Genomic DNA, 57,671 nt, shown 5'->3' with positions numbered 1-57,671 from the left:
GACCTAAATCGAGGACTAAGCAATCGAACTGCTGGGCGCGAATGGCTGCGAGGGCGGCTGCACCTGTACCTACGGCTACGGTGGCGACATCGCTATTACCGATGAGTTCGACAATGGTTTGGCGTTGTAGGTCGTCATCTTCGACTACTAGTAGATTCTTCACCCGGCGTTCTACGAAACCCCTAATTTTGTCTAGGGCTTCGGATATGGCTTCGCTGGTGACTGGTTTTTGTAAATAGGCGATCGCACCTAATTGTAAACCCCTTTGTCGCCCTTCCTCGACGGTCATAATATGTACGGGGATATGGCGGGTGGTGGGGTCGTGTTTGAGGCGGTCGAGGACTGTCCATCCATCCATTTCCGGGAGGCGGATATCTAGTAATATTGCCATTGGCAGAAATTCTCTAGCTAGTTGCAGACCAGATGTGCCAGTTTGGGCGGAAATTACTTGGAATCCGTGCTGCCTTGCCATATCTACCAATATTCGGGCAAAATTAACGTCATCCTCGATAATCAGCAGGATGTTATTGTCTGCTGATGTATTGATGATATTAGCGCGATCGTCAATGATGAGTGGGGAGGAGGGACTGGGGACTGGGGAGGAGAGGCTGGGAACTGGTGGCGCTACTACATCAGCATTTAGTAGGGGGAGGTAGAAGGTAAATGTGCTACCTTGACCTGGAGTGCTAGTCAGTTTAATTTCCCCACCCAATAAGTGAGCAATTTCTCTACTAATAGATAAGCCTAAGCCTGTACCGCCGTATTTGCGACTGGTAGTACCGTCGGCTTGCTGGAAGGCTTCAAAGATGATTTTTTGTTTGTCGGGGGCGATACCAATACCAGTATCACTGACAGCAAAGGCGATAACAGTTTGGGCGCGGTTTAAGCTTTGTTGGGTGAGACTCCAGCCATGCTTGGCTACTTCAATTCGCAGGCGGACTTCCCCGCTATCTGTAAATTTAAAGGCGTTGGAGAGGAGATTTTTCAGGACTTGTTGTAAGCGTTTGACATCGGTGTTGATGTTTTTGGGCAACTCTGACGCTAATTCAATCGCGAAAGCTAGTCCTTTATTATGAGCGATTTGCCCGAAACTCCGCTCAATCTGTTCAGCTAAATCTGTTAACAGCATCGGGGTTGTATGTATGGACATAGTTCCCGATTCGATTTTGGCTAAATCCAAAATATCATTAATTAATGCCAACAATTCATTCCCAGCCGAGTAAATTGTTTGGCTATATTCGACTTGCTTGGCGGTGAGATTACCATCAACATTATCTGTTAATAATTTCGCCAAAATTAACAAACTATTTAACGGTGTCCGCAGTTCGTGGGACATATTCGCCAGGAACTCGGATTTATATTTAGATGAAAGGGCTAACTGTTCGGCTTTCTCTTCTAAGGAACGTCTAGCTTGTTCGATTTCTCGATTCTTCCGTTCTACTTCTTTTTTCTGTAAAGCTAACAGTTCTGCTTTTTCTTCTAGTTCGGCGTTGGTTTGTTGTAACTCGTCTTGTTGTCCTCGTAATAAATCTTCGGAGGCTTTGAGGGATTGGGCTTGCTGTTCTAGGCGCTTGTTAGTTTCCCGCAGTTCATTTTGTTGAGTTTGCAGTTCTTCAGCTAAAGATTGGGATTGTTTGAGTAATTCTTCGGTACGCATCGAGGCGGCGATGGTGTTGAGAACGATCGCAATACTTTCGGTGAGTTGGTCGAAGAATGTCAGGTGAATTTCGCTAAAGCGGCGGAAGGATGCAAGTTCAATGACGGCTGTTACTTGTCCTTCAAATAGAACTGGTAGGACAACTGCATTCAGGGGACTAGATTCACCTAAACCAGAGCTAATTTTCACATAATCGTTGGGTACTTCTGTTAATAAAATCCGCTCTTTTTCTAAAGCACATTGTCCTACTAAACCTTCACCCAATTGGAAGCGGTTAGCTAGATGTTTGCGTTCGCGGTAAGCGTAGGTGCTGAGGAGTTTCAGGTAATTTTGATGTTCTGCGCCTTCCATTAAGTAGAATACACCATGTTGTGCGCCTACCAATGGTGCAAGTTCGGACAGGATGAGTTTGGAGACGGTTTCCAAGTCGCGCTGACCTTGCAGCATTCGGGTGAACTTGGCGAGGTTGGTCTTCAACCAATCTTGTTCGGTGTTCTTCTGGGTAGTTTCCCGGAGATTAGCAATCATCTGGTTGATGTTGTCTTTGAGGATGGCTACTTCCCCTTCGGCTGCTACAGCGATAGACCGGGTTAAATCGCCCTTGGTTACGGCTGTGGCTACTTCGGCGATCGCACGTAACTGGGTAGTTAATGTTGCTGCTAGTTCGTTTACGTTGTCGGTGAGGTCTTTCCAAGTCCCCGCCGCCCCTGGAACCTTAGCTTGTCCGCCTAATTTCCCTTCGATACCCACTTCCCGCGCCACTGTCGTCACTTGATTAGCAAAGGTAGCTAGGGTATCAATCATTTCATTGATGGTTTCCGCCAAGGTTTCGATTTCCCCCTTAGCATCTAACATCAGTTTGCGCTTCAAGTCGCCATTCGCCACCGCCGTCACAACTCTGGCGATACCCCGTACTTGGGCTGTGAGGTTCCCCGCCATCGAGTTCACATTGTCGGTTAAATCCTTCCACGTCCCCGCCACACCTTGCACCAAGGCTTGACCGCCCAATTTCCCCTCGGTTCCCACCTCCCGCGCTACCCGCGTTACTTCCGAGGCGAAGGAACTGAGTTGATCCACCATTGTATTGATAGTGTTCTTCAAGTCGAGAATTTCACCCTTCACATCCACGGTGATTTTCTTCGACAAGTCCCCATTCGCCACCGCCTTCGTCACTTCCGCAATATTCCGCACCTGGGCTGTGAGGTTCCCCGCCATTGAGTTCACATTATCGGTTAAATCTTTCCACGTACCCGCCACGCCCCGGACGTATGCTTGTACACCCAACTTCCCTTCGGTTCCCACCTCCCGCGCTACCCGCGTCACTTCCGATGCAAAGGAATTAAGTTGATCCACCATTGTATTAATCGTGTTTTTCAACTCCAGAATTTCACCCTTCACATCCACGGTGATTTTCTTCGACAAGTCACCATTCGCTACAGCCGTCGTCACTTCCGCAATATTTCTGACCTGGGCTGTCAAACTCCCCGCCATGAAGTTCACGCTATCGGTTAAGTCCTTCCACGTCCCCGCCACGCCGCGCACTTCTGCTTGTACACCTAACTTCCCTTCGGTTCCCACCTCCCGCGCCACTCTGGTAACTTCCGATGCAAAGGAATTAAGTTGATCCACCATTGTATTCACGGTGTTTTTCAACTCCAGAATTTCCCCCTTCACATCCACAGAAATTTTCTTCGACAAGTCGCCATTCGCCACCGCCGTCGTCACCGCCGCAATATTTCTTACCTGGGCTGTTAAACTCCCCGCCATGAAGTTAACAGAGTCGGTCAAGTCCTTCCAAGTACCCGCCACACCACGCACATCGGCTTGTACGCCTAACTTCCCTTCACTACCTACTTCCCGCGCCACTCTGGTAACTTCCGATGCAAAGGAGTTGAGTTGATCCACCATGATATTGATGGTGTTTTTCAACTCCAATATTTCGCCTTTGACCTGTACTGTAATTTTCTTCGATAAGTCACCATTGGCGATCGCAGTTGCAACTTCCGCAATATTTCTTACCTGGTCGGTGAGGTTCCCCGCCATTGAGTTCACATTATCTGTTAAGTCTTTCCACGTCCCCGCCACGCCGCGCACTTCTGCTTGTACGCCTAACTTCCCTTCAGTTCCCACCTCTCGCGCCACCCGCGTTACCTCAGATGCAAAGGAACTGAGTTGATCCACCATTGTATTGATCGTGTTTTTCAACTCCAGAATTTCACCCTTCACATCCACGGTGATTTTCTTCGACAAGTCGCCATTCGCCACCGCCGTCGTCACTTCTGCGATGTTCCGTACCTGGGCTGTCAAACTCCCCGCCATGAAATTCACGCTGTCCGTCAAGTCCTTCCACGTCCCCGCCACGCCGCGCACTTCTGCTTGTACACCTAACTTCCCTTCACTACCTACCTCCCTGGCTACCCTGGTAACTTCCGATGCAAAGGAGTTGAGTTGATCCACCATTGTATTAATTGTGTTTTTCAACTCCAAAATTTCACCCTTCACATCCACGGTGATTTTCTTCGACAAGTCACCAGTCGCTACCGCCGTCGTCACCTCGGCAATATTTCTTACCTGGGCTGTCAAACTCCCCGCCATGAAGTTCACACTATCGGTCAAGTCCTTCCACGTCCCCGCCACACCACGCACATCGGCTTGGACACCTAACTTCCCTTCACTACCAACTTCCCGCGCCACCCTAGTTACTTCCGATGCAAAGGAACTGAGTTGATCCACCATGATATTTATAGTGTTTTTCAACTCGAAAATTTCACCCTTCACATCCACAGTAATTTTCTTCGATAAATCACCATTGGCGATCGCAGTTGCAACTTCCGCAATATTTCTTACCTGTCCTGTCAGGTTCCCCGCCATCAAGTTGACATTATCCGTCAAGTCTTTCCACGTACCCGCCACGCCTCGGACTTCTGCTTGTACGCCTAACTTCCCTTCCGTTCCCACTTCCCGCGCTACCCTTGTCACCTCAGATGCAAAGGAATTGAGTTGATCCACCATTGTATTAATCGTGTTTTTCAACTCCAGAATTTCACCCTTCACATCCACAGTAATCTTCTTCGACAAGTCCCCATTCGCCACCGCCGTCGTCACTTCCGCAATATTTCTTACCTGGGCTGTCAAACTCCCCGCCATGAAGTTTACAGAGTCGGTCAAATCTTTCCACGTCCCCGCCACGCCTCGCACTTCTGCTTGACCGCCTAATTTTCCTTCTGCGCCTACTTCCCGCGCTACCCTGGTGACTTCTGATGCAAAGGAATTAAGTTGATCCACCATGATATTAACGGTGTTTTTCAACTCCAGAATTTCCCCCTTCACATCCACAGTAATCTTTTTCGACAAATCACCATTCGCTACCGCCGTTGTCACTTCCGCAATATTTCTTACCTGTGCTGTCAGGTTCCCCGCCATCAAGTTAACGTTATCTGTCAAGTCCTTCCAAGTCCCCGCCACACCTCGGACTTCTGCTTGTACGCCTAACTTCCCTTCCGTTCCTACTTCCCGCGCTACCCTGGTGACTTCTGATGCAAAGGAATTCAGTTGATCCACCATTGTATTGACGGTGTTTTTCAACTCCAGAATTTCCCCTTTCACATCCACAGTAATTTTCTTCGATAAGTCACCGTTGGCGATCGCCGTTGCAACTTCGGCAATATTTCTTACCTGTCCTGTCAGGTTCCCCGCCATCAAGTTGACGTTATCTGTCAAATCCTTCCAAGTCCCCGCCACACCTTGAACTTCGGCTTGGACACCTAACTTCCCCTCAGTCCCCACTTCCCTAGCTACCCGCGTCACCTCACCCGCAAAGGAACTCAGCCGCGTCACCATCGTATTCACAATGTTAGCTGTTTGGCGAAACTCACCCTTGAGGGGTCTACCATCAATTTCTGTGGCGATCGTTTGCGATAAATCCCCATTCGCCACCGCCCGAATTACCCGCGTAGTTTCTGCTGTTGGCTGGACTAAATCTGTAATTAGGGTATTGACAGAATTCACACATTCTGTCCATGAGCCGCGGACATTTCCTAAAGAAGCGCGTTCAGTAATTTTCCCTTCCTTACCTACAACATTACTAATGCGTTTAAGCTCTGCCGCCATTCGCTCATTCTGATCTATAATATCGTTAAGCGTATCCGCAATTTTACCCGCTAGACCTGTTTGCTCAAGAGGCATCCGAGCAGAAAAATCACCCTTTTTCACAGCAGTTAATGTTTTTAATAGCTGTTTTAAATCGAGTTCATCGCTTTCTCTAGTTAACTGTTCGGTTGCCATAGTCTAGCCCTTTAATAATTACGCGGTCTTTTACTCTCGTGAATAATTGAGAGTAATTTGAGGTGAGTTTTTGTCTTACTTCACCTCATGATGAGTTAATACCTTGCCTATAGTTGGGGAAGACTTGTGCTTGTGTTTGTGTGGAGTGGGAACTTAAACCACAAAGACACAGAGAAGGCAAAGGTTTATATTCGTTTTGATGTAGGTAGTTGGTGATAGCTACTTAGGAAATCATAACTGTTATTTAGCCTGTAGACAGGATGCTAGTACAGTTTTTTTGATATGTACAAAATATTAGTTTTATTACCTATTCCTTAAGACATACATCTTAAGGAATAGAATAATTAATCAGTTTGTAGTAAGGACTTTAGTCCTGATCCTGATCAATCTTTACTTCATTCATAATACCGCCGCGCCTTGGCTCGATTACCACAGTCTTCCATATCACACCAAGCTCGCGCACTCTCGCACCCGACGGAGATGGAAATCTGTGAGTAGTTCTTCCGCAGAGTGGACTATTTGCCAAAGCAAGTATTCAGGCTGATGAGAGTCTGTCCAACTCCAGACAAAACGGTTGTTTGTAAACACAAGTTGTAAAGTAGGTGTCAGCCAGGAGCGAATTGAACTGTATTAAGTCTTGTGGTTGAGGCGACTGTTGAGCAGAAATTGCCGAGAAAATACGATAGAGCAACAATCAATCCTCTTGTTTGGATATTAGCGATCGCATCAGGTATAGTTCAATATGCTCTGGCATTTTGGCTCTACTTGCAGGACATTAAAACAATTCCGGTGAGCATTGTGTTCAAAAGCCCTCTTTCCTATTCCCTAGCCTCTAGGCGATCGCACTTCTCAATTCCCTCCATCAAATGGGGAAGCGATCGCCATTTCATCATAAAAGTTTACATTCATTATGTAATTTATAAAAAAATTAATGGGAAGTATAAGTTTATCAGGAGGCAGTAACAGATAAATTTTTATGTCTTCTAATCCTCTGCATATAAGTTGATAAAAAAGCTGATTAGAAGACATGACAAAAAAATAACTTTAATTAGGGAAAATACCATGCAACTATTAGAACAAACTACTACAACCAAAACTATTGAGCAAAGTCATGATGTTAATCATTCCCGCAAACCTCATCGAAATCTGACAATGATTTGGACGGAGGAATGCCAAGAAGGACATTGTAGATTGGCTGCTAAATGGGTACTTGAGTAATCAAGAAATGTAACCGCCGAGTAAAACTAATAACTGGAGGTGTTAACCACATACATCGACGGTTCAATTTATGAATAACATTGAGTTCAGCAAATTACTTACGATATGCTTGGTTTATTCGGTAATAGGTAACAGCCAATTACCAATTACCAATTACCAATTACCAATTACCAATTACCAATTACCAGTCCTCAGAGATATTATAAGTGTGCAAACTCACTATCAAGCAATATGTAGCACCTTTCTTAATAGTGCTTGGTCTTCTAACTTCGCTTTCAGCCGACCATTTTCAATATCTCGAATCCAGCTTTGGCTCTTACCTGTCAACTTTGCCAATTCACGTTGAGAAAGATTCAAAGTTTTTCGGGCTTGCAAAATTTGCTCCCCCACCAAATCACCTGCGGTTTTGATTTTTTGTCTAGTCTTAGCAGTGCGCCGTTGTTTCTTCTCTGACTCGGCGATTTGTCTTTCCCATTCTGGCGGTAATTCAAAAGATAAAATCCGCGCATTCATCAAAAGATTCCATTTACCACGGGGGCCGTTATCTGTGAGGCGAGTTTCCCCACCAGCATCATTAATCCAAAACTCTAAAGCTTCATCAGGGTCTTCGGGAATATCTATCAACTTTGCCCACAATGGTTGGATAGCTGGGGGATAGGTAACGGGGTCGAAAATAGGTTTAATTCCTAGATGATTTAACACTTCTAAATCGCTTTCAAATGTTCGTAGTAAACGTTTGCGTTCATCTCTGTGTCTGGAAGCAAGATTGACTTTTTCTTGACCATAAGCAATGCGTAACAAGGTAGGAACAGTAATACGTTGTTCTTTACCCATTTTGGTTTTAAACAGCAACCACAGCATTAATCTTACGGCTCCTTCATGTTGCTGCCAAATACTCATGACTGTAGTTAGCAGAGTTTTGGGTAAGCTACCATATTGATAGAAGGCGGTGCGTTCTTTGCATCCTTGTTTATTGAGAAAATACTGACTCCATATCCCGGCTTTAACTTTAAAAGTTAGCCCAATTAGATATTTACAACCAGAATTATCTTCTTGAAAATGGTGCTGAATACCTATCAAGTGCCACAAGCGGTTATGGGTAACGGAAAAGCCCTTCACTTGTCCTTGCTGGGGCCAGTCCATAGTGATAATAAGTGAGCAAGCTTGCTGCACAAGATTTTTCATTAGAGCTAATTTGGCAGCTTTACTTAAGTCTTTGCGTTTCTCCAACCCTAAGTATTTTTCTAGCTGTCGTTCGTCAATAGTAAACTCCTGCTCCCAAGGCTTATCTAAAGCTGTGGCATGAGCAGCTAGAATTAAATGGATACAAGCGGCTCTAATATCAAACGCCTCGATAACTGCCAAATCTTTGACTTTATCGTTGACTTGGAAGGGGTTTTGGATGTGAAAAGTAATTTTACCTCGTCCTTGGTTCACTACTCGGCTGTAACAGAGATAGCCTGCTTCGTCGATTTCCCAATTCAGGGATGTACGTTGCGCTAGGAGGTTGCAGGCTTCCCAAATTGCGATCGCCGATGCAAATGGATTATTCTTCCCATTAGAAAATAAGTCAGGACTGGTAGCATCTCGCGGTTCAACTTTACATCTCCCCTTTTTTGCCTGCCAAGGTTTAGGGGATTTTGTCGGACAAGCTATTATACACTGTGGTTGAGGATAATAGCCCTCACAATTATTACAGAGAAAAGGATCTATCCAGTATTCATCATTTTCGATGGCGATCGCACCCGTAGGACATTGGGGACGGCAGTTGTCACATCCAACGCAACTGTTGTTAGGAATTGTATAAGGCATATAACTTTCTTCCCACCCTAATCGTTGAGATGTTTGGCTCAAGTTTCCCCCCTGGATGTGTCCTTATAACTAACAAGACTTACGCCACAAAACTAGGGGTGTAAGGGTGTAAGGGTGTAGGGGTTTAATTAACTTATATCTTGCACCATGATCTGATTGCGAAAATCTGAGCTTCAAAACCCTTATGATTTCGTAGGGTGGGCATTGCCCACCATGTGCTTATTGAGAAAGTGTAAGATGTCAGTTAAACTTCTATACCCCTATACCCCTATACCCCCATACCCCTCTCATAAATAATTACTCACATCCATCTTGAGTTTTCGCATCCAATTGGAAGCTATTTCAGACTTTGAACTAGAGCCTAAGATTACTTCTTCATTCAATAAACATTTCATAAATAGTTCCATAAATTTGTTCATAATGAGCTTACAAATTGTTTTTAAGAATTTCAAAAATACTTCGCAAACGAACATTTTTATGTAACCTTAACCTATTAACCAAACTATTTATAGTTAACATTTAACATTTTGATTGTTGCTGTTATTTAGCATTATTAATAAGTTGATTTTTTGAGCTAACCTAATAATTGCCCAGCAAATAACATATTGTATGCTGACGATAAGTCAGAATATCTGACTGTTTAAGTTTGTATATTTAGATACTATTTACATTGCCTATTATTAATTTTTCAAAAAACGCTAATAAATCTCATTACCTTTTTAGTAATTCACTATACTCAGGAAATAAAAATATGTATTATCTGGTATTTGCTAATACTTTTGAGATGCTAGTATCAGCAGATATTTACTATCCAATCAAATTTATTATAGTAAATAACATAACGCCAAAAATCAATAAGTATTTACACATTATGATTAGCTTATAAGATTAATAATAATTTTTCTCATTAATTCATTAATCACAAATAGGACAGATAAATTGTATAAAGTCAGGGAATTTTGATTATGGCAAATTAGTCGATTAATAACCAAATAAGTAGACAATATTAAGTTAAGATAATGATTAAAGTAATAGAGAGTTTATTGGCATAATTGCCGGGAGAACATACATGGCTGTACTCACAGGATTGACCTACGGAGGCAACACTTGGACACCTAAATTTGCCCAAGCAATTGATAAAGATAAATGTATCGGTTGTGGCAGATGTATTAAAGTATGTGGTTATCCTGTGTTGGATTTAAAAGCACTCAACGAAGAAGGCGAATTTGTAGATGATGAGGACGATGATGAAATCGAGCGCAAAGTTATGGTAGTTGCTCATCCTGAGAACTGCATAGGATGTGAAGCTTGTGCGCGGATTTGTCCTAAGAACTGCTACAGCCACGCTGCATTAGAAAATTAAGCTACCAAGCAAAGGACATTGTTAGTAGCAAGGTTATAAGAGGGGATGGGAAATTCAAAATTCAAATTGTGAATTTTGTGATTTGAATGGAGATATTTTGTTATACAGAATACTACCGTGATGTGGTAAAAAGTTCGCGGTAAACAAAGGCGTAAATCACTAATTGTTAACTATTAAACAAATCATACTTGCTGATAAAAATAATGATGTTCTTGAGAAATACAGGCGCGTTTTGACGCGCCTTTACTTTTGCGAAGAATGAAAAATTTATTGTTAAGTTTTTGGGTAAAGATGTAAAGATATCTGGAATAATTTCCCCAATTTTTACAAGTGTAAGTTAGAAAGTTAATAAGTGAAATATCAGGTATTGGGGATTGGCTACTGGAAATTGGGTACTGGTGGTATTTAAGCGATGACCAATTACCCATTACCCATTACCCATTACCATAAATATATGAGTAGGTGGTATGCAACAAATTCCTGTTTCACTGTGGACTCTAATTGCGGGAATAGTAGTTGGAGTCATCAGTCTTTGGCTTGGTCAAAATCACAATTTACTGCCTATTGAAGCATCACAACAAGCGCCTTTGGTGGATGGATTTTTTAATATTATGTTTACCATTGCCGTGGCGCTATTTTTGGTAGTAGAAGGCACAATTTTGATTTTTCTGTTTAAATATCGTCGTCGTCGCGGTGATAATACTGATGGCTTACGAGTGGAAGGTAATGTTCCTCTAGAAATATTTTGGACGGCGATTCCATCGTTAATTGTGATTTGTTTGGGTATCTATAGTGTAGATGTCTACAATCAAATGGGAGGATTAGAACCTGGGAGTCATCCCCATTCCTCGTCTCATGTGGCTCACGCTTCGGGAAGTGCTATAGCTGCTACTCTCAATGATACTGCGGCTACTCCAGGTATCGGCATCGGGGCAAACCCGACAAATCAAGGTCAGAATGCAGACTTAGTTGTTAATGTAACTGGGATGCAGTTTGCTTGGTTATTTGACTATCCGAGTAACGGTGTTTCCGCCGGAGAGTTACACGTTCCCGTCGGTGCTGATGTGCAACTCAACCTCAAAGCAGTGGATGTTATTCACTCATTCTGGGTTCCGCAATTCCGACTGAAGCAAGACGCAATTCCGGGTATTCCTACCCAATTAAGATTCGTCGCTACTAAACCAGGAACATATCCGGTAGTGTGTACTGAATTGTGTGGTGGTTATCATGGTTCGATGCGGACACAGGTTATTGTCCACACACCAGAGGAGTTTGATAGCTGGTTAGCTGAAAATCAGGTGGCTCAACAAAATCTCCATCAAGTTGTAGCAGTCAACCCAGCTAGTTTATCACCATCAGAGTTTCTAGCACCCCACACCCACAATATGGGAATTAGTACAGCGACTTTGGAGTCGTTAGTTAATAGTCAATAGTCAATAGTCAATAGTCAATAGTCAATAGTCAATAGTCAATAGTCATTAGTCATTAGTTAATAAGTTGGTTGGTTTCTGACTTTTCACGTTATGTGGAAAAGCGCTCCGTCAGACCTAACCCCCCAGCCCCCTTCCCTACAAGGGAAGGGGGAGAAATCAAAGCCTCTCTCCTTGTAGGAGAGAGGTTTGGAGAGAGGTCTTCCAGATCCCGTGAAAAGTCAGGGTTGGTTTGGACTATGGACTGTGGACTGTGGACTATGAACTGTGGACTCTGGACTGTTGACTCTGGACTGTTGACTCTGGACTCTTCACAAAAAATTGCAAAAACGCTTATGACACGAGTTGAATTTCCACCACAACTTCCACCGGATGATAATGAAGCGAAGAATTTGGTGGTTGGACATACTTTACATTTTCCGGCTTGGAAGTGGCGAGATTACTTTACTTTTAACATCGACCACAAAGTTATCGGTATCCAATACTTGGTAACAGCGTTTGTGTTCTATCTTATCGGTGGGTTGATGGCGATCGCTATCCGTACCGAGTTAGCAACACCTGATGCAGACTTCATTGACCCGAATCTGTACAACGCTTTCATGACTAATCACGGAACAATCATGATTTTCCTGTGGATTGTTCCGAGTGCGATCGGTGGCTTTGGTAATTATCTCATCCCCCTGATGATTGGGGCAAGAGATATGGCGTTTCCGAAACTGAATGCGATCGCCTTTTGGTTGAACCCACCCGCCGGCTTACTCTTGCTACTCAGCTTCTTGTTTGGTGGTTCTCAATCTGGTTGGACGGCTTACCCACCTTTAAGCCTAGTCACAGCGCCAATTGCTCAAAGTTTGTGGATATTGGCGATCGTCTTGGTAGGTACTTCTTCCATTCTGGGTTCGGTGAACTTCGTCGTTACTATATTGATGATGAAAGTTCCCAGCATGAAATGGGATCAATTACCTTTGTTCTGCTGGGCAATTTTAGCAACCTCCGTCCTCGCACTGCTTTCTACACCAGTCTTAGCGGCGGGTTTGGTGTTGCTACTATTTGACCTCAACTTTGGTACTTCCTTCTTCAAACCAGATGCTGGCGGTAACGTCATCATCTACCAACACCTGTTTTGGTTCTACTCTCACCCGGCAGTATATCTGATGATTCTGCCCATCTTCGGTATTATGTCCGAAGTGATTCCCGTCCATGCGCGTAAACCAATTTTTGGCTATAAAGCGATCGCCTATTCTAGTGTCGCTATCTGCGTCGTCGGTTTATTCGTCTGGGTACACCATATGTTCACCAGTGGTACACCCGGTTGGATGCGGATGTTCTTCACCATCTCTACCCTAATTGTTGCCGTTCCCACTGGTGTGAAAATTTTCGGTTGGGTAGCAACCTTATGGGGTGGAAAAATTCGCTTTACTAGCGCCATGCTATTCGCTGTCGGCTTGCTGTCTATGTTCGTCATGGGTGGCTTAAGCGGCGTAACGATGGGGACAGCACCCTTCGATGTCCATGTCCACGATACCTATTATGTAGTGGCACACTTCCACTATGTTTTGTTTGGTGGTTCAGTGTTTGGGATTTATGCCGGCATTTATCACTGGTTCCCCAAAATGACCGGACGCAAGTTGAACGAAGTATGGGGTCGGATTCACTTTGCTTTGACCTTAGTCGGTACTAACTTGACTTTCTTACCGATGCACAAGTTAGGTTTACAAGGTATGCCTCGACGGGTGGCGATGTATGACCCCCAGTTTGTGGATTTGAATGTGCTTTGTACTATTGGGGCGTTTGTTTTGGGGTTATCGGTGATTCCTTTCGCCATCAATATTATCTGGAGTTGGAGCAAGGGAGAATTAGCTGGTGATAATCCTTGGGAAGCTTTGAGTCTGGAATGGACTACAAGTTCCCCTCCTTTGGTGGAGAATTGGGAAGTTTTGCCTGTGGTGACTCATGGGCCTTATGACTATGGTCATTCTGCGGAAATAACTGCGTTAGAGACCTAACCCCCTAACCCCCTTCCCTACAAGGGAAGGGGGAATAAGAAAAGTAGTGGCGCTGCAAGGCTAAACTTGTGCATTAACGCAAAATCTATATGTCGCTCATCTGCGTACATCTGCGTACATCTGCGTTCAATTTTTTCCAAACCTAATGCCACATTTTAGCCTAGACACACCACTAAATTCCCCTCTCCTACAAGGAGAGGGGTTAGGGGAGAGGTCAGCAAAAACTTGATGGGAGAAGTAAATATGACTGTAGTAACAGCGCATGAGGTTCATGAGGGACATGAGGCGCATCCAGATTTACGGGTTTGGGGGTTGTTAACCTTCCTAATTTCCGAGTCCTTGATGTTTGGCGGCTTTTTTGCCACTTATCTGTTTTTTCGCGGTTCTACGGAGGTATGGCCGCCAGAGGGGACTGAGGTAGAGTTATTTGTCCCCACGATTAACACAATTATTCTATTGTCTAGTAGCTTCGTCATTCACTTCGGTGATGTAGCGATTAAGAAGGGTAATGTGTGGGGAATGCGGATATGGTATATCATCACCGCGATGATGGGGGCGGTATTTTTGGCTGGTCAGGTGTATGAGTACCAGAATTTAGGCTACGGTCTGACTACCAACGTCTTCGCCAACTGCTTCTATATCATGACTGGGTTCCACGGTCTGCACGTATTTATTGGACTGTTATTGATTTTAGGTGTGTTGTGGCGATCGCGCCGTCCCGGTCATTATTCAGCCACCAAACACACCGGCATCGAAATGGCTGAAATTTACTGGCACTTCGTAGACATCATTTGGATTATTCTGTTCACCTTAGTTTACATCCTCAACATTTTGTAAATACAGGTAATAGGTAATGGGTAATGGGTAATGGGTAATAGTTTTTCCAATTACCAATTACCAATTACCAATTACCAATTACCCAGTCCCCAATATGCACAGCAATAAATTTTCCTGGTTCCAAGTTCCAGAAGACATCAAAAAGTTATTAATTTTAGCAGCACAAAATTGGGAAAATACTTCAGAATCAGAGAAATATATTCAAGAAGCTCTGACTAAAACTGGAGGAAATACCGATGTATTAGTAGCTGCCTATAGGTTTTTTTACTATAAAAATAATTATTCTTTAGCATTGCAAACAACTTACGAATTATTAGATAAAATTAAAAAATCAGAGAACTTTCCTGATGAATGGGATCAACTTAAACCCTTATTAATCAATCGCAGGGAAGAATCCCCAATCAGGTTGTATTTGAACGCTTATGCAGCCGCAGGATTAGTATTAGCGAAGTTAGGGGAAATCGAGCGAGCGAAGGAAATCAGCCTGAGAGTCAAAGAAATTGATGACAAGCATGATTTCGGAGCAGGAATCCTTCTGGATGTTTTGACACGTCCAGCAGAAGAAGATGATTGATTCAGTTAACAGTGAACAGTTATCAGTCAACAGTCAACAGTTATCAGTTAACAACCATGAAGATTTTCTCATTTTTCAGCGCATCTTCCCCTAAACCTTTATCTACTAATAGTGATAACGACTTACTGCCCTCTAGAATTGTAATTCCCAGCATTCCGCGTGAGGAACTACCTAATCTTAATTCTCCCGTAATTGTATTGCCTAACAATTCTTAATTGAGAGTTTAAATATCATGCAAGGTAGGGATTGGCTCCTGACTGGAGACGGTCAATATCAAGTGTGCAAATCTACGAGAAATTGGGATTTATTACAAGAGAATTATCGTCTGTATCGGTTCTTAACTGAGATGGAAGATATTCTCAATGGGGTAAGCGATGAATCTAGTCGTTTACCTGAAATCCGAATGCTCGTAAGGCGCTTGATTGTAAATTCGTACTGGGTGCGAAGTCAGTATTTAGAGCCTTCCCCAACAACAGGAACCTCTGTTGTTCTCCTATACGATGAATTAGGTTTTCCGTTGACTGTGCAAACAGTAACTTTTGCACCCGGAACCCATTCTAATATTCATAATCATGGAACCTGGGGAGTTGTGGCTGTCTTAAAAGGACAAGAAAAAAATACTGTTTGGCGACGCACAAAAACCCCAGATTCTCAAGACAAAATCGAACCCACGGGAGAAATTATCTTATCACCAGGGGACATTATTAGTCTCACTCCCGATGCAATTCATAGTGTCCAAGCAATAGGTGATGAACCAACTGTCACCTTTAATATCTATGGTGAAACTGACCCCAAACAAAGATTTGAGTTTGATGCAGTAACTCATAGTGTCAAGAAATTTTAGGGAGGATGAACAGTTATCAGTTATCAGTTATCAGGTGATGTTTACTGTTAACTGATAACTGTTTACTGACACACCCCCACCCCCAATTATTAGGAGATAGAACAAATGGCTAGAGTGATTTTCTATGAAAAACCTGGTTGTAAAGGTGGTACTCGTCAGAAGGTTTTGTTAACTGCGGCGGGACATGAAGTAATTACTTACAACCTACTGACAGAACCTTGGACGGTGGAACGTCTGCGTTCATTTTTTGGCGATCGCCCCGTCGGTGAATGGTTCAATCGTTCCGCCCCACAGATAAAATCAGGTGAGGTAGTCCCCGAACAACTGGACGAACAAACCGCCCTATTTCTCATGCTGAGGGAACCTCTATTAATTCGCCGTCCTTTGATACAAGTAGGCGATCGCCGTGAGGTAGGTTTCGATGTAGAAACCCTCGATGCTTGGATTGGCTTAAAACCTGTAGATGAATCCTTCCGCGCCATGAGCGAAAGCCTCATGAGCCAGAATTTACAAGGCTGCGCCCACGGCGGTCATAGCCACGACCACCACCACGAGCAAGGCGGTTGCAATAATCACGCGCAACAGGAACACCGTTAGGGGATGAGGGAGATGAGGGGGATGAGGGGGATGAGGGAGTGGGGGGAGTCTGACAGGTGTAGGTTTTTTATTGGTGTTCCAAAAACCTTGGTTTTAGGGTGTAGGGGTGTAAGGGTATAGGGGTGTAGGGGTGAATAAAACAACGATTTTCTCGTTAGTTTTAGAGTCCTTACTCACTGCTAGATTAAAAACCTACACTTGTGAGCTTCCCCCTTCCCCTTTCCCCTTTCCCCTTTCCCCCTTCCCCAATCCCTACCTCACACTAGCAGCTTCAGCAGTCAAGTCTTGAAACAAAGGTGTGCTAAGGTAGCGTTCGCCGAAGGAAGGTTGAATCATCACAATTAACTTACCCTCGTTCTCTGGTCGTTTCCCTACCTGCAAAGCTGCACATAAAGCCGCGCCGGCGGAGATACCAGATAATAAGCCTTCTTCTCTGGCTAAACGCCGTCCGTAGGTCATTGCTTGGTCGTCGCTGACTCTGATAACTTCATCGACTAGTTCTAGGCGGAGGACATCGGGGACGAAACCTGCACCAATACCTTGGATTTTGTGCGGCCCGGCTTGTCCACCGGAGAGGATGGGGCTGTTGCTGGGTTCAACTGCGATCGCCAAAAAACTCGGTTTGCGTGGTTTAATTACCTCTGCAATCCCCGTAATTGTCCCGCCAGTACCTACCCCTGCAATCACAATATCAACTTCGCCATCGGTATCATTCCAAATTTCTTCGGCTGTAGTTTCTCGGTGAATTTTCGGGTTAGCTGGGTTGCGGAACTGTTGCAACATATAGGCATTGGGCGTATTAGCCACAATTTCCTCAGCTTTGCGAATCGCTCCCCGCATACCTTCTGAACCAGGTGTCAACTCTAAAGTTGCACCATAAGCCCTCAACATAGCTCGTCTTTCTTGGCTCATCGTTTCTGGCATAGTCAAAATTAAACGATAGCCACGGGCTGCGGCTACCATCGCCAGAGCGATACCTGTGTTACCAGAAGTTGGTTCTACTAAAATAGTTTTTCCAGGTGTAATCAAGCCTTCAGCCTCGGCTGAGAGGATCATACTCACCCCAATCCGGTCTTTGACAGAAGATGCCGGATTCATCCCTTCTAATTTTACAACTATTCTGGCAACTACCCCTTCTGCTTGCGGAATCTTATTGAGCTTAACTAAAGGCGTGCCTCCAATAAGTTCTGTTACATCGTTAGCAATTCGCATAAATCTACTCCTAAAATCCTCAATTTAGAGTCAACTGTTTCCCTATAACAATCAGCTTATAACAATTAGCTTGTATGTATTGGTTTTACTCAAGAAATTTCCGTGAGAATATAGATGAGCCACCCTCACTAAAGCACAAACCTGGCAAACAAATAAAGCTATTTAGCAACATTCACCAAGTAATTTTCCTTTAAATGCCTTTTGTCATCATAGATACCTTTAAACATTAATAAATATTAAATATCTCTTTTGCATGGAACTCTATTTTTTTGGCTCTCGTCCATTAACCAAGAATTATTTAAATAATTTTGTATCTAAGTTAACTTTTTTTTCTTATTCTTCACATTGTCTAACTGAAAGTTTACAAGCAAGTTATTCCTATGAGGATATAGCAGATTTGATTGCTCCCGTTTGTAGCCTATAACCGTATTTGCGAGAAACTAATCAAACCTGAACTTATTTATAAATATTTAATAGTATTTTTCCACTTACTTTTATATACTCGCCAATAAATATATTTTGCTTGAGTACAAGTTTTCACCCCAAAGCACTCAAATACAAAACTGCATTGATTAGCAGCCTAGTTAGCTTTGAGCTTGATTTTAGAAAGACTAGACCCCCACTTCATCAATGCTAGTACCCCACCCCAAAAATACTAGAACCCCTACCCAAAAAAATTTTATAACCCTGATGTTAAAAGGGTTTGGGGATTTGAGTACAAAATTAATAAATTTAATAATCTTGATCCGACCCCAATAAACCAGGGTGGAGAAAGTCGGCTGATATAAAACTAATAGGATTTACGCAGAGATTCCCCTCTACCCCCCGAAATTCAATGGGTAAAACCAAAGAACAAGGGGGGACTTCTTAATCAATAAAAAGCTATCAATGAACATTATTCTGTAAATAAATCTGATAATTAATAACTTAGATCAAGAGGTAGAGGCGCATTTTCAGGAAAAAGCCACCTCGTTTTTTTACTATTGCTATTTTTAAATTATGACATATTTTTTTCACTGCTACCTTACTAGCTAAAGCATCAAGATTAATCGACGACGAGAACACAAAAATGTTTGTTACCCACTCCCCATTCACTTTTCCTTGCTAGGAGAGCAAAGATGAAAGTCAAACTTTTAAATGTTCTCACAGTGTCCCTACTTACTTTAGCAGTTTTATCTCCGGGGTTATTGGTATTTAGTGTAGCTTGGGTTAGACATATAGAGTTCGTTAAAACACAGAAATTATCATTTGAAGTAAATAAGATTAATCCAGCAAATACTACTCTGTCTACCACAACTCAAAATTTAGACCAAACTCTAGTTAGCAATCAAATTTCTGATCAAAACATTGTGAATCAAGTGTTGAGTGCTGAACAGTATAAAATAGCTGTCATTTTACAATGGTTTATTTTACTAACTCCTGTATTTATCGGGTTAGGAATTATTGTTTATGACAGATACCTAATTTATCGTGCTGCTGTTTTACAAGCACAAATTGAAATGCTAGAAAGACTTTGGCAGCAGAGCATTGAACAATAAAGGTTTAGTCATTAGTCATTTGTTAATAATCAAGATAAGTGACGACTGAAAGTTCCATCGTAAAAAAAACACATTCATTATGACTGAAGCAACACAAGAACGCCAAATATCATATTTTAATTTGATTGATGAGTTACTAAAATGCCCTAATGGTAAAGAGCCAGAAGTTTTAGAAGCTCAATCAGAATTAATTGATGCTGGTTTTGTAGAAGCAATTGTCCAAGTAGCAACTGCATTTGCTCATCAAGGTAATCAAGATGGAGCGCAGTTTCTATTTTTTTTAGCTCGTGAGTTAGCTAAACAGTTGGGATTGTATCCTGATTTTCAGAAATCTGAAGGTACAAATGAGGGGTAATAATGCTACTAACTGCAACTGATGCTGGACAAATAGCGTTAGAGTTTCTGTTGGCAGATTGGAATATTTTAGACGAATATAGGGATTGGTTCACTATCTTTAATTCTCGTCTAACAGGTCAAAGTTGGTACATTGTGGAATTAGGCATAGAAGGGTTTCCTGATAAGTGGTATATCCAAGTTTACGACACAGGAGAATGTGACCCCAACTATAATTTTGTCTCTCCCATCAATGGTGCTGAGGGATTTGTTGATTTGAGCCATCTGCCAGAAATTTTAGCTGAAGTGTTAGTTGCAGAGCGCAAATCTAGGTAATTAGTAATTCGTAATTAATCTGCTTAATATGTAGGGTGGGGAGTGCATCGCCAATATAATAATATTAGTAACTCAAGAATTAAGTATAATTGCTATATCTATGTCGTAAGTTTTAAACTTATTTTTTAACGAATTAGGAAGTTATTTTTATTTATCTGATATCTTGCATCATCTCAATCAGGAGGTGGCGCTGCACTGCCCACCCTACTTTAAGAAATCAGGGATATATTTTTACTTATAGTTTAATATCCGTCTTTGTAGGACGCTGCAATGCCTACCAATAGAATAATATTTACCACTCAACAATTAAGCATATTTGCTATAGCTATGTCGCAAGTTTTAAGTATATATTTTTATGAATTATTTTGATTAAATAAAACTATTTGTCAACATTAAATGACAAAAATATGTTATATTAGTTAGCGTGATGTACGCTACAGAAATATCAGTTGCAATGATTGCGGAAGATATACTAGCTAAAGAGTTCACAAGAGTCGTCAGTCACTACTACCCAAAAGTTGGGGAATTATTAGACGGGTGTCATGTGAAAGTCATCACCTGTTTCTGGGGACGACCTGCTAGACGCTTGCAATATATAGGAATTTATTGTTCTAGTGAAATGCTTCCTTATGTGCAAGCCGAAAAAGAAATACTGCGAGAAATAGCTGAAAATATGGGTTTGGTGCAAGTTGTCTGCATGAATGCTAAACGATTATTGCGAGACCCAAAATCGAAGCTAAGAGATAATGATCCACGCCTATGGCTGGACTTGCAGATGGTAGCAAGGTAAAGTAAAAATCGCTAGCAAATAATGAAAACTGGACTGTTCTGCAATTACGAAAATCATCATCAAGACTCACGTCGTGCTATTTTTGAACAGGTGGCGTTAGTGCGACAGGCGGAGAAGTTGGGTTTTGAAGAAGCCTGGGTAACAGAGCATCATTTTAATGAAGTAAATCTTAGTTCGTCGATATTGCTGTTGATGGCACATTTAGCTGGTGTGACTTCAACTATCAAATTAGGGACGGCGGCGGTATTATTACCATTCCACAACCCAATTCGGGTGGCGGAAGATATTGCTACCTTAGATAATTTGTGCAATGGACGACTGTTATTTGGTGTGGCGAAAGGGGGGCCTTTTCCGCAACATAATCAGCATTTTGCCACACCAATGGGCGAATCTCGCGCCATGATGCTAGAGGCGTTGACATTGATTCAAAAGCTTTTATATGAAACTGATGTATCATTTAACGGAGAATATTATCAATGCGATCGCCTCTGTGTTTACCCCAAACCATTACAGCGAGAAATCCCTGTCTACATAGCTACTGGTGATGATGCAGGTATCGAATTTGCGGCTCAACATTCCTTTGCTTTGATGGGTGGGCCGCCGTTTGCGCTACAAAGGTTAAAAAAGACGGTGAATACCTATCGCGCCTTAAATTCTAGTGGTGGGGAAAAATTTGTCTTAGCACGCTTCTTTTATGTAGGCAAAACTTACGACGAAGCAGTGAGCGAGGCTTTACCTTTTATTAGGTATTTTAGCCAAAAGATGCAAGCCAATTCCGCCCAAGTAATGCAGAATAGTTCTAGTGGTCATCAACCATTTGACCGGACAAATATTTGTTTTGACGAAGACTACTTGCTCGAAAATTCTATCATTGGTGACGTTGCTACTTGTCGAGACAAAATCAAGAAATTTCAAGACGAATTGGATCTAGGTACATTAGCGCTCAAACCCTCATCTTTTTCCCTGCAAAAAAATCAGGAAAGTTTGCAGCGCTACAACCAAGAGGTACAAAATTATGTCTAAACTGAATCTGCTTCCACCCGATGATTTACCACCTACTGTGGTGACAAAAGAGGATGGAATGCTGCATCTGGAACTAGAACAGTCTATTGGCAGGTGCTTCTACCAAGCTTGCGATCGCATTACCCAAGCACTGCTGAATAACTGCCAGTGGTATCTTACCAGAAAAAATGCGAGCATCATGCTCATCGTTGACTGTCCAGATATCGTCTCTTATTGGCACATAGTCAGCAATATTCCTCAATTGGGGAACCGCCTAGAAAGATTTAGCAAAAATGCCAAAATTCGCGTCTATCCTCCTTTTGGCAAAGGCGAACCGTTAGAACTCAGCGTAAATGAAATTTCTGCCTATCGCGACTGGCTGTAAGGCTTAGTCATAATTCGATGCAGATACCCAGTTTTCCCAACAAGCTGGGTTTCTCTATATTTTCCCTGATAGGGACTTGTTTCGCTAGAAATTATAGCAGGGGATAGGCTTACAGCCTTTTAGCGTCACCTTGGATGATGAGTAGATATTACTAATATAGCAATAGCCAAGACAGTTAGGACATCAGAAAATGAGAAAACTTATACAGTGAAAGGTTTTTAACTCTGTCACCTGTCACCTGTCCTCTGCTATACATTAGCAGCATCTTTCATCTACTACCTATAGGGTGAGCATTGCCCACCTAATCATTGTTTTGCTGAGCAGCGCCCTACCTGTATTTCAAAAATTAAGTATGAGTCCTATAGTATCAAGATTAATAATCCAGTCCATAGACAAATCGCTCTCAGTTTTAGAGAGAATAAATGCTTACTTATTTTCTATTTATCATATTTATAATAAGAATGGACAAGTGAAAAATTCTAGTGACAACTATAATAGCGAAAAATTCCCAAAAAAACTTTAATTAACCATCCGCTATAGACAAAAGACCAATGACTAATAATCAAACCTTTCTGTGCTAATTTTTATTAATCTATTTATTTCCTCCACCCTATGAGTTGACAATAGAAAATGGTGATGGGGAAGAGAAAATTTTGTTACCTTGTTGTAAGCTCTTGTTCACGGAACTAGCTTCTTAGTCTACTACCCGAATTTTTTTAGTTAATAACTTTAGATATTCTTAAATGCTCATGAGTACCTCTACTTCTACAAAAACCTGGATTTGGCGAGGTTTCCCCATCTGCTATCAAACTCAAGGAACTGCGGGGCCGGCTGTTGTACTAGTACATGGCTTTGGCGCTTCCTGGTCTCATTGGAGAAAAAATATACCTGTATTAGCACAAAATTGTCGTGTTTATGCCATAGATTTAATTGGTTTTGGTGGTTCAGCTAAACCTCAACCAGATGGGGAAATTGCCTACACATTAGAAACTTGGGGACAGCAACTAGCCGATTTTTGTCTGGAAGTAGTGGGTGAGCCAGCTTTTTTAGTAGGTAATTCTATTGGTTGTATTGTAGTGATGCAGGCAGTAGTTAGTAACCCAGAGATTGGTTTAAGTGTTGCTTTACTCAACTGTTCTCTGAGATTACTGCACGATCGCAAACGGGAAACTCTACCTTGGTCACGTCGCTTTGGTGCGCCTCTACTGCAACGAGTGCTATCTGTCAAACCAATTGGTCAATTCTTTTTTCGGCAAGTTGCTCAACCAAAAACAGTGAGAAAGATTCTTCTACAAGCTTATGTTAATAGCGAAGCGGTGACTGAGGAGCTAGTAGATATATTAACAGCACCAGCGAGTGATCCTGGTGCTGTGGCTGTGTTCCTTGCTTTTACTTCCTATTCTTCAGGCCCCCTCCCAGAAGACCTGTTACCGTTGTTACCTTGTCCAGCGATTATCATCTGGGGTGCAAAAGACCCTTGGGAACCGATAGACTTGGGACGCAAGTTAGGTGACTATCCTGAAGTACTCAAGTTTATACCCTTGGAAGGAGTAGGGCATTGCCCCCAAGATGAAGCTCCTGAATTAGTTAATCCCCTTTTACAGGATTGGATTAGAGAGCGGTTAATGGTGATGGATAGGGCAAAATTAGAGGCGTAGTTTTCTATTAAAACAATTACCACCAACCGCCCCAGCGACCGCCACGGCCCCAGCGACCGCCATGGCCCCAGTGACCGCCATGGCCCCAGCGACCGCCATGGCCCCAGTGACCGCCATGGCCCCAGCGACCGCCATGGCCCCAGTGACCGCCATGTCCCCAGTGACTGCCGTGCCAGCCTCCAGCTAGGAGTTCTTGTTCTTCTTTGGATAATTCCGCAACTAATTCAGCATCGGATTGGATTGGTTGTTCTAACATAATTGTAGACCTCCATTTCCCAGTAATTAACAAAGATGAACTAGCAGTTTCCTGTATGCTTGCTATGCTTTTAATCAAAAGGTTTAACAAAGCCAGGAAACTAACCCAATTTACTCAAGCAGATCAGATTTCGAGCCAGATGTAGAAGTCTTTTCCCATCACTAACAGTAAAGCCTCTACACCAAAATAAAAGTGCGTAAACTTGGCTAGATTAGTGACACACTTTCTTCCAGTGACATACTTTTTTCCAACGACAGCGATCGCTGTCATGATCGTCGTGACGATCATCACGATCATGATCATCGTCTTCATCATGTCTTCTACCACCAGATAAAAGCTGCTGTTCTTCTATAGATAAATCCATGAGCAAGTCAGATGCAATCATTTGTGCTGACATAACTACCTCCGTTTCCTACATAGAATTGCTGGAAATTCCATGTGGGGAATACAATAATTTGATGGATGAAACATTACGGCTAACTTTTTAAGTTATGCCGTTAAATTTTCTTTCAGCATTAGCAAACAGCTAACATTTAAAGAAGGAAAGAGCAGAAAAGAAAATACTGTCGTTAGCACTTTCCTTTCTAGCCCTAAATAACTGTTTTAAAACAGTTATCAGTTATCAGTTATCAGTTATCAGTCAACCAGGGCGTATGGTGAGGGATAAAGAAGCGCCACCCAAAGCCTTCCACCAATTACTGTGGTGTTTCACCAACGTATTTAACTGATAATTGTTTACTGTTCACTGTTCACTGTTAAAACTTGAAAAGACTATGAGAGACTACCCTAACTTGCACAAATCTAAATTATTTTGGGTAAGTAGAGTACCTCCTTGTCTCCTCTGTTAATTGCAAATTAACCACCAGTTGGTAATCTTCTGATGGTAACAATGCTTCTGGTAGTGATTCTAAAACGCTTGGTTCCTGTGTAGAAACCAACATCTTCTCCCTCACCACCATCATCAACAGATGTGTCAGTATCATTTCCAGGGCTGCTGCTTCTTCCCTGCCCACCTGAAAGCAGTTCTTGTTGATCTGCGGATAATTCTTCGAGCAAATCAGATGTGATCAATTGAGTTGACATAATTATTTACCTCACTTACGTATATAGGTGTGTCATCACCTATGTTTTTATTATTAACTATTTGCTAACAATTTAAACTATTCTAAAGTCAGAAAAAATATCATTTGATTTATTTCTTTTGGTGAATGAATATTCCAGGTAAAACATTTTTATTTTAAAAATTAAAATGATAATTTTGTTTAAGGAATCAATTCATTTTGCTATTGACAATTTAACTTGTATAACTATTAACAATTCAAAATTCACGCATTCGCGCATCAAAGACATTTTGCCTACGGCACGCTACGCGAACAGTTGGGGATTTAAACCCCAACTGAAAATTTGCTACGTACAGACGTAGGGGTCTTTAACCCTCGGAATTACGATAACGTTTCAAAAAATATATGCAAAATATCGATTATCAGTAGGGGCGCACATCTGTGCGTCACTACTGCTACAAAAAATGAATCTTTTTCTATCAAATCGGATGGATATAACTTGACAAAGTAAAACCCCGACTGTTTGAACGGTCGGGGTTCTATTGTTGTAGAAATAATTTGCTATTGATATAAATTAAACTGATAAAAACTGCAAATGCTCACCTTGTTGTGAAAGAAAATCTTGTAAAGTACCTTGTAGTTGTACTTTACCTTGCTCGATAAAAACTATCCAATCTGCGCGATTAACCACACTAGGACGGTGAGTTATGAGAATTGTGGTTTTACCTTGGCGTGATTCTAAAAGCCGGTCTAAGACTTGTGCTTCGCTAACTGGGTCGAGTCCAGCAGTGGCTTCATCGAGAATTAGTACGGGTGGATCGGTAAGAATACCTCTGGCGATCGCAAGTCTTTGTTTTTGTCCCCCAGAGAGATTAGCGCCAAATTCACCTAACACCGTTTGATAGTTATTAGGTAGTTGGCTGATAAAACTATCAGCATCAGCAATATGACAAGCTTTAACAATTTCTTCAAAAGAAATATGCGGCGTTCCTAAACGAAAGTTTTCTAAAATTGAGCGACTCCAAAAATGCGGTTCTTGAGGTACATAAACTACTTGCTGGCGTAAACAATTCAGGTCAAGGTCTTGAATATTATAAAAACCGATGCGAATATTCCCGGAATTTGGTTGATATAAACCTGCTATTAATTTTGCTAAGGAACTTTTACCACAGCCTGATTTACCAATCACAGCAATAGTCTTTCCTCCAGGTAGCTTGAGAGAAAATTCTTCTAATAAGTCAACTCTACCAGGATGATGAAAATTGACATGAGAAAAACGAATATCTGCATCACTCGATATTTGAGCGATCGGTTTTTGTGCTGTATCACCCACTTCGGAAGTTGCGTCAATTACTTCCAAAAGCCGAGAAACAGCAGTTTGAGAGCGAAAATAATCATCGACTAACCCAACTAGGGAATTAATTAAAGCTAGGACATTAATTTGTAGCGTATTAATCGCCAACATTTGACCAATGCTTAAATTCCCTTGCATTACCAAAACACTACCAAACCCTAATAAAACTACGCCGCCAATACTAGATAAGAATCTAGCAATATTGTTATTAATAATCCCAATTTGAATAGTGCTAAAAGTCAAATTAGCCAGACGACCAAAGCGGCTTTGCAGCTCATCCCAAAATTGAGGAACCGCATTTGTTGTTTTTAATACTTGAGCGCCTTTAAATGTTTCTACCAAAACCCCTTGATTTTCCGCCCCCAAAACTAAAATATTGCGTGTTTTCTGTTGCAAAACTGGTAAAAAAGGTAAGGTAGACAAACTCATCAATGCGCCAATAACAATTACTGTTAATGCTAATTGCCAACTATAAAACAGCATTAAGCAAAAAGAGATGATAGCGATAAAAAATTGGCTTGGTAAAAGCACCACAATTTGCGATACCAATTGATTAATTTCATTAATATCTCTCAGACGGCTGGTAATTTCTCCACTGCGACGAGCTTCGTAATAAGTTAAAGGTAATTGCAGTATTTTACGCCCAAATTCCAAAACTAAGCCTAATTGCAGTCGTTGACCAAAGTGAGCAATCATTGTAGATTCTAAAATTTGCAGAGTGCTACTAAATAAAGTCATGACTACAACAGCCGTGACGACTACAGTAAGTAATTGAGTATCTCCACGAACCAAGACATCATCTGTTAATAGTTGAATGAGGACGGGAGTACCTAAAGCGAGGACACCCAAGACTATATTGACCATCAAAACCTGAGCAAGTAGCCCACGATAAGGCAAAATGCGCTTGAGAAAGCGCACAAAGCCCGCTTGGGGTGCTTCTTGAGGCTGTTGACCAAAGCGGTGCGGGTCTGGCTCTAGCAGGAGCATAACACCATTCCAAGCCCTGGATAACTCCTCTCTATCGATATAACGAATACCTACGGCTGGGTCGGCGATAACATAGTTTTTGCCGCGTTTATCGTGTAAAATCACCCAATGGTAGCCACGCCAATGAATAATTGCGGGTAATTTAATTTCTTTAATTCTGTCCAAAATTGCTGGTGAAGCTTTAACGGCTCTAGCATTAAAACCTAAATTTTCAAATCCACGTTTTAGCCCTAATAAAGTTGTTCCTAATTGTCCAGTTCCTACAGCTTCTCGACTTTTATTCATACTCAAGAAATATCCATAATGTCTAGAAATAGAAACTAGACAAGCAGCTCCGCAATCTTCTTCACTCAACTGTAAAATGCAGGAATATTTCTTTCGTGGCTGGAAGAGGTTAAACATAGGAATATTGGGGAGTGGGGAGAACAACTGTCAACTTATATCAAGTCCGGCTAATTACTTACGATATGGTTGGTTTGGTCGGTAATAGGTAATAGCGAATAGGTAATTGCTTTCTACCATTACCAATTACCAATTACCAATTACCAATTACCAATTACCAATTACCAATTACCAACCCCCAAAATATGATAAGTGTTTAAGCGGATATGAGATTACAAATCTGCAATTAATCTGGCTTTTCTGAGGATGAACCGTAGAACTGTTTCTTGGCGGGAGATGATATCTGCTTTACCTTCCATTCCGGCTTTGAGTTGACATTGGTGATTTCCTCTACCAACGTATGGGGTTTGCGGTTCGACAATTACTTGATAGGCTGTAGCTTTAGTTACTGTAGTTTGAGGGTTATTACTAGCTATGGGTAGGGCATCGGGTGCTATTGTTGTGACTGTGCCTTTGAGAGTGCCGTAATCTGGATAGGGACAAGCTGAAACCTGCATCTGGACTTGTTGACCGGGTTTGATTTTGCTGATATCTTGGGCTGATACGTTGGCTTTAATCTGGATGGGAGCGTTGATAGGCGCAATCTGGGCGATCGCTTCACTTGGTTGCACTACTTGTCCAGGGTTACGCAAGTTTAATTGCAGCAATGTCCCCGCAATAGGCGCACGAATTACGCTTTGATTTAGGTCGTTTTCGCTTTGTTGTAAGTCTTTACGAGTTCTATCTAGTTGTTTTTGAAATTCTAGGCGTTGTTGTAGCAACGTCTCTTTCTCTTTTTTCAACGCTGCTAGGGTGGCTTCACCCCTTGCTTGTTCTTGTTTAATCCGTTGGGATGCTACAGTCACGCTAGCGTCGCTGGGATTCGTCGCTGTCCTGGCCTTGTCCAGATTCGTTTGGGCGATGATCACAGCTTGGTCTTTCTCTTCAACCAGATTTTTAGCGTTAGCTTTGGCTTGTTCGAGTTTGGCTTGGGCGGAAATCACAGCTTGGTCTTTTTCTTCTAAAAGATTTTTGGCGTTAGCTTTGGCTTGTTCGAGTTTGGCTTGGGCGGAAATGACTGCTTGTTCTTTCTCGTCCACCAGATTTTTAGCGTTGGCTTTGGCTTGGGCTAGTTTGGCTTGGGCGGAAATGACTGCTTGTTCTTTTTCTTCAAAGAAATTACGCGAAATCGCCCCCGATGCTACTATCGGCTGTAGTCTCTGGCGTTGGACTTGGGCTAAAGTCAAGGCGGCTTGGGCTTCTTGGATGGTAGCGTTTAATACATTGTCTTGCTGCAGGCGATCGCGTTGTGCTTTTGCTAGTTTCCAAGCAGTTTCGGCTTCTTGGATGGTGGTTTTTAAGAGGTTTTCTCGTTGTAGGCGATCGCTTTGCGCCCTGGCGAGGTTTAAAGCGGCTTCTGTTTCCCTTACCGTGGCGGTTAACAGCTTTTCTCGTTGCAAACGGTCTTGTTGTATCCTGGCTAAAGTCAAGGCTGATTGTGCTTGTGTCATCTGTGCCGCCGCTTTAACTTGCTGGTCTACATAGTTGCGTTGTGTACCACCCAGTTCAGCTTGTGCAGCTATTACTGTACGGTCATTTAAGTTAGTCTGTGCTGTAATTTGCGTATTAATTTCTTTTAACTGAGTATCAATGTTACTCAGTTGGAGTTGACTTTGTTGAATGACATTCTGTAACTGGCTTTTTTGAGTTTGTAGACGGGAATTATCAATATAGGCGATCGCTTGTCCTGCAAATACCGTTTGGTTTTCTGCAACATCAATCTTCATAATTTTGCCGCTAATCAGCGACTGTACAAGCTTTAATTCTCCCACCGGGCGAATAGTTGCAGGCACTTTTACAGTCACGTTGTACTTGAGGATAGCTGCAAGCGCCACCCCTGCAACAAAGATGCTTAAGACAATTCCCCCACCGATACTAGTCCATTTACCAATATGGGGCAGAAATTCGTTAGCTTCTAATGTTGGTAGTTCCTGCGGAATTGACTCGTTTGATTGTTGCCAAAAATCATTTTCTTGGCGGCGTAAGGTGTTCACAATATTGCACCTTTGTAGATGAATTTGACATGAGAAAAAGCTATTAAATCAGTTATCAGTTATCAGTTATCAGTCCTGACGGCGGATGGTGGGGGATAAAGAAGCGCCACCTACGCCTTGCACCAATTGGTGTGGTGTTTACCCAAGAATTTAACTGATAACTGTTTACTGTTCACTGTTAAACGATGTATCTGTTCATTTTTCCAGACGCTATTATTCACAACTTGACGATTTAATTCAACGAAAAATAATTATCCCCTACACCCCTATACCCTTATACCCCCACACCCGGTTATAATAGAAGCTGGGGAATCAGAAAGAATGCGCTGTCAGATGTGCTTGCTTTTCTGAAATCTCTAACGTTAATCACGTATAGGGAAATATAGAGGAGAACGCTCAAACTCACTCAAAACCTCACTTACTTAGAGCGAGTTATTGTCACCTCCTCTCCCCCTTTTTCTAATAAAAGACACATCAATAATTTTGTTAACACCCTTCAACATTAGCCGTAATCAATACTGTTGATATATTTGTGTATTTGTCCAAGGATTACATGGCTGTATAGTACTGAATTTTCACAGTATCTGGAAGACCTTTCTGCATACCTCTCTCCTATGAGGATAGAGGTTTAGATTTCTCCCTCTTCCCTTGTAGGGAAGGGGGCTGGGGGGTTAGGTAAGAGCGTTAGCTTTTCCACATAATGTCAAAAGTCAGCTATATAGCAGTTCTTAGTTAATACAGAAAGCTGAAGCAACGATAGAGATATAGTTTCAGAGAGAATTTTTGTCTTAGTTTCGTTTCTTAAAACAGGTTCTAGAATTGCCTGGACTTTTACACAATAGGATAGAGTGATGTGATAAGATTTGTCACGCTTTACAGTGAATGTACTGGACATAAGTACAACAAGCAACGCATTTTTTCTGTACTTCACTCTATTGCTTTGTCAACTTAGTTTTCAGGTTTTGTAGAAAGCACTATATTTGGAAGAATCAGGACTAAAGTCCTTACTACAAACCCTAAATTGCTTTTTTTGTAGAAAAATAAGCAATTTAAAAGCTTATTAGTTTAAGAATCCACAATTTCCTGTTCTATCTATGGAATCTTAAACAGACAAGCTCTATAATGATTTATTCAGAATGGTAATTGCAATTGAACCAATCATTGATTGATAAACAATGCAAATGCAAATATTTAAGAGACATGATTGTTCGCCTCACTTACGCGACTTGGTGTAGCCCCACCTCAGAATTTAACTATAAGCACTGTCTGTTAATAATTCATAAATCTGGAGACAGAATTCTATATAGTAAATCTACCACGTAATGCAGATGTAAAATTATCTGATGAGGTTATATTTATCTAGTTCAATTGTTTTATGCGTCACGGGCGAATTATGCTGATAGTGGTACGCTGTTAAATAATGACATTGAAGAAAAATATAATTAGTGTAGTTAGTTACAAATCGAATTAAATAGGTGTGGTGGAGGCTGATGAGGGTATAGAAGTGTAGAGTTTTGGTAACTTACACCCCCATACCCCTATAGCCTTTAAGTATTAGGAATTAACCTACCGCAAGGATAAGTCGCCGCGCCCCCAGAAGCATCTTCAGCAACAGCAGCCGGGATTTCCTCTACAGGCTGGTTTTTAGCTGCTAAATAGTCTGTGCGGAGTTTGTCGTATAATTCTTCGCGCCTATCATACAACCGCTTCACGGGACGGGGTGGACATTGGTTGAGGAGGTATGCTGTTACTAAAGGTAAAGCGATCGTGCTATCTGTGTAACAAACAATGGTGCTAGGTAATTCTTCTGGGTCAATTTTACCCCAGCTTACCGCTTCTGATGGTGTCGCGCCAGACAAACCACCAGTATCAGGACGTGCATCAGTGAACTGGACAAAGAAATCATGTCCTCGTTCTTCTAATCCTAGTACCTCGTGAATTTGCGGTTGGGTTTGTAGCAAAAAGTTCTTGGGACTACCACCGCCGAGAATCACAGCTGCACTTCTACCTTCTCCTTCTCTGGCATTGTAGGCGATCGCAGCTGTTTCATTCACATCAATTGCTGGGTCTAATATCAACTGCGAACCTTCCAGCGCCAAAGCCGCAACGTTCATCCCAATGGAACTATCACCAGGGGAAGATGTGTAAATGGGTACACCATATTCATAAGCTGTAGCCAGCAAACAGGAATTTTTTACTCCTACTTGCTTCTCAACTTCTCGCACATACTTACCCAACAAATAGTGAAACTCAGCCGTTCCCATCCGCTTTTGAAAAGGTTCGGCTTGCAAAATCTTGCGGATAAAAGCGTCGGTTTCTAACAAGACATCATAGCCAAAAATGATGTCATAAATTCTGATAGTCCCCTCTTGACGCAGCTTCACATCATCAAGAAATGGGTTTCCTGCAAACAACTCAAAACCCAAACCATAGTGCATATCATGGTAAAGATTAGCACCAGTGCTAATCATCCAATCGATAAAGCCGTTCCGAATGAGAGGCGCTAGTGCAGATACGCCAAAACCCGCCGGTGTCATCGCTCCAGAAAGACTTACACCAACGGTAACACCCTCTTTTATCACATCACGAGCCAATAATTGGCAGGCTTCCCGTAAACGCGCCGAGTTGTAGGCGGTAAAGTAGTTATCAATCAAATCTACTACACTGATATCAGCTGACATCGGTATAGGTGCAATTTTCTTACCTAAGTGTTTTGCCATGTTGAGACTCGCAAATTCTAAAGTCGCCGAATCTAATGTTAACTATGTTTCAGCAACTTCTCGCATCGCTTGAGTGTAAAAATCGTAGGCGCTTTGTCCAAAGCACACGAAAATCACTTGTTCTAGGGAATTAGGCTTTTGTAAAAACTTGGTAACGGCTGTAACAGCAATTTTACAAGCGCGTTGCATCGGAAAAGCATATACACCCGTACTGATGGCTGGGAAAGCAATAGTTTTAATTTGATACTCTGCTGCTAAGGCTAAACTATTGGTATAGCAATTTGCTAATAGTTCATCTTCATTTTGATTACCGCCTTCCCATACAGGCCCGACAGTGTGAATTATCCATTTAGCGGGTAAATTATAGCCTTTGGTAATTTTTGCTTCTCCAGTTTTACACCCTCCTAATTGCCGACATTCTACTAGTAGTTCTGTTCCAGCTGCACGATGAATTGCACCATCAACGCCACCACCACCCAATAAGGAACTATTAGCCGCATTGACAATTGCATCTACTTGTAACTGAGTAATATCGCCTTGAATAATTTCTATTTGCTGCATAATATTTTTTCCTAAAATAAAATCCTGGCTTATTGCTTGTAATCGCGGCAATATTGTCAAGAAATGACCATTATCTATCAATTTTGCTAAATGACCACTACAAAAACGTTCTTGACGAACGTGGCTTGTGAATAATTTCTGTATTGTAGAAATATCAGCTAAATTGATTAGCGCTGGATCAGTGACAAAACGAGTAGCTTCTTGCTGCCAACTTATCCAGTCAAAGGGGATAATAAAATTTTCTGCGTAGAGTGCGGCGATGAAGCTCTCAAATTCTTGAGAATAGGAATAAGGCTCAGTTTGTATGTCATATAAGCGGCAATCTTGACTGGAAAATAATGTTAAAAAATTAAGTATATTATCAATATTTTCTGGCGTTATTTCACTCGACATACTCAAATCCTCAAGACCGAAAAAATTAGGTGCTAGAAGGCAATTAGACAGATTTACCAGACATATACCTGCAAAGTAAACGCTAAATCATTTGCGCCACATTTCCCCACGGAAACGATTTAGCCAGGTATCAAGATAAACAAGGAAGATACAAGCCTATCTTCAGAAGTTGTTTGGCTCCTTTACTCAATTCGCCGCTTGTGCTGATCGATTCAATCACGCAAATTTCATTGTTTTGTAAGTTGTAACATTTATTTTCTGTATTTTCTGATGAATTTGATGACAAGTGATACACCAGAAGCATTAGAATCAGATAAGGAAATTGAGCGTATCATTGATGAGATAATGGCATCAACCCCAAACCTTTCTGATGAACAATACCGCACGAAAATGCAGCGCCGTAAGGAAGTACACGAACGGCGCGTATCTCAAGCTGTTCCAGAAAAAGGATTAATTATTGTTAACACTGGTAACGGTAAAGGCAAAACTACCGCAGCTTTGGGTATGGTATTACGATCGCTCGGTCATGGGTACAGAGTGGCGATCGTCCAATTCATCAAAGGCGCGTGGGAACCCTCAGAAAAAAGCGTATTTAGTTTTTGGGAAGACCAAATCGAGTTTCACGCAATGGGAGAAGGCTTCACTTGGGACACCCAAGACCGCGATCGCGACATTGACAAAGCCCAAGCCGCATGGGACAAATCATTAGAGTTCATCCGTGACCCCAACTTCCAGTTAGTCCTGTTAGATGAAATTAATATCGCCCTGAAAATGGGTTATTTAAGCGTAGATCAGGTACTTGCAGGGTTAGCACAGAAACCCCCCAGTAAACACGTCATCCTCACAGGTAGAGGCGCACCAGCAGCACTCATCGACCGCGCCGACTTAGTTACCGAAATGACCCTAATTAAACACCCATTCCGCGACCAAAACGTCAAAGCGCAACCGGGAATTGAGTATTAGGGACTGGGGAAAGGGGAAGGGGGAAAGGGGGAAAGGGGAAAGGGGGAAAGGGGAAAGGAAGAAGCCTTTAATCTGTGTCAACTTACAACTGTCAACTGTCAACTGTCAACTGATAACTGATAACTGTCAACTGATAACTGATAACTGTCAACTGACTACTGACCACTTCTACACATTTGCAGAATGCGGCGATCGTTGGCGCTGATGGTTTTGATGGGATGATAATCTTGCAGCGCTACGGTGTAAGCATAGGTCATTGGTTCATCGTCGTCAAGCTGGGGTATGGTACTGGCTGTAGCTACGTCCGGGGAAGCACCAGCATCTGGTGTACCAGTAACGGTCATGGCTAACTCTCCTGACTTGTCGATTGTGCCTTGAAAGCAGCTAAACTCGGAGTTAGGCATATATAATGCGCCTACTAACTTACCTTGCTGTTTATGAAACAGCACATAGCCTTGTCCTATTTGGTTTGGTTGTGGTGATTGACCAAAAAGATAAATACCATCGTTTTTCGGTAAGCTAAATCTAGGAGCGATCGCCAAAGGCGGGGCGTAGCCCATCGCAGTTTCTTTTTCAGCTTTTTGATAACTTTGTCTTGAACCAACTACAAGAGGAGTCTGGGAAGTAGGTTGTACATTCACTTCACTACTTAGCGCAGGCTTGACTTGTTCACCCACCATAGCAACGGTAAAAAGCAGACCGATAGCGGGGACTCTTAACTGACGCAAGGGTAAGAATTTAGAAATATTGTTAAGCACCCGACTCCTCCTGTGACAAACTGAACGACAGCCTCTGTAACTTGTCTTAAACCATAATGAAATCTTTAACGTTTAAGGCTCGGTCAAAGGTTTGATTTATATTTCCTTCCAGAAATACTTTTGAAAAACGAAGGTTATAGATGTTTTTGGCAGATAAACTTAAACTATCAGTGATTAAGAAATTTCTGCTTCCCCCAACAGATTCACCCAGTAGGGTGATGTAAATCATCAGTTAGATAATTTGCTGAGGTTGAGCATCATATTGTTCTATACCGTTCGTCAGTACATAGAGATATACAACAGCAAGTTCTGCCATTTCGGAAAAGTCAAATTATTTTTTTAATTAAATTAGTTGTAATTAAATATACTTTTGTTTATGATTATCAATTAAGTGTAATAGTATTTGTAGGGTGGGGAGTGCATCGCCATAACCATTATTTAGCAAGTATGGGATATATTTCCTAAATCAAATTCAAGAACTTAATTATCAGTGATATGGCTTATAGTGATTTTACTTTAGAGCAGGTGAAGCAAGCTTTCCAAATAAAAACTATTGAAAAAAGTGATATTTTTGCTGATATTCCTGAGCTAGAAGCAAGTCATCTATTAAAAGAAACTCTGAAATATAATCTACCCATCGCCGTCGCTAGCAACAGCGAAAAAGCTCGTTCAGAAATGATTATATCGCCAATATTGTTAGATTTGAGACGGCAATTAAACGACCAGATAAATCTATTTTCGGGAGTTGAATTTAATGTTGATACTACGCAAGGCTTAAATGGTATTTGCGATTTTATTATTACCCATTCTTCAGAAAAGCTGATTATTAGCGCCCCAGTAATTATTATTGTGGAAGCGAAGAAAGAAAATATTACTGCTGGTTTAGGACAATGTATATCTGAGATGATAGCAGCGAGAATCTTTAATGAACGCTCAGGTAAGGAAAATTCGGCAATTTATGGAACTGTCACTACAGGAAGCGTTTGGCAATTTTTAAAGCTAGATGGGCAAGAGGTTCAGATTGATTTAAGTGAATATTATCTTAAAGATGTGAATAAAATATTGGGAATTTTAGCAAGTGGTGTTAATCGCAGTTCGTAATTATTTGTAGGGTGGGCAGTGCAGCGCCAATACCATCGTATTATGCCGCGATAAGATTTAGATAAGAATCATTAACCACCGATACAAGCCAATAAACTTAGATGTTTGATAGCCGAGATTTTACAGCACATTTCATCTGAGTAAGATACACAAGGGGCGGGCAAGATGCCCACCCCACAAGAGTTTTACTATTTATATCTGTATCTCATTTATCTGCTACTTGCTATATACAGCAGTTTCGCTATTCGTGAAATACTGTAGAGACGTTACATGTAACGTCTCTACATGGTTTTGGGTTTTACGCTTGTACCTCATTTACCCAAAATATGCTGTATCCTCTCACGAAGAAGGTGCTGGTGGGCATTGCCCACCCTACTTAAGAGAACTAAAGTTCTCACTACAAACAAAAAAATAGCCCCCTGAACTCAGGAGGCGGGAAGACGTAGCCGTGCTACGTCTTGATAATTAACTGGCGACGTATTCTTTAACATTGGCTCGACGGCGACGCAGATGAGCAAGTGCTTGATGTTCTAACTGGCGCACACGTTCACGGCTGAGATTCAATCTTTCGCCGACTTTCGCCAAGGACATTTCGTTACCATCTACTAAGCCAAAGCGCAAGGCTAAGACTTCTCGCTGTTGGGGGGTGAGTTCTGCAAGCAAGGTGTTCAAGTCTTGGCGCAAGAACTCTTGAGTGGTGTAATACTCTGGTGATGGGCCTTCATCTTCGAGCATTTCTTGCAGTTCGGTATCTTGGTTGTCACCCACTTTCACATCTAAGGAAACTGGTTGACGCGCCATGTTCAGATACTCACGAATTTGTGCGGGTTCTAGTTCTAGCTCTTTGGCAATTTCTGCTGGTGAGGGAGAACGCCCTAAAGTTTGTGCTAATTCGCGCTGAACTTTTTTAATTTTGTTCAGTTTCTCGGTAATATGGATAGGGAGCCTGATTGTCCGGCCCTGTTGAGCGATCGCACGGGTAATCGCTTGGCGAATCCACCAGTAAGCGTAGGTTGAGAATTTGTAACCCCTCGTTGGGTCAAATTTCTCTACGCCTCTTTCTAACCCCAGAGTTCCTTCTTGAATTAAATCGAGGAACTCCATATTGCGCTTTTGGTACTTCTTGGCAATAGCCACTACCAAGCGCAAGTTCGCTTCAATCATCTTTTGCTTGGCACGTTTACCTTGATGTACGGTCTGTTTAACTTCTGTTTCAGACTTGTGAACATGATCAGCCCATTCTGGTAAACTAGGCTCACGGTGCAGTTTCTCCTTTAAAGCTTCTTTTGCATCGATGAGCGTCATCATCTGCTGCACCTGCTTCCCGTAAACAATCTCTTGCTCACGGGTGAGCAGGGGTACACGACCAATTTCTCGCAGATAGGTTCGCACCATATCAGCCGTGAATTTGGTGTTTGTGTCTTCTGTGTGGGTGTTAACAGTAGGCATTGGTGCGTTGTCCTCTACTCCGTAAACACAATTAATGTTGATTAATAAATTCAACTGGTAAACTTAATGCTTATATCGCAGAACTCAAGGCGCTATCAAACTTAAAAAAGCTTATGTATACATTTTTTAGAAGGCGCTAGCTTGAGATAGGTTCCTCTACCATCAGTTAATTTTTTAATGTCTTACAAGCACAGTGGTTGATATTCCAGAATTCTTTGTTTATTTCAGTCGCTGGCGGCAACTGGTCAATCCGAAGTCAGTATGAGTTCCACTTATCTTTATATTAAGACAAATCCGGCAAATAGTAAAGTAGCCCAAAGAGGGATATAGATTATAGTGTAAAATTGCTCTTTATATATAAAATTTTTGTAGTTCCTTATAAAAGTTATATATCTATAGTGACGCGAAAACCCCCTCTTCTGTTGCCTACCAGTGGGGAGATAACCGAACTGTGGGAGGTAAGACTTTACTACTTAGTCAGTTATCAGTTATCAGTTATCAGTTATCAGTTATCAGTTATCAGTTATCAGTTATCACCTGTTACCTCTATCCCCCAATCTCTAACCTGTCACCTGTACCCTGTAACCTGTAACCTATAACCTCTAAAATCCCAAATCAGCTTTAGCTAGTTCAGCTGCTGCGAATACTTCTGCGTCTGGTTTTTCTTCCCAAGCTGCATCGCCAATTTCCGCGTAGAATACAGAGTCGTAGGGACGGGTTCTGACTACTACCGGCATAGGTACGGCGTGACCTAAAATTAGAGCTTGCTGCTTGGAGTCTAGCTTGGCTAAGACAGACCTTAAACCACCAGCCCCTGATACGCCAGTGAAGATTGCGTCTATATCTTTGTCATCATTTAGCAAAGCGGTGATGCGTGTCCCAATTTGAGACATAACTTCATTATCTATGCCAGAGGGTCTTTGATCAACTACTAAAAGTGTGACAAAATATTTACGCAGTTCACGGGCAATTGTCCCAAAAATGGTACTTTGCACGATCGCTGGATCAAGGAAGCGGTGCGCCTCTTCTATGGTGATCATCAATGGCGTAGGGCGATCGCTAGGATTTTTACTCTGGAGGAACTTATCGGCTTTCCTGACGTAATGCTCATGAATCCGTCTGGTAATCATGTTTGTCACCAGCATATAGGAGAGCATATTCGACTGGGAACCAAATTCTATCACGACATTCTTGTCTGCCTCCAAAGATTGTAAGATTTTATTAATATAATTTTGTGGACATACCGCCCGCATATATTTAAGACCATCTAAGCGCAGTAGCTTACGCTGTAGCGCCATAATTGATCCCTTGTGTCCGCGCTTCTCCTCACAGAACATTTCGATTTCTTCGTTAGTCATATTCAGCAGTTGGACAATCCAAGATTTGCCAAACTCACTAAATAGGATATTGGCATTATCTAAGGCTGCTTCTGATAAACCTAAATCTCGACTACATAATTTAATATCTTCGACTTCAATTTGTTCATAACTGAGGTAGAGTTCTTGTGAGTCGCGGACACCACGGCGCTTAGTTGATTCGGGATCAAGGGTATATACTTCAACTCTACCCGGAAACAGTTGCTTGAGTCCCTTAACCGTGTTAACGTTCTTCCCTTCCGCGACAGCTTCCCAACCATATTCTGAGTGCATATCAAATATCAAGTTAACCGCCGCATTTTTGCGAATCACCCCAGCTAAAAGTAGGCGGGTAAGGAAAGATTTACCAGTACCTGATTTCCCAAATACGCCATTACTGCGTTCGACGAAACGGTTCAAATCAATACATACGGGGACATCCATATCTAAAGGTTTCCCGATAGAAAAGTTTTTGCGTTGGATGTCGTCTTCCCAACCAAACACCCGGCGGAAATCTTCTTCACTCGCTTCGTAAACTTGGCTGAAGTGACTGGGGATGGTTTTGACGGGGAGTAATTCCATCGTGGTACTAGTTTGGGGTTGGAAAGAAGCCAAACTTGTGGAGGATGGAACAAAGGGATTGACAGATTTACCATCAGATGTAGAAAAAGACTCATGAGATTCAGGGGTAAACATCAGCATCGGTGAGAGGTTTATTGTCCCGTAGGTTCCACTCCCGGCTAAAACTTCCCGTAAAAAAGTATCCTCCCAACTGGGGGGACTAGCGATAATGCGCGAGTTAGCAGTTCCCAAGGCTACATCTGTCAGCATACAGAAAAAGCGCGATCGCACCCCTTGGACTACCAAAAACTTACCTACCCGCATATCCTCAACGGAAATATCCGGGTGTAAGCGCACTTCTAAACCCCCAGTCAGAGAACCTTGAATTACTGAACCTAATGGTTGTTGTGAATTAGTCATTAGTCAACAGTCCATAGTCAACAGTCCATAGTCAACAGTCCATAGTCTATAGTCCATAGTCATTAGACTGTCTCCCCCATCTCCCCCCACTCCCTCATCTCCCCAGTCCCCAGTCCCTCACCTAATCAATTTGAATGGTAGTCGGCGAACCGCCTGTGGGTGAACCAATTATGGGTTTGCGGAATTGGCTGTAGATGCGATCGCGCCAAGCGAAAAAGGGTGCATAATCGGGATTCTCGGCTAAGATTGGTATACCTTTACCTCTGAGGCTTTCGGGTAAGTCTAGATAGGGGCCTGTGGGGAATTTTAACAATATGGATAAACCTGCTACTGCTAAGTCGGCTAGGGTGGGTTCGTCTCCGGTTAAGTAGGGACTGTCTGCTAACAGTAGTGTCAGGGCTTCCAGGTCTTGTTTCAAATCTGCGATCGCGCTTCTGACTACATCTGGACTATAACCTACTCCCAACCCCAAAACACTCAGTAAGTCACTGGGTACGCCTTCAACTAGGGTTTTGAGAAGGTCTGGTGTTGAGGTGGGTAATAAAGCTTTGCGGAAACTTTGGTCTTGACTAATAGCTGCAAATAATGCTTTTCTACCTTTAATGCCGATTGATTCATCAGCCCATTCTTCTATTAATAAAGTTAAACCCCTTTGTTTGGGGTCTTTTGGTATCAGGGGACGGTCTGGATATTCTAAGTCTAAATACTTGGCGATCGCTGTTGAATCCGCAATATATTTATTCCCATCTTTCAACACAGGTACTTGTCGCTGTCCAGTCAACCGGAATAAATCTACTTGTCCAATTCCTGGTGTCACTTCAATTTTGCGATACGCTAAACCTTTGTAATCTAAGATTAGCCGCACTTTTTCTGAGTATTGAGAAAGTTCCCATTGGTATAATTCTAACATTATCTATGCCTCGTTACTGATTAAGGGAATGACTTACTGATTGTAACTTTACTTCCAGTAAATTTCCTGAGTAAATAATTAATTTCTTACTGCATTGTTTGGTTAAAAAAAGTCAGGATTTTTAAAACTTTCTGACAAAACTCAATTTTTGCCCTGTTTGATTTTTATATTCATAATTAACCTCATATCAAACTCTTATACATTCTCAATGCTTAAATCATTAAATCAGTTATCAGTTATCAGTCAGCCAGGGAGGATGGTGGGAGATAAACAAGCGCCAAAATACGCCTTCCACCAATTGCTGTGGTTTTTCACCAACGTATTTAACTGATAACTGTTCACTGTTCACTGTTAAAAGGTTGACAAGATTTTTATTGTAGGCAGTGCAGCGCCATATCATAATATTGATGGGCATTCTCCACCCCACCTATATTTCAAAAAACCAGAATGAATCTTATATCAACTCTTAACTTTTATAAGGTTGACACTAATAGCCTATTGAGAAACCTGAAGAGAAATCCTGTTTAAATTATATTATCTAAGTGTTAAATATAACTTAATTTTGAGATTTTGCCTAGCTTGCTGCATATTTCTGCATAAAATTCTTACCTCTGTAGTTAGATTTTGTTGGTTGAAAAATGTTATAAATCTTTAAGATAATCTAATAACAATCAAAACAAAGAAAAATTATGAGGGTGAATCAGAGCAAACTGCTGACCAATTTGGCAAGTGTAGTGAGTTTAGCAGGCGTAAGTCTCCTCATTACATTACCATCCATCGCCAGAGAAGTATTAAATCCTAATCCTACTATTTTCCAAGAAGCTCCCTATAATCGGAGTCAACCTAATCAGACAAATGTTAGCCAGTTAACAAAAAACAACAATAAACAACAAATAGCACAGAGCGGAAGCGGCACCACAAATCCCAGACCAAGTATTTTCAATGAGCCTCCCTATAACCGTGGTAGCCGCACCCCCCCCACAGAAACCTCCCCAGCAACAAATTCCACCCCGCAAACACCTGGGACAACCGCACCACCACAAGGAACACCTCAGAAAATCCCACCAACAATACCACCACAAGGAACAACCAACACTCAAAATAAAACTTTGTTAGCATTGCTGGAATCAAATAGTTCGTTCACAACGCTGACTAAAGCAATCAAAGCGGCTGGACTAGCCGATACTCTACAACAGGGCGATAAGAGCTTTACAGTTTTTGCTCCTACCGATGCTGCTTTTGCTGAATTACCACAAGACGCTGTGATGGATTTATTCAAACCAGAAAACAAAGAAGTATTAGTCAAATTACTGACTTATCACGTTGTTCCTGGTGCTGTATTATCGACTGATTTGAAATCAGGTCAACTTCAGAGTGTCGAGGGTGGCCCAATTGCTGTCAAAGTTGATCCGGGAAAAAGTGTTGGGGTCAACGATGCGACAGTAGTACAAGCTGATATCAAGGCTTCTAATGGCGTAGTTCATGGGATCAACAAAGTAATTTTGCCACCTGATTTATAGGCTGTTAGCGTTAAAAATTACTATCTAGAACTTGATTTTTTCATAAACAAAACCATTCAAATTTTATGAATATTTGAATGGTTTTTATTATATTAATAGGACTTACGCATTGACAAATTAAATAAACATAGGACTTACGCAAGTGTCATAATCAAACTAACTGTAGTAGCGCGACCGGAATAAAATAGTGCATTAGATTTAAAGAAAAAACCACCGATGAACGCCGATAAAACTGATTCTCTAATGCAACATTTTAGCCCGGTCACGCTAGTAGTGGACTGACACGACTAAAATGTTGCATTAATTAACCACAGAGGCACAGAGACACAGAGGTTAGAGAGGAAACTTATTGCACTATTTTAGCCTTGCCACGCCAGTAGTGGAATGTCTAGACTAAATTTGTGCATTAGAAAACTCTTGTGGGATGGGCATCTTGCCCGTCCAGTGTAGGCAAGATGCCTACACCACAAGAAAATTTTTTGCCACATTTTAGCCCGGTCACGCCAGTAGGGTGCGTCAGCCCCAATAATTTCTTACACATTCTGTGGATTTTCCACATCTGACGCACCCTACCCCAAGTTCCAGTTGCGTAAGTCCTGATCAAGTAAAAATAAAATTCCTGTAGTGGCGTGACCGGACTAAAATGTTGCAATAAGTTTCCTCTCTAATACCGATTTACGTCTAATGTGAATTAAAATCTTGTAATTAGATAGAAATTTGTAGGGGCGGGTTAATCAAATATCATCAACAATTAACGATGATCCCGGTGAACCCGCCCCTACTGTCGCCTTCTTTTTTAAAATTGGTATAACCTCTGTGTCTCTGTGGTTAATTAATGCAATATTTTAGCCTTGCCACGCCACTACTGACTATTTCCTGGCAATTACCCAGACTGCATGAATAATTCCGGGAATATAACCTAAAAAAGTCAGCAGTATATTAATCCAAAAATCCTTACCGAGTCCAACTTGTAAGAAAACTCCCAGAGGTGGAAGAAAAACTGCACATAAAATCCGAATTAAATCCATGTTTACCTCCTGCCAATTTCACTATTAAAATGCAGTAGGATGTTAAGTCCGTAGTAAGGACTTTAGTCCTGATATTCATCAACAAGCAGTGCTAACTACAAACTAACAAAATTAGCCAATCAACCGCCACTTATCTTGGCTTTGTAGCCTAGCTTAATCAAAATTTCTAAAATCTTTTGTTTGTGATCGCCTTGAATTTCAATCTCATTATCTTTGACTGTACCACCTGAGCCGCACTGAGTTTTTAACTGTTTGACTAAATCTGCCAAAATTTCTGGCTTAGTTTGAAACCCAGTAATTACCGTGACAGTTTTGCCCTTACGTCCAGCGCGGGTAGCCTGTACTCGCACATTTTGTTGTTGTGGTGGTAGTTCTGGTTTTGCTCTTTCTAAGGCGGCGGAGTTATCGTTGCCAAACTCGCGGTAGACGAAGCGCTTGTCAGAAGATTGAGAATTAGAGGAAGACATAAGTAGATTTGTTAGTTGTCAGTTGTTTTTAGATTTTGAACTATAAATAAATTACCAGTTACGAATTGCCGCACTATATTATCCGTACCTCAGACTTTCCTATAATATTTAAGTCTATCCCATCATAAAAAATCATTCCGTGACTACCACTCCCCTTTCTCCAAGTACTCCCTCAAATGCTCAGGTTCCTGATACTCAAGGACGCTTTGGACGCTTTGGGGGTAAGTATGTGCCGGAAACTTTGATGCCGGCATTGGCTGAATTAGAATCAGCTTATCAGCAATACCGTAATGACCCAAATTTTCAAGCAGAACTACAACAATTATTGCGCGATTACGTAGGACGCGCTACACCGTTGTATTTTGCGGAACGCCTCACGGCTCATTATGCCCGACCTGATGGTACAGGGGCGCAAATTTACTTAAAGCGTGAGGATTTAAATCACACAGGCGCTCACAAAATTAACAATGCTCTTGGTCAGGTGTTGTTAGCCAAGCGCATGGGTAAAAAACGCATCATTGCCGAAACAGGTGCGGGACAACATGGTGTAGCCACAGCTACAGTTTGCGCTCGGTTTGGGTTGGAATGTGTGATTTACATGGGCGTTCACGATATGGAACGTCAAGCGTTGAATGTGTTCAGAATGCGGCTGATGGGGGCGGAGGTGCGTCCGGTGGAAGCTGGGACAGGAACTCTCAAAGATGCTACATCACAAGCAATTCGGGATTGGGTGACAAATGTAGAAACTACTCACTACATTCTCGGTTCGGTCGCTGGGCCTCATCCTTACCCGATGATAGTACGCGATTTTCACGCGGTCATCGGTCAAGAAACTCGCGCTCAAGCTCTGGAAAAATGGGGTGGTTTACCCGATATTCTCTTGGCTTGTGTGGGTGGTGGCTCCAATGCGATGGGTTTGTTCCATGAGTTTGTGAGTGAGCAGTCGATTAGGCTAATTGGGGTAGAAGCAGCCGGAGAAGGTGTCAATACAGAAAAACACGCCGCTACCTTGACAAAGGGACGAGTTGGTGTATTGCATGGAGCTATGAGTTATCTGCTGCAAGATGAAGATGGGCAGGTAATTGAGGCACACTCGATTAGTGCAGGGTTAGATTACCCTGGTGTGGGGCCTGAACATAGCTACTTGAAAGATGTTGGTCGGGCTGAATATTACAGTGTGACTGATGAGGAAGCTTTAGCAGCTTTTCAGCGTTTGTCTCGGTTGGAGGGAATTATCCCCGCACTGGAAACAGCCCATGCGATCGCCTACCTCGAAACCCTCTGTCCCCAACTTGCAGGTAGCCCCCGCATCGTTATTAACTGCTCTGGACGCGGTGACAAAGATGTGCAAACTGTAGCTAAATTTTTAATGCCATAATAAATCTATCTAAAGGTGGATATTACCTAAAAAATTGATAGATTTATTTAGGGGATTTTCCGCAATTTTGGGGAAAATTTAGCGGAAAATCAAACTAAGGAGAGAGGGCGATCGCTGCGATCGCTCTCTGTTTTATGAAAATCTAAGGATTTATTAGCTATCGGAGAATATTCAAAGGGATACCAGTAGAAGCAAAGATATACCAAGCCGTAGCCAATTTGTTCAATCAAGAACGGTCTGTTTAGATGAACAGGAAGTTTACTTTCAGCAACCATAATGTTCAAATCTGCAATTTACGCCGTTGCGATCGGAACTTTCGCTCTTACCAGTGGAGCAAGTGCAGTTTCTCTACAAAATCAATCCCCTGCACCCAAGTTTTCATCCATCTCTAGCGATAACCTTCTCGCACAATATTTTCCCAGACAATCCAATCGTCAACCTATGGGATATCCAGGGCAATATTATCCAGGGCAATATTACCCTTCAGGTGGTCAAGGCTACCCTCAAAATCCCTCTGGTGGACAAAATTCTACTCAAAACCCTTCAGGCGGGCAAAACTCCCCTCAAAACCCTTCAGGCGGACAGAACTCCCCTCAAAACCCTTCAGGCGGGCAAAACTCCCCTCAAAATTCTTCAGGTGGGCAGAATTCCCCTCAAAATTCTTCAGGTGGTCAATCTGATGGCAACTCAGCTTCTATAGAACAGTCAATTTTCGACCAAATCAATCAATACAGACAGTCCCAGAACCTACCGCCACTAACCCGGAATGCGTCCATTGACCAGCAAGCCAGAAATCACAGCGAAAATATGGCTAGTGGAAAAGTTCCCTTTAGCCATCAAGGATTTGAGCAACGAGTACAAGCCACTGGTGTTGCTTTCAAAGACGCGAAAGAAAATGTTGCTTACAACCAAGATAGAGACCCAGCTACCAGCGCCGTCCAAAGCTGGCTCAAAAGCTCAGGACACCTAGCCAACATTAGAAGCAATACCAATTTGACAGGAATTGGTGTTGCCGTAAATGGTCAAGGAGTTGTGTACCTGACGCAGATTTTCATTCGTTCTTAGTTGTTGACGGTTGACGGTTAACGGTTGACGGTTAACTGTTGACTGTTGACCAATTACCAATTACCAATCACCAATTACCAATTACCAATGACCAAATTACTAAAGTATCCTGTTATATAACTAGGAGCAAGAAGTTAGAGTATAGGTCTAATAGTATATATATAAAGTAATTCTTCATGTCCCGACAACCTGCTTTTGGCATCGCTTTAAGTATGCTTGTCCTTGGGGGAGGATTGATGGCTCCTCTTATACCAGGTCACACTTCTACAAGAAACTCTGCTGAAAATTCACCGTTGTCGATTTTTTCTCATCAGGTTGCAACCAAAACTACTACAACCTTTCAAACCACTGCATTGGAAAAATCAGTGTTTGAGCGAATTAATCGGTATCGGATATCTAAAAGACTACCAAGGTTGGTTTTGAATCCTAAGATTACTCAACAAGCAAGAATCCACAGTCAAAACATGGCTAGAGGTAAAGTTCCCTTTAGCCATCAAGGTTTTGAGCAACGAGTAAACGCTATCCCCCTTCGCTACAAAAGTGCTGCGGAAAATGTGGCTTTTAATCGGGGATATGATGATCCGGCTGATGAAGCTGTGGTTGGTTGGATAGATAGCCCTGGTCACTTAAGGAATATTCGAGGTAACTACAATATGACAGGTATTGGTGTTGCCACTAATGCCCAAGGTGAAGTCTATCTCACCCAGATTTTCTTGCGTACTCGATAGATGGAATTGTCAGTTTTTTAGACAATAATATTGTAGTGTCGGTGACTCGTCGGCAGATACTGCATATATTATTGAGTGATTCATGACCTTACAAGACTTTCAAGTAGGCGATCGCGATCTTAGTGACGCAACCCTCGCCGAGTATTTACAATCCCAGGCGATCGCCGTCGATACAGAAACTATGGGATTACTACCTGTGCGCGATCGCCTGTGTTTAATTCAGCTATGCAACCCAGAAGGAAAAGTTACCGCCATTCGCATAGCCAAAGGACAAACACAAGCCCCCAATCTCAAAAAACTCTTAGAAGCAACCAACGTCGAGAAAGTGTTTCACTTCGCGCGGTTTGACGTTGCTACCTTGCGCTATCATTTGGGGATTCATGTCCAGCCGATTTTTTGTACGAAAATTGCCAGTAAGTTAGCTCGTACTTATACCAATCGTCACGGACTTAAAGACTTAATACAAGAATTAGAACAAGTAGAACTAGATAAAAGCTCTCAAAGTTCAGATTGGGGGAACGCCGCTAATTTAACCGCAGCGCAACTCGACTACGCCGCCAATGATGTCCGCTATTTACTCAGCGCCCAGCAAAAATTAATCGCCATGCTCAAACGCGAAGAACGCTGGGAACTAGCTCAAGAATGCTTTCTAGTTCTACCGACAATTGTCTCTTTAGATTTATTACAATTTAAAGATTTATTTGAACATTAATTAGTTAATAGTCAATAGTCAATAGTCAATAGTCAATAGTCAATAGTTAATAGTCCATAGTCCATAGTCCATAGTCCATAGTCCATAGTTTTGGGAATTGCCAGATGGATGAGGACATATAGTAATCATACAATTTTGATAGCAACAGACGTTTTATTCTGTTCCCTGTCCCCTGCTATATAACTAATGACTATTGACTATTGACTATTGACTAATGACTAATGACTAATGACTAATGACTAATGACTAATGACTATTAAACGTCTTTTTTCTGTGTTTCGGCGTGAGCTTTAAGGCGATCTACTACATTGTAGTCATCTGCACCTGCGGGGGTTCTGGATTCTACAATTCCTTCGGTTGGGCCGCCGATCGCTTTCCATGCAGCTAAACCACCTCTAAGTTCAGAGACGTGTTCAAAGCCAGCCGAACGGAGAAGATTTACCGCTTCGGAAGTTTGGTCATCACTTGCACCGTAAACATAAATATCACGGCTTTTTTCTAAAGATGATGCGGCTCTATCTACCAAATCTTCGATTGGCATTGCCATCGCGCCTAGAATATGTCCATTGTTATAGGTAGGGCGATCGCGTACATCCAGTATTGTAAAAGCTGGTTCGCCCCACTCTAAACGAGACTTGAGTACATGAACATCAGACTGTGGTTCGATGGGTGGCTGTTGAGGAATGATACCACCTAAAGGATTATTAGCCATAACCTAACTATTAACTTCTAATTGAATTAATAGCAATTAAACTAAATCTATCAATTTCCTTTATCTGGCTGCGGTATGAATATTTTCAAGTTATAACATTGCTCATTGAGACATAGGTATTAAGGAGGAGTACAAACGAGGAAAAGTCATTATAAATCAAAGATGAGTCCTATATCTTGATTATGAAATTTATTACATTCGTAATCCAGTTTAAAAATAGCATTTATATTAATTTTCCCCAAAAAAGCCTTGCTAAATCCCACTTCCTTAATTGCGAATTGCTAATTACAAGCTGTATTCTGTGAGCATATTTACTATCATGTCTGACATTTATGAGCTTTACACCGGATTTAATAACTTTAGGTAAATACTTAGCTGGAGAATTTGATAATAAAGAACAAGCCTTAGCCGAGCCAATTTGGTTTGTTCACTTACGCCTATGGCAAAGACCCGTTGATTTGTTTACAGAGGATAGTATCACTCTGTTTGCCGAACAAGCCAACATTGTCAATTTAGACCGTCCTTATCGTCAACGCATTCTGCGCTTAATGCCCCATCCTGACTCAGAAACCGGGCTGTACGTACAGTATTATATGCCTAAGAATCCCAGTGCTTTAATTGGCGCAGGTCGTAATCCTGACATCCTCAAAACATTAACTCCAGATCAATTAGAACTACTCCCCGGCTGCATTCTTACAGTTAACCAGCAAACAGTAGCCCCTAGCAGCTATAAGTTTACAGCTTCACCCTTACCAGACACTCGCTGTACTTTCACTTACCAAGGTAACACCGTACAAGTTGCTTTAGGTTTTGAAGTTACCAAACTACAATTACTTACCTATGATAAAGGAATCGACCCAGAGACAGGCAAGGCAACTTGGGGAGCAATTACAGGCCCCTATCGCTACACAAAGCGGGAACAGTATTGAGTTTTGAAGAATTTACAGCACTTTTCATCTAGATGAGGTACGTCACTCAAGCTTTTCCCGTATGTAAACCTATACTGCATCTAAGCGAAAAACGCTGTAAGTTAACCTGAGTTCGATGAACCTCACCCTCCCAACCTCCCTCTCCTACGAGGAGAGGGAGGAGAAACGAAAAAATACCTCACCCCCAACCCCTCTCCTCGAAGGAGCGAAAAGTCTGTAGCTTGCTTCTCTAACGAGACGCTACGCGAACCCGTAGGGTGCGCCGGCTTCCGGCGTTCAGAACTTTTCAAGAGAAAGGGGTTGGGGGTGAGGTCAAAACAACGCTGGTCGAACTCACGTTAAGTTATTAGTTGTGAGGAATTTTGAGTTTAAACAGTAGCCTCAATATCGATTCTCGTGTGAATGAATTACAGGGGTAGGGGGACAGCACAGCTGTGCGCCCCTACGATAATCAACGCTCATCTATAACTAATGATTTTTCTCTTTACTTAATAGATGCTATCCGTAAAGTTGGCATCTGATTACAACTTTACTAACTGGCCATGCTTCGAGGTACACCTTCTAAAGCTTCCTCCTCTGTTTCAAAAATTTCAAATACCGTATCCATCATCGTCACTTCAAACACGAGTTTAGCTTCTGGGTGGACGTTACAGATGCGAAAACTACCATTGACCTTATCCGCATCGCGCATTCCTGCAACTAAAGAGGTAAGGCCAGAACTATCGATAAAATTTACTTGACCAAGGTTCACAACTACATGACGGCTGAGTTTAGAAATACATTCCTGCAACTTCAGGCGAAATTGCCAAGCTGTGGTGATGTCTAAGCGACCTGATGGTTTCAAGACGATAACAGTATTACCGTCTTGGGTTGTATAGCTTATTTGTTCTATCTGAATCACTAGGCCTCCCCTTAGCACTTTTCTCAAGATTAACTGTGGTTGGGTTAGTCCTGAAATTGATGAGCCAAAGCCTGACCTTTAGCAACAATTTTTACTGGTTATTGACCAAAAAGATGGGAAAAAGCAGTAGTTTCTATAACCCACCAATTGCAGGACTGTATTTGGGTGCTGAAACTCAATATTAAAAAGCTCCAGCTAAATTCATCACCTTTTTGACTAGGTGCTTACTTTTAGTAGTTTAACTCACCAAAGTTAATGTGAGTACCCAGGCAAAATTACTGAAATGAGAAGCCAAAATTTACGGCTTCTTCATGCTAAGTTCAGTATTATTTACCTGGATTTGTTTAGATTCCACAGGTAAGGGAAGGCTGATACTTGGATAAACCCTGAATTCGACAATTGGTACTACTGCTTTGGTGTCCAATTAGCCCAATCTTGGGGTTTGAGGAATGTATCATATAACTCGGCTTCTGGTGTATTGGGTTCTGGCTGATAACCGTATTCCCAACGTACTAGGGGTGGTAAAGACATCAAAATAGATTCGGTGCGTCCGTTGGTTTGCAAGCCAAAAATTGTGCCTCGGTCGTAAACCAAGTTAAATTCGACATACCGACCCCGACGATAAAGCTGGAAATTGCGTTGGCGATCGCCATATTCTATTCCATGACGACGTTCAACAATGGGGACATAAGCGGGTAGAAATGCTTTACCAGAACTTTGTACAAAACTGAACAAGTCTTCCCAGTCCCGTTGTGCTGGTTCGCCTACTTGGTTACTGTAATTGGCTGCTTCGCCTTTGGGGTCGGGGCCGCGATATAAAACACCTTGTCCGTCTTGGTAATCAAAAAATAGACCACCTACACCTCTGGTTTCGCCCCGGTGTTTGAGATAGAAGTATTCATCACACCAACGCTTAAATACTGGGTAATACTCTGGGTGATGTTCGTCGCAAGCTTGCTTCACTGTTTTGTGGAAGTGCGCCGCATCTTCCGCAAAGGGATAATAAGGTGTTAAGTCAGCACCACCACCAAACCACCATACCGGGCCAGCTTCAAAATAACGGTAGTTGAGGTGAACAGTAGGGACGTATGGGTTGCGTGGATGTAATACCAAGGATGTACCTGTGGCATAGAAACCATGCCCTTCAGCTTCGGGACGTTGGGCTAAAATTGAAGGAGGCAGATGAGAACCCCAAACTTCAGAAAAATTTACACCTGCTTGTTCAAATATTGCACCATCACGCAACACACGCGATCGCCCGCCACCCCCCTCTGGACGTTCCCAACTATCCTCGTGAAAGCTACCTACACCATCAAGTTTTGTTAAGGCTTGGGAAATTTCATCTTGTAACTGTTTCATAAAATGACTGACCCTAGCCTTAGCGTCAGTCGCTGGTAGAGACGGGGATACTTTTGCTTTTACAGTTGGGGTTTGCGAGTTAATTACCATAGATTCCCGAACCTAAATTACATTTTTCAAAAAAAGCCACAAATTAGGCTACATGAGCCAATAATTAGGCTCAAATTGTCCAAACAGTTTTTTACTTAGTGAAGTACCCACAGACTTCGCTACGCTAAGTCTAGAGTTTCGCGTCTCACTCGCCGTTGCTCTGTTGGGCGTACTCATCACTGAGTACCCGGAACTCAACCCGGTCTGAGTCTTACACAGCGTCTCTGGTATTGTTACCTTTATCTTCTTTGAAGGGAAGAACCCGCGCAGCCGCCCTGCTTCCCAAGGCAGTTTAATTGTTGTACGTTGACTAGATTATTTTCCCTCAAATGCGTATAGGCTTGTATATTGACTCAATTTTTGTTGTACTTCTTGATGGAAACATTTTCAGGACTTACGCACCAAGATTATCTGTTGAGACTGGGTGTAGGGGGGTAAGGGTTTTGAACACCTACACCCCTATACCCCTGTACTCTTACCAAAACCTTTGATTTTTCGTTCTCATGCGTGAACAGTAAACAGTTATCAGTGGAAAGTTAGCAGCGAAGTTCTTGATGTCTCATTGAGATTTATCATGCTGAGGGCAATTGTGACCAAATACGTTTTAATGTTGAATCACAGTAGCCAACTATTCCAGAGTGACCAGTCTAGTGTTTAAGGAGGAGAATTAGGTAAATGGGAACGTGGTTATCCAAATTCGTCCACCGCAAACGCCGTCGATTTTGCGTTTCTCTGGTACAGACATATAGAGAAATTAGTTCTGCATCTGTAGATGAACTGTGGCAAAAGGTAGTAGATTTAACAGATGTTTCTTGGCATCCCTTACTTAAGAGTACCAACGTACCCTACGGATTAGTACCTAAACCCGGATTAATATACCAAGCAGTAACACGCTTTTCGCCGATTCCCATCAGGATTTTTGTAGAACGTGTCAACCCCAGGGAACTATTGACTATCCGAGTTATGGCTATCCCTGGTGTGGAAGAAAGGATCACTTATCAAGTAGAGTCTACAGTCTGTGGCACTTGTTTATCCTATTCAGTCACACTAAGCGGTTGGTTATCACCATTAATTTGGTCATTGTTCCGTCCTTACGTAGATCGTGTAGCACGTTCCTTAGTGGAATCTGTAGAACAAGCCGCATTACAAGCAGTATCAGGAAAGAAGAAAAGCCTGAATGATAATTGTTTTGATTTTTAGGTTGGGTAATGGGTAATGGGTAATGGGTAATGGGTAATGGGTAATGGCTTAATCCTTTCTCTGGACTAAAGACTGAGTAGAAAACACTCCCTCATCTCCCCCCACTCCCTCATCTCCCTTATCTCCCAATCCCCAGTCCCTAATTTTTAATCCCTAAAGAAAGTTAAGATTTTATTAGGTGATAATAAAAAAATTTTAAATTTTATTACGCCGATTCAACAGAGGAAACACCCAGCAAGAATTGCTGTTTTATTTTGCAGCTGGTCAAAAACCAGGTCGCGTCTATCTTTAGCTTGCTTTTTACATTTTGAATTTTGAATTGTATATGTACGATGTCCTTGATTCACAATCTGTTTTAGAAGTGTTGCGACCAGTGCAAGACCCAGAACTGCGTAAGAGTCTGGTAGAACTGAATATGATTCGCAACGTCAAAATTGAGGGTGGGAAAGTCAGCTTCACCTTGGTTTTGACTACACCCGCTTGTCCATTGCGGGAATTTATTGTGGAAGATTGCCAGAAGGCGGTGAAAAAGCTACCTGGGGTAACAGATGTCAGTGTCGAGGTGACGGCAGAAACGCCCCAACAAAAAAGTTTACCAGACCGCAATGGTGTTCCTGGGGTGAAAAATATTATCGCTATCTCCAGTGGTAAAGGCGGTGTTGGTAAAAGCACTGTGGCGGTAAATGTGGCTGTGGCTTTAGCGCAAACAGGGGCAAAGGTCGGTTTGCTGGATGCGGATATCTACGGTCCCAATGATCCCACAATGCTGGGACTATCTGATGCACAAATTGTTGTGCGTTCTACGGAGAAAGGCGAAGTTTTGGAACCAGCATTTAATCATGGTGTCAAATTAGTTTCAATGGGCTTTTTGATTGACCGGGATCAGCCTGTAATTTGGCGCGGGCCGATGCTGAATGGGGTAATTCGTCAGTTCCTTTATCAGGTGGAATGGGGCGAACTCGACTACTTACTTGTGGATATGCCACCAGGAACTGGCGATGCTCAATTAACTTTAACTCAGGCTGTACCAATGTCGGGGGCGGTAATTGTCACTACACCGCAAACCGTAGCTTTGTTAGATTCTCGTAAAGGTTTAAAGATGTTCCAGCAAATGAACGTCTCGGTTTTGGGAATAGTAGAGAACATGAGCTATTTTATTCCCCCGGATATGCCAGATAAACAATACGATATCTTTGGTTCTGGTGGCGGTTCCAAAACAGCAGCAGAATTAGATGTACCCTTGTTAGGCTGCATACCTTTGGAGATTTCTACTAGAGTTGGTGGTGATAACGGTGTACCGATAGTAGTTGCTGACCCAGATTCAGCTTCTGCTAAAGCCTTAGTTGCGATCGCCCTAGCAATTGCCGGCAAGGTATCAGTTGCAGCATTAACATAGGTAATGGGTAATGGGTAATGGGTAATGGGTGATAAAAAATTATCTGTACCCTTTACCCTGTAACCTTTACCCTATTCTCTGCTCCCCACTTTAAATTTTTGTCTAATTTCTAGACTAAAACCTAAGCATACAGAGTTATTAATAGTCAACACATCTAACTAGTTAAACTCTCAACTCACACAATGTTATTAAAACGATCGCTTCCCAAAGTTCGCTGGAAATATTGGGTCAAGCCTTGGCAACAAATAGATTTACTCCTATTCTGTTTGCCTGTTGGCGTGAGCTTTTTTGGTGGTCTGATGATCCTCAGCACCGAACTGAAGCAGCCTGTCACAGACTGGTGGTGGCATTGGCTGATTGCTGGTATTGGTGCTGTTATCGCCTTGTTGCTAGCTCGTTTGCGCTACGAGAACCTTTTACAATGGCATTGGATTACTTATGCTTTGACTAATGCCAGTCTGATTGCTGTCATGGTTGCGGGTACGAGTGCTAAAGGCGCACAACGTTGGTTGCCAATTGCGGGGTTTAATGTCCAACCTTCAGAATTTGCCAAAATAGGGATGATTATCACCCTAGCAGCTTTACTGCACAAACATACTGCTAATAGGATTGAAGATGTTTTCCGTGTGCTAGCGATTACGGCTGTGCCTTGGTTATTGGTATTTATTCAGCCAGATTTAGCTACATCGCTAGTTTTTGGGGCGATCGTTTTAGGAATGCTTTATTGGGCAAATGCTAACCCTGGTTGGTTAATCCTGATGATTTCGCCTATAATCGCTGCCATATTATTTACCACGTCTTGGCCTTTATCAGCACCAATAATTCTGTTTAAGGAAATATTTGTGACTCCGCTTGGTGTGGCTTGGGCGATCGCAATGGCTATTTTAGGTTGGCTAACTCTTCCCTGGCGCAGATTTCAACTGGGTACTTTGGGTGCATTAAGCCTAAATTTACTTGGTGGGGAATTAGGTATTTTTGCTTGGAACCATGTCCTCAAAGAATACCAGAAAAATCGCTTAACCGCATTTATCAACCCCGAACATGATCCTCTAGGTTCTGGATATCACTTGATTCAATCACGCATCGCCATTGGTGCGGGGGAATTTTGGGGTTGGGGTTTGTTTAAAGGGCCGATGACACAATTAAATTTTGTGCCTGAACAACATACCGACTTTATTTTCTCCGCCGTAGGTGAAGAGTTTGGTTTTATTGGCTGTTTAATTATCTTGTTAGTTTTCTGCTTAATTTGCTGGCGACTACTACACGTAGCACAAACAGCTAAAGATAATTTTGGTTCTTTGTTGGCTATTGGTGTTTTATCGATGATTGTGTTCCAGTTAGTTGTGAATGTGGGTATGAACGTAGGTTTAGCACCAGTAGCAGGTATTCCCCTACCGTGGATGAGTTATGGACGTTCTGCCATGCTGACCAATTTTATTTCTTTAGGGATAGTAGAATCGGTAGCAAACTTCCGACAACGACAAAAGTATTATTAGTCCATAGTCAATAGTCCATAGTCCATAGTCATTGGTCATTAGTTGATGCTTCAAGTTGACAACTTCCCGCCATTTTATGGCGGAGATTCTTCTTTAAACCCAGGACTTACGCAAGTGTCACAATTGGTGGTTGGTGCGTGACGCTACAAGTCTCATGACTACGTTCAAATATTATCGCTCCTCACACACCCTACAGAAAAAATATGCCAGTTGCGTAAGTCCTAAAACCAACGATAAAGGTTTTGAACTATAAACCATAAACGATGGACTATGGACTATGGACTATTGACTGTTGACTGTTGACTATTGACTGTTGACTATTGACTATGGACTAATCACAAGCATTAAGCTAGAAGAAGAACTAAGCGAGGCAAGAAAAAATGATCCTACCTGGAGCAACTGTTAAAGTCAAAAATCCTAACGATACATACTATCGCTACGAAGGATTGGTACAACGGGTAAGCGATGGCAAAGTAGCTGTTTTGTTTGAGGGCGGTAATTGGGATAAGATAATTACCTTCCGTCTATCAGAACTTGAACCTGTGGAAATTACCGCCGGGAAGAAGAAAGGAAAATAATTTAGTCCAGAGTCAATAGTCAATAGTCTAATGCTGTTGACTGTTGACCCTTACGGGTTCGATAGTTGCTTTCCGACGCAAGGCGACACGCCACTCCCTTCAACGGGGGGAACCCCCGCACAGGGGTGGCGCAGGAACGCACTATCTCACTGTTGACTGTTGACTGTTGACTCTTAACTATTATGCGCCTCCCTTTACCACAGTTTGATAAAAGCGATCGCCATCCTAGCCACATTGCCGAGGTGATCGAAACTGCTACTACTGAATTTTTGGCACAGTGTCTGGAACCGGAAGATTTAACTTTTCCGTCAATGCCGCCGTTTGGTAGTTGGGTATGTGCTGTGGATGAAGAGTCAGGCAATCAAGTTTATGGGGTAGTATATCATGCTACTACTATGCCTGTGGATTCTGTACACCGAGCCGTGGCGATGGGGATGTCGTTGCAAGATTTGCGTGAGGAGCAGCCCCAGATATTTGCTATGCTGAAAACAGAATTTCGAGCTGCGATCGTGGGATTTCAGCAGTCGTCAACTGCACCCAACGGCAATGGCAGAATGTACCAGTATTTACCACCACGTCCACCGCAGATACACCAAGCTGTATATCAATGTGAACCAGAAGTCATTGTTAAATTTACTGAAGAACTAGAATTTTTACGGACGTTACTATCTATCAATGGCGCACCAGTAGAATCCTTAACCGCAGCCGCTATTCGGGAAGTCTACCAATTACGCAAAGCTGATCGAGAATGGCTAATCAAAGCTGGGCGCACTTTAAGCATATTGCTAAAAGACGACTACGATCGCCTACGCTTTATTTTAAGTCAGATTCATCCGTAGTCAGTTATCAGTTATCAGTTATCAGTTATCAGTTATCAGTTATCAGTTATCAGTTATCAGTTATCAGTTATCAGTTATCAGTTATCAGTTATCAGTTATCAGTTATCAGTTAT

Annotated in this window: 52 protein-coding genes (1 of these 52 running past the window's edge); 29 read left to right on the top strand and 23 right to left on the bottom strand. The window is 42.1% G+C overall.

Going from position 1 to position 57,671, the window contains the following annotated elements; translation table 11 throughout:
• The 3 genes from H6G83_RS17440 to H6G83_RS17430 form a co-directional block, all read right to left on the bottom strand.
• A protein-coding gene (locus tag H6G83_RS17440) for a hybrid sensor histidine kinase/response regulator (protein ID WP_190474573.1) crosses the window boundary here: on the bottom strand, window positions 1–5,941 show its 5' portion. The gene continues 644 nt to the left of window position 1, outside the view; the window shows 5,941 of its 6,585 coding nt (coding positions 1–5,941); the start codon lies at window positions 5,939–5,941; its stop codon lies beyond the left edge, outside the window.
• Between the two features lie 395 nt (window positions 5,942–6,336).
• Window positions 6,337–6,384 carry a hypothetical protein gene (locus tag H6G83_RS36425; protein ID WP_190474654.1) on the bottom strand — a complete coding sequence of 16 codons (48 nt, stop codon included), beginning with the start codon at window positions 6,382–6,384 and terminating at the stop codon, window positions 6,337–6,339.
• Between the two features lies 1 nt (window position 6,385).
• On the bottom strand, window positions 6,386–6,529 hold the full coding sequence (locus H6G83_RS17430) for a hypothetical protein (protein ID WP_190474571.1): 144 nt from the start codon (window positions 6,527–6,529) through the stop codon (window positions 6,386–6,388).
• A gap of 51 nt (window positions 6,530–6,580) precedes the next feature.
• Here H6G83_RS17430 and H6G83_RS17425 point away from each other — a divergent pair, with 51 nt between their 5' ends.
• Window positions 6,581–6,904 (top strand): hypothetical protein, encoded by a 324-nt coding sequence (locus H6G83_RS17425; RefSeq protein ID WP_190474569.1) that lies wholly within the window; start codon window positions 6,581–6,583, stop codon window positions 6,902–6,904.
• 99 nt (window positions 6,905–7,003) lie between these two features.
• Window positions 7,004–7,159 (top strand): hypothetical protein, encoded by a 156-nt coding sequence (locus tag H6G83_RS17420; RefSeq protein WP_190474567.1) that lies wholly within the window; start codon window positions 7,004–7,006, stop codon window positions 7,157–7,159.
• 222 nt (window positions 7,160–7,381) lie between these two features.
• Here H6G83_RS17420 and H6G83_RS17415 read toward each other — a convergent pair whose 3' ends face one another.
• Window positions 7,382–8,971: a helix-turn-helix domain-containing protein gene (locus H6G83_RS17415; protein WP_190474653.1), complete on the bottom strand. Its 1,590-nt coding sequence runs from the start codon at window positions 8,969–8,971 to the stop codon at window positions 7,382–7,384.
• Between the two features lie 1,069 nt (window positions 8,972–10,040).
• On the opposite strand from H6G83_RS17415, the gene fdxB reads away from it, so the two are divergent.
• The 5 genes from fdxB (at window position 10,041) to H6G83_RS17390 (ending at window position 15,181) form a co-directional block, all read left to right on the top strand.
• Window positions 10,041–10,334, top strand: a complete 294-nt coding sequence (gene fdxB / locus H6G83_RS17410) for a ferredoxin III, nif-specific (RefSeq protein WP_190474565.1) — start codon at window positions 10,041–10,043, stop codon at window positions 10,332–10,334.
• 467 nt (window positions 10,335–10,801) lie between these two features.
• Window positions 10,802–11,767, top strand: a complete 966-nt coding sequence (locus H6G83_RS17405) for a cytochrome c oxidase subunit II (protein ID WP_190474563.1) — start codon at window positions 10,802–10,804, stop codon at window positions 11,765–11,767.
• A 332-nt stretch (window positions 11,768–12,099) separates the two neighbouring features.
• On the top strand, window positions 12,100–13,770 hold the full coding sequence (gene ctaD / locus H6G83_RS17400; RefSeq protein ID WP_190474561.1) for a cytochrome c oxidase subunit I: 1,671 nt from the start codon (window positions 12,100–12,102) through the stop codon (window positions 13,768–13,770).
• Window positions 13,771–14,013: 243 nt separating this feature from the next.
• The gene (locus H6G83_RS17395; RefSeq protein WP_190474559.1) at window positions 14,014–14,607 is read left to right on the top strand and encodes a cytochrome c oxidase subunit 3; all 594 of its coding nucleotides are present in this window, start codon (window positions 14,014–14,016) and stop codon (window positions 14,605–14,607) included.
• 94 nt (window positions 14,608–14,701) lie between these two features.
• On the top strand, window positions 14,702–15,181 hold the full coding sequence (locus H6G83_RS17390; protein ID WP_190474557.1) for a hypothetical protein: 480 nt from the start codon (window positions 14,702–14,704) through the stop codon (window positions 15,179–15,181).
• Between the two features lie 43 nt (window positions 15,182–15,224).
• Here H6G83_RS17390 and H6G83_RS17385 read toward each other — a convergent pair whose 3' ends face one another.
• Window positions 15,225–15,389: a hypothetical protein gene (locus tag H6G83_RS17385; protein ID WP_190474555.1), complete on the bottom strand. Its 165-nt coding sequence runs from the start codon at window positions 15,387–15,389 to the stop codon at window positions 15,225–15,227.
• A gap of 24 nt (window positions 15,390–15,413) precedes the next feature.
• Between H6G83_RS17385 and H6G83_RS17380 the strand changes: the two genes are divergently transcribed.
• Both H6G83_RS17380 and H6G83_RS17375 read left to right on the top strand, forming a co-directional pair.
• Window positions 15,414–16,025, top strand: coding sequence for a cysteine dioxygenase family protein (locus H6G83_RS17380; RefSeq protein ID WP_190474553.1), 612 nt, complete (start codon window positions 15,414–15,416; stop codon window positions 16,023–16,025).
• 105 nt (window positions 16,026–16,130) lie between these two features.
• A complete protein-coding gene (locus H6G83_RS17375) occupies window positions 16,131–16,622 on the top strand; it encodes an ArsC/Spx/MgsR family protein (RefSeq protein ID WP_190474551.1) in 492 nt (163 codons plus the stop codon).
• Between the two features lie 252 nt (window positions 16,623–16,874).
• On the opposite strand, the gene cysK is transcribed toward H6G83_RS17375, so the two are convergent.
• Entirely contained in the window at window positions 16,875–17,834 is a 960-nt protein-coding gene (gene cysK / locus H6G83_RS17370) for a cysteine synthase A (protein WP_190474550.1), read from the bottom strand.
• Between the two features lie 1,118 nt (window positions 17,835–18,952).
• Between cysK and H6G83_RS17365 the strand changes: the two genes are divergently transcribed.
• The 7 genes from H6G83_RS17365 to H6G83_RS17335 all read left to right on the top strand — a co-directional run bounded on the left by H6G83_RS17365 (window position 18,953) and on the right by H6G83_RS17335 (window position 23,876).
• Window positions 18,953–19,372, top strand: a complete 420-nt coding sequence (locus H6G83_RS17365; RefSeq protein WP_190474548.1) for a hypothetical protein — start codon at window positions 18,953–18,955, stop codon at window positions 19,370–19,372.
• A gap of 79 nt (window positions 19,373–19,451) precedes the next feature.
• Window positions 19,452–19,727: a hypothetical protein gene (locus H6G83_RS17360; RefSeq protein ID WP_190474546.1), complete on the top strand. Its 276-nt coding sequence runs from the start codon at window positions 19,452–19,454 to the stop codon at window positions 19,725–19,727.
• Between the two features lie 2 nt (window positions 19,728–19,729).
• Window positions 19,730–20,041, top strand: a complete 312-nt coding sequence (locus H6G83_RS17355) for a hypothetical protein (RefSeq protein WP_190474544.1) — start codon at window positions 19,730–19,732, stop codon at window positions 20,039–20,041.
• A gap of 427 nt (window positions 20,042–20,468) precedes the next feature.
• A complete protein-coding gene (locus H6G83_RS17350; protein ID WP_190474542.1) occupies window positions 20,469–20,831 on the top strand; it encodes a hypothetical protein in 363 nt (120 codons plus the stop codon).
• Window positions 20,832–20,852: 21 nt separating this feature from the next.
• Window positions 20,853–21,854, top strand: coding sequence for an LLM class flavin-dependent oxidoreductase (locus H6G83_RS17345; RefSeq protein ID WP_190474540.1), 1,002 nt, complete (start codon window positions 20,853–20,855; stop codon window positions 21,852–21,854).
• Window positions 21,847–22,218 (top strand): hypothetical protein, encoded by a 372-nt coding sequence (locus H6G83_RS17340; RefSeq protein ID WP_190474538.1) that lies wholly within the window; start codon window positions 21,847–21,849, stop codon window positions 22,216–22,218. The genes H6G83_RS17345 and H6G83_RS17340 overlap by 8 nt, the downstream gene beginning before the upstream one ends.
• Before the next feature lie 749 nt (window positions 22,219–22,967).
• Entirely contained in the window at window positions 22,968–23,876 is a 909-nt protein-coding gene (locus H6G83_RS17335) for an alpha/beta fold hydrolase (RefSeq protein ID WP_190474536.1), read from the top strand.
• Between the two features lie 467 nt (window positions 23,877–24,343).
• Here the strand turns inward: H6G83_RS17335 and H6G83_RS17330 are convergent, their stop codons facing one another.
• The 6 genes from H6G83_RS17330 to H6G83_RS17305 form a co-directional block, all read right to left on the bottom strand.
• Window positions 24,344–24,529, bottom strand: a complete 186-nt coding sequence (locus H6G83_RS17330; protein WP_190474534.1) for a hypothetical protein — start codon at window positions 24,527–24,529, stop codon at window positions 24,344–24,346.
• 458 nt (window positions 24,530–24,987) lie between these two features.
• Complete coding sequence (locus tag H6G83_RS17325; RefSeq protein ID WP_190474531.1) at window positions 24,988–25,215, bottom strand: hypothetical protein; 228 nt, start codon at window positions 25,213–25,215, stop codon at window positions 24,988–24,990.
• A gap of 552 nt (window positions 25,216–25,767) precedes the next feature.
• A complete protein-coding gene (locus tag H6G83_RS17320) occupies window positions 25,768–27,936 on the bottom strand; it encodes a peptidase domain-containing ABC transporter (protein WP_190474530.1) in 2,169 nt (722 codons plus the stop codon).
• A 212-nt stretch (window positions 27,937–28,148) separates the two neighbouring features.
• Window positions 28,149–29,969 (bottom strand): HlyD family efflux transporter periplasmic adaptor subunit, encoded by a 1,821-nt coding sequence (locus H6G83_RS17315; protein ID WP_190474528.1) that lies wholly within the window; start codon window positions 29,967–29,969, stop codon window positions 28,149–28,151.
• A 1,547-nt stretch (window positions 29,970–31,516) separates the two neighbouring features.
• Window positions 31,517–32,689, bottom strand: a complete 1,173-nt coding sequence (locus H6G83_RS17310; protein ID WP_190474526.1) for a homospermidine biosynthesis protein — start codon at window positions 32,687–32,689, stop codon at window positions 31,517–31,519.
• A gap of 42 nt (window positions 32,690–32,731) precedes the next feature.
• Window positions 32,732–33,643: an O-acetyl-ADP-ribose deacetylase gene (locus H6G83_RS17305; RefSeq protein ID WP_190474523.1), complete on the bottom strand. Its 912-nt coding sequence runs from the start codon at window positions 33,641–33,643 to the stop codon at window positions 32,732–32,734.
• Window positions 33,644–33,922: 279 nt separating this feature from the next.
• On the opposite strand from H6G83_RS17305, the gene cobO reads away from it, so the two are divergent.
• Window positions 33,923–34,606 carry a cob(I)yrinic acid a,c-diamide adenosyltransferase gene (gene cobO / locus H6G83_RS17300; protein ID WP_190474521.1) on the top strand — a complete coding sequence of 228 codons (684 nt, stop codon included), beginning with the start codon at window positions 33,923–33,925 and terminating at the stop codon, window positions 34,604–34,606.
• A gap of 155 nt (window positions 34,607–34,761) precedes the next feature.
• Here the strand turns inward: cobO and H6G83_RS17295 are convergent, their stop codons facing one another.
• On the bottom strand, window positions 34,762–35,364 hold the full coding sequence (locus tag H6G83_RS17295; RefSeq protein ID WP_190474519.1) for a hypothetical protein: 603 nt from the start codon (window positions 35,362–35,364) through the stop codon (window positions 34,762–34,764).
• A gap of 495 nt (window positions 35,365–35,859) precedes the next feature.
• Between H6G83_RS17295 and H6G83_RS17290 the strand changes: the two genes are divergently transcribed.
• Window positions 35,860–36,465 (top strand): hypothetical protein, encoded by a 606-nt coding sequence (locus tag H6G83_RS17290; RefSeq protein WP_190474517.1) that lies wholly within the window; start codon window positions 35,860–35,862, stop codon window positions 36,463–36,465.
• A 465-nt stretch (window positions 36,466–36,930) separates the two neighbouring features.
• Here the strand turns inward: H6G83_RS17290 and H6G83_RS17285 are convergent, their stop codons facing one another.
• The 4 genes from H6G83_RS17285 to H6G83_RS17270 form a co-directional block, all read right to left on the bottom strand.
• Window positions 36,931–37,914, bottom strand: a complete 984-nt coding sequence (locus H6G83_RS17285; RefSeq protein ID WP_190474515.1) for an RNA polymerase sigma factor, RpoD/SigA family — start codon at window positions 37,912–37,914, stop codon at window positions 36,931–36,933.
• Window positions 37,915–38,516: 602 nt separating this feature from the next.
• Window positions 38,517–40,250 carry a helicase HerA domain-containing protein gene (locus H6G83_RS17280; RefSeq protein WP_190474513.1) on the bottom strand — a complete coding sequence of 578 codons (1,734 nt, stop codon included), beginning with the start codon at window positions 40,248–40,250 and terminating at the stop codon, window positions 38,517–38,519.
• 121 nt (window positions 40,251–40,371) lie between these two features.
• A complete protein-coding gene (locus H6G83_RS17275; RefSeq protein ID WP_190474511.1) occupies window positions 40,372–41,160 on the bottom strand; it encodes a glutathione S-transferase family protein in 789 nt (262 codons plus the stop codon).
• A gap of 232 nt (window positions 41,161–41,392) precedes the next feature.
• Entirely contained in the window at window positions 41,393–41,575 is a 183-nt protein-coding gene (locus tag H6G83_RS17270; protein WP_190474510.1) for a hypothetical protein, read from the bottom strand.
• A 274-nt stretch (window positions 41,576–41,849) separates the two neighbouring features.
• Here H6G83_RS17270 and H6G83_RS17265 point away from each other — a divergent pair, with 274 nt between their 5' ends.
• On the top strand, window positions 41,850–42,680 hold the full coding sequence (locus H6G83_RS17265; protein WP_190474508.1) for a fasciclin domain-containing protein: 831 nt from the start codon (window positions 41,850–41,852) through the stop codon (window positions 42,678–42,680).
• Between the two features lie 869 nt (window positions 42,681–43,549).
• On the opposite strand, the gene H6G83_RS17260 is transcribed toward H6G83_RS17265, so the two are convergent.
• Window positions 43,550–43,708, bottom strand: coding sequence for a YqaE/Pmp3 family membrane protein (locus H6G83_RS17260; RefSeq protein WP_190474505.1), 159 nt, complete (start codon window positions 43,706–43,708; stop codon window positions 43,550–43,552).
• A 119-nt stretch (window positions 43,709–43,827) separates the two neighbouring features.
• Window positions 43,828–44,175 carry a translation initiation factor gene (locus H6G83_RS17255; protein ID WP_190474503.1) on the bottom strand — a complete coding sequence of 116 codons (348 nt, stop codon included), beginning with the start codon at window positions 44,173–44,175 and terminating at the stop codon, window positions 43,828–43,830.
• A gap of 139 nt (window positions 44,176–44,314) precedes the next feature.
• On the opposite strand from H6G83_RS17255, the gene trpB reads away from it, so the two are divergent.
• The gene (trpB, locus tag H6G83_RS17250) at window positions 44,315–45,553 is read left to right on the top strand and encodes a tryptophan synthase subunit beta (RefSeq protein ID WP_190474501.1); all 1,239 of its coding nucleotides are present in this window, start codon (window positions 44,315–44,317) and stop codon (window positions 45,551–45,553) included.
• A gap of 89 nt (window positions 45,554–45,642) precedes the next feature.
• Here the strand turns inward: trpB and H6G83_RS17245 are convergent, their stop codons facing one another.
• The gene (locus H6G83_RS17245) at window positions 45,643–45,828 is read right to left on the bottom strand and encodes a hypothetical protein (RefSeq protein WP_190474499.1); all 186 of its coding nucleotides are present in this window, start codon (window positions 45,826–45,828) and stop codon (window positions 45,643–45,645) included.
• Window position 45,829: 1 nt separating this feature from the next.
• On the opposite strand from H6G83_RS17245, the gene H6G83_RS36265 reads away from it, so the two are divergent.
• The 3 genes from H6G83_RS36265 (at window position 45,830) to H6G83_RS17230 (ending at window position 48,058) form a co-directional block, all read left to right on the top strand.
• Window positions 45,830–46,618 (top strand): CAP domain-containing protein, encoded by a 789-nt coding sequence (locus tag H6G83_RS36265; protein ID WP_190474498.1) that lies wholly within the window; start codon window positions 45,830–45,832, stop codon window positions 46,616–46,618.
• Between the two features lie 176 nt (window positions 46,619–46,794).
• Window positions 46,795–47,346 (top strand): CAP domain-containing protein, encoded by a 552-nt coding sequence (locus H6G83_RS17235; RefSeq protein ID WP_190474497.1) that lies wholly within the window; start codon window positions 46,795–46,797, stop codon window positions 47,344–47,346.
• A gap of 82 nt (window positions 47,347–47,428) precedes the next feature.
• Window positions 47,429–48,058, top strand: a complete 630-nt coding sequence (locus tag H6G83_RS17230) for a ribonuclease D (protein WP_190474496.1) — start codon at window positions 47,429–47,431, stop codon at window positions 48,056–48,058.
• A gap of 256 nt (window positions 48,059–48,314) precedes the next feature.
• Here the strand turns inward: H6G83_RS17230 and H6G83_RS17225 are convergent, their stop codons facing one another.
• A complete protein-coding gene (locus tag H6G83_RS17225) occupies window positions 48,315–48,770 on the bottom strand; it encodes a rhodanese-like domain-containing protein (RefSeq protein ID WP_190474495.1) in 456 nt (151 codons plus the stop codon).
• 332 nt (window positions 48,771–49,102) lie between these two features.
• Between H6G83_RS17225 and H6G83_RS17220 the strand changes: the two genes are divergently transcribed.
• Entirely contained in the window at window positions 49,103–49,699 is a 597-nt protein-coding gene (locus tag H6G83_RS17220; RefSeq protein WP_190474494.1) for a chromophore lyase CpcT/CpeT, read from the top strand.
• Window positions 49,700–50,231: 532 nt separating this feature from the next.
• Here H6G83_RS17220 and H6G83_RS17215 read toward each other — a convergent pair.
• Complete coding sequence (locus H6G83_RS17215) at window positions 50,232–50,600, bottom strand: STAS domain-containing protein (protein WP_190474493.1); 369 nt, start codon at window positions 50,598–50,600, stop codon at window positions 50,232–50,234.
• Window positions 50,601–51,005: 405 nt separating this feature from the next.
• Window positions 51,006–52,049, bottom strand: a complete 1,044-nt coding sequence (gene hemF, locus H6G83_RS17210) for an oxygen-dependent coproporphyrinogen oxidase (protein ID WP_190474492.1) — start codon at window positions 52,047–52,049, stop codon at window positions 51,006–51,008.
• A 675-nt stretch (window positions 52,050–52,724) separates the two neighbouring features.
• On the opposite strand from hemF, the gene H6G83_RS17205 reads away from it, so the two are divergent.
• The 5 genes from H6G83_RS17205 (at window position 52,725) to H6G83_RS17185 (ending at window position 57,558) form a co-directional block, all read left to right on the top strand.
• Window positions 52,725–53,249 carry an SRPBCC family protein gene (locus tag H6G83_RS17205; RefSeq protein WP_190474491.1) on the top strand — a complete coding sequence of 175 codons (525 nt, stop codon included), beginning with the start codon at window positions 52,725–52,727 and terminating at the stop codon, window positions 53,247–53,249.
• Between the two features lie 325 nt (window positions 53,250–53,574).
• A complete protein-coding gene (locus H6G83_RS17200) occupies window positions 53,575–54,645 on the top strand; it encodes an Mrp/NBP35 family ATP-binding protein (protein ID WP_190474490.1) in 1,071 nt (356 codons plus the stop codon).
• A 182-nt stretch (window positions 54,646–54,827) separates the two neighbouring features.
• Entirely contained in the window at window positions 54,828–56,141 is a 1,314-nt protein-coding gene (gene rodA, locus H6G83_RS17195) for a rod shape-determining protein RodA (protein ID WP_190474489.1), read from the top strand.
• A 380-nt stretch (window positions 56,142–56,521) separates the two neighbouring features.
• Window positions 56,522–56,719, top strand: coding sequence for an NAD(P)H dehydrogenase subunit NdhS (locus H6G83_RS17190; protein ID WP_190474488.1), 198 nt, complete (start codon window positions 56,522–56,524; stop codon window positions 56,717–56,719).
• A 182-nt stretch (window positions 56,720–56,901) separates the two neighbouring features.
• Window positions 56,902–57,558: an HAS-barrel domain-containing protein gene (locus H6G83_RS17185; RefSeq protein WP_190474486.1), complete on the top strand. Its 657-nt coding sequence runs from the start codon at window positions 56,902–56,904 to the stop codon at window positions 57,556–57,558.
• The last annotated feature ends 113 nt before the right edge of the window (window positions 57,559–57,671 follow it).

This window comes from Anabaena azotica FACHB-119 (genome assembly GCF_014697625.1).
Classification (GTDB): Bacteria; Cyanobacteriota; Cyanobacteriia; order Cyanobacteriales; family Nostocaceae; genus Trichormus; species Trichormus azoticus_A.
The sequence above is the reverse complement of the archived record's forward strand: the minus strand, read 5'-3'. Positions and strand labels throughout refer to the sequence as shown.

Excerpts from the sequence above, each read along its gene's own strand:
- H6G83_RS17420 (WP_190474567.1), top strand. The coding sequence starts at position 7,004 with ATGCAACTATTAGAACAAACTACTACAACCAAAACTATTGAGCAAAGT.
- H6G83_RS17415 (WP_190474653.1), bottom strand. The coding sequence starts at position 8,971 with ATGCCTTATACAATTCCTAACAACAGTTGCGTTGGATGTGACAACTGC.
- fdxB (WP_190474565.1), top strand. The coding sequence starts at position 10,041 with ATGGCTGTACTCACAGGATTGACCTACGGAGGCAACACTTGGACACCT.
- H6G83_RS17405 (WP_190474563.1), top strand. The coding sequence starts at position 10,802 with ATGCAACAAATTCCTGTTTCACTGTGGACTCTAATTGCGGGAATAGTA.
- ctaD (WP_190474561.1), top strand. The coding sequence starts at position 12,100 with ATGACACGAGTTGAATTTCCACCACAACTTCCACCGGATGATAATGAA.
- H6G83_RS17395 (WP_190474559.1), top strand. The coding sequence starts at position 14,014 with ATGACTGTAGTAACAGCGCATGAGGTTCATGAGGGACATGAGGCGCAT.
- H6G83_RS17390 (WP_190474557.1), top strand. The coding sequence starts at position 14,702 with ATGCACAGCAATAAATTTTCCTGGTTCCAAGTTCCAGAAGACATCAAA.
- H6G83_RS17380 (WP_190474553.1), top strand. The coding sequence starts at position 15,414 with ATGCAAGGTAGGGATTGGCTCCTGACTGGAGACGGTCAATATCAAGTG.
- H6G83_RS17375 (WP_190474551.1), top strand. The coding sequence starts at position 16,131 with ATGGCTAGAGTGATTTTCTATGAAAAACCTGGTTGTAAAGGTGGTACT.
- cysK (WP_190474550.1), bottom strand. The coding sequence starts at position 17,834 with ATGCGAATTGCTAACGATGTAACAGAACTTATTGGAGGCACGCCTTTA.
- H6G83_RS17365 (WP_190474548.1), top strand. The coding sequence starts at position 18,953 with ATGAAAGTCAAACTTTTAAATGTTCTCACAGTGTCCCTACTTACTTTA.
- H6G83_RS17360 (WP_190474546.1), top strand. The coding sequence starts at position 19,452 with ATGACTGAAGCAACACAAGAACGCCAAATATCATATTTTAATTTGATT.
- H6G83_RS17355 (WP_190474544.1), top strand. The coding sequence starts at position 19,730 with ATGCTACTAACTGCAACTGATGCTGGACAAATAGCGTTAGAGTTTCTG.
- H6G83_RS17350 (WP_190474542.1), top strand. The coding sequence starts at position 20,469 with ATGTACGCTACAGAAATATCAGTTGCAATGATTGCGGAAGATATACTA.
- H6G83_RS17345 (WP_190474540.1), top strand. The coding sequence starts at position 20,853 with ATGAAAACTGGACTGTTCTGCAATTACGAAAATCATCATCAAGACTCA.
- H6G83_RS17340 (WP_190474538.1), top strand. The coding sequence starts at position 21,847 with ATGTCTAAACTGAATCTGCTTCCACCCGATGATTTACCACCTACTGTG.
- H6G83_RS17335 (WP_190474536.1), top strand. The coding sequence starts at position 22,968 with ATGAGTACCTCTACTTCTACAAAAACCTGGATTTGGCGAGGTTTCCCC.
- H6G83_RS17330 (WP_190474534.1), bottom strand. The coding sequence starts at position 24,529 with ATGTCAGCACAAATGATTGCATCTGACTTGCTCATGGATTTATCTATA.
- H6G83_RS17325 (WP_190474531.1), bottom strand. The coding sequence starts at position 25,215 with ATGTCAACTCAATTGATCACATCTGATTTGCTCGAAGAATTATCCGCA.
- H6G83_RS17320 (WP_190474530.1), bottom strand. The coding sequence starts at position 27,936 with ATGTTTAACCTCTTCCAGCCACGAAAGAAATATTCCTGCATTTTACAG.
- H6G83_RS17310 (WP_190474526.1), bottom strand. The coding sequence starts at position 32,689 with ATGGCAAAACACTTAGGTAAGAAAATTGCACCTATACCGATGTCAGCT.
- H6G83_RS17305 (WP_190474523.1), bottom strand. The coding sequence starts at position 33,643 with ATGTCGAGTGAAATAACGCCAGAAAATATTGATAATATACTTAATTTT.
- cobO (WP_190474521.1), top strand. The coding sequence starts at position 33,923 with ATGACAAGTGATACACCAGAAGCATTAGAATCAGATAAGGAAATTGAG.
- H6G83_RS17290 (WP_190474517.1), top strand. The coding sequence starts at position 35,860 with ATGGCTTATAGTGATTTTACTTTAGAGCAGGTGAAGCAAGCTTTCCAA.
- H6G83_RS17285 (WP_190474515.1), bottom strand. The coding sequence starts at position 37,914 with ATGCCTACTGTTAACACCCACACAGAAGACACAAACACCAAATTCACG.
- H6G83_RS17280 (WP_190474513.1), bottom strand. The coding sequence starts at position 40,250 with ATGACTAATTCACAACAACCATTAGGTTCAGTAATTCAAGGTTCTCTG.
- H6G83_RS17275 (WP_190474511.1), bottom strand. The coding sequence starts at position 41,160 with ATGTTAGAATTATACCAATGGGAACTTTCTCAATACTCAGAAAAAGTG.
- H6G83_RS17270 (WP_190474510.1), bottom strand. The coding sequence starts at position 41,575 with ATGCCCATCAATATTATGATATGGCGCTGCACTGCCTACAATAAAAAT.
- H6G83_RS17265 (WP_190474508.1), top strand. The coding sequence starts at position 41,850 with ATGAGGGTGAATCAGAGCAAACTGCTGACCAATTTGGCAAGTGTAGTG.
- H6G83_RS17260 (WP_190474505.1), bottom strand. The coding sequence starts at position 43,708 with ATGGATTTAATTCGGATTTTATGTGCAGTTTTTCTTCCACCTCTGGGA.
- H6G83_RS17255 (WP_190474503.1), bottom strand. The coding sequence starts at position 44,175 with ATGTCTTCCTCTAATTCTCAATCTTCTGACAAGCGCTTCGTCTACCGC.
- H6G83_RS17245 (WP_190474499.1), bottom strand. The coding sequence starts at position 45,828 with ATGGTTGCTGAAAGTAAACTTCCTGTTCATCTAAACAGACCGTTCTTG.
- H6G83_RS36265 (WP_190474498.1), top strand. The coding sequence starts at position 45,830 with ATGTTCAAATCTGCAATTTACGCCGTTGCGATCGGAACTTTCGCTCTT.
- H6G83_RS17235 (WP_190474497.1), top strand. The coding sequence starts at position 46,795 with ATGTCCCGACAACCTGCTTTTGGCATCGCTTTAAGTATGCTTGTCCTT.
- H6G83_RS17230 (WP_190474496.1), top strand. The coding sequence starts at position 47,429 with ATGACCTTACAAGACTTTCAAGTAGGCGATCGCGATCTTAGTGACGCA.
- H6G83_RS17225 (WP_190474495.1), bottom strand. The coding sequence starts at position 48,770 with ATGGCTAATAATCCTTTAGGTGGTATCATTCCTCAACAGCCACCCATC.
- H6G83_RS17220 (WP_190474494.1), top strand. The coding sequence starts at position 49,103 with ATGAGCTTTACACCGGATTTAATAACTTTAGGTAAATACTTAGCTGGA.
- hemF (WP_190474492.1), bottom strand. The coding sequence starts at position 52,049 with ATGGTAATTAACTCGCAAACCCCAACTGTAAAAGCAAAAGTATCCCCG.
- H6G83_RS17205 (WP_190474491.1), top strand. The coding sequence starts at position 52,725 with ATGGGAACGTGGTTATCCAAATTCGTCCACCGCAAACGCCGTCGATTT.
- H6G83_RS17200 (WP_190474490.1), top strand. The coding sequence starts at position 53,575 with ATGTACGATGTCCTTGATTCACAATCTGTTTTAGAAGTGTTGCGACCA.
- rodA (WP_190474489.1), top strand. The coding sequence starts at position 54,828 with ATGTTATTAAAACGATCGCTTCCCAAAGTTCGCTGGAAATATTGGGTC.
- H6G83_RS17190 (WP_190474488.1), top strand. The coding sequence starts at position 56,522 with ATGATCCTACCTGGAGCAACTGTTAAAGTCAAAAATCCTAACGATACA.
- H6G83_RS17185 (WP_190474486.1), top strand. The coding sequence starts at position 56,902 with ATGCGCCTCCCTTTACCACAGTTTGATAAAAGCGATCGCCATCCTAGC.